Genomic DNA, 56027 nt, shown 5'->3' with positions numbered 1-56027 from the left:
GGCGCACCTCTTCGAGGCCGGAGAGCAGCTTCTCGGCGCGGCGGGCCATGTTCTGCGCGGCGACGGTCTTGGTGGCCTTGGCGCGCATCTTGTCGGCCTGGGCGTTCAGGGCGGCGGCCTTCTTCTCGGCGTTCTGCCGCTCGCGCCTGCGGCGCTTCTCGTCGGACTCGCGCTGCTGCTGGTAGAGCTTCCAGCCCATGTTGTAGACGTCGATCGTGGAGCGGTTGGCGTCCAGGTAGAAGACCTTGTTGACGACCGTCTCGACGAGGTCGACGTCGTGGGAGATGACGATGAAGCCGCCCCGGTACGTCTTCAGGTAGTCGCGCAGCCAGACGATCGAGTCGGCGTCCAGGTGGTTCGTCGGCTCGTCCAGGAGGAGTGTGTCCGCGTCGGAGAACAGGATGCGGGCCAGCTCGATGCGGCGCCGCTGGCCTCCGGAGAGCGTGTGCAGGGGCTGGCCGAGGACGCGGTCGGGGAGGTTGAGCGCGGCGGCGATGGTGGCGGCCTCGGCCTCGGCGGCGTACCCGCCCTTGGTGAGGAACTCCGTCTCCTGGCGCTCGTACTGCTTCATCGCCTTCTCGCGGGTGGCGCCCTTGCCGTTGGCGATGCGCTCCTCGTTCTCCCGCATCTTGCGGATCAGTACGTCGAGGCCGCGGGCGGAGAGGATGCGGTCGCGGGCGAGCACGTCGAGGTCGCCGGTGCGGGGGTCCTGCGGGAGGTAGCCCACCTCTCCGGAGCGCGTGATGGTGCCGGACGCCGGGATGCCCTCACCGGCGAGGCACTTGGTGAGCGTGGTCTTGCCCGCGCCGTTGCGGCCGACGAGGCCCACGCGGTCGCCCTTGGCGATACGGAACGAGGCGTTCTCGATGAGGATGCGGGCACCGGCACGCAGTTCGATACCGGAGGCGGTGATCACGGGCAGACTCCTGGACGGGATTCAAGGACGGCGGAAGCGGAGGGAAGGCAGGGCGAAACCGCGCGAGGCGCGCCGCGCAGCCGTCTAATGCAGCAGGAGAATGGCCATGCGGCCATTCTAACGGGGGTGCGCAACCGAATTTCCGGCGCGTGTTCGCCGGACGGCCGCGCGGCCGGTGCCCCTCGTCCGCCCCGCCCTCAGGGCCGGTGCTCGCCCGGCAGGTCGTTGCCCAGGGGGGTGCGGTGGGGGGCGATGCGGCCCAGGTCGTCCACCGCGACGACCTGGGCGGTCCAGGGGGCGGCGCGGTCGCGGCAGGGCTGGGCCAGCAGGAGGGCGCCGTCGCGGTGCAGGGCCCGGGCGGGGGCGAAGGCGCAGCCCGCGCGTGCGGGGAGGATCCAGCGCAGGTCGCCGTCGGCGGTGCGGTAAGCGGCGACGCGGTGCGGGGTGACCACGGCGAGCATGCGGAACGCCGGGTCCAGGGGGCGCAGCGCTCCCCTGCCGCCGTGCGCGCCGGGGGTGCGGAGCCAGGCGGCGGTCTCGGGGACCGCCCGGTGCCAGCGCACTCCCCGGTGTCCGGTGTCGGTGACCAGTCCGTCGTCCCAGAGCGTGAGGGCGTGCCCCGGGGCGGCCCGCGTCAGGAACGGGCGGCGCCCCTGACGCGCGTACGTCCAGCGGATCCGGCCGTCGACGGCCCCGTACGCCGCGACGGCGTCCCCCGTCACCCGTGGCTCGCTCGCTCCCCGCGCCCGCGCGTGGGCGTGGAACTGGTCTCCGTAGGGGGCGGGCCGCGCGTGGTGGGCGGCGGTGACCAGGGGCACGGCGAGCAGGGCCAGCACTACGGAGAGGAGGAGCCGGGACCTGTGGGGCACGGCGGCACCCCCCTCTCGCTGCCTCTGGCCATGGATCTCGCTACCCCTGGCCATGGATCAGGCGCAGAGCGTAGCGGAGGGGTGGGGGCGACACGGCGGGCGGCGGCGGGCGCGTCCCCCGTTCGGACCCCGTCCGGGGCCGGTCGGGGGCGGGCGTACCAGGATGAAGTGGCCGGGCCCCCGGCGCAGGGCGGCGGGACGTCGTCCGGACGAGGCAGAGGGTGGTGCGCCCATGCAGTTCGACGACGACGCGAACCTGGACACCTCCGAGGTGCAGGACGTGCGCGGCAGCCGGATCCCCGGCGGCCGGGCGACCGTCGGCGGCGGCATCGCCGGTCTCGTCGCGCTGCTGCTCGGCCTGTTCTTCGGAGTGGGCCCCGACCAGCTGGGCCTCACGGACGGCGACGGCGAACCCGCCGCGTCGTCCTCGTCCGCGGCCGAGGTGCAGCAGAGCTGCCGCACCGGCAAGGACGCCAACACCCGCCAGGACTGCCGCACGGTGGCGGTGGTCAACAGCGTCCAGGACTACTGGCGGCAGGAGTTCACCCGCCGCCAGGGCCAGTACGCGCCCGCGCGGACCGTGCTGTTCACCGGCCGCGTGGGCACGGCGTGCGGCGCCGCGTCCTCCGCGGTGGGCCCGTTCTACTGCCCCGGCGACCGGAAGGTCTATCTGGACCTGGGCTTCTTCGACGAGCTGCGCACCAAGTTCGGCTCCAGCGGCGGCCCCTTCGCACAGGCGTACGTCGTGGCGCACGAGTACGGGCACCACGTGCAGAACCTGATGGGCACGCTCCGCCGCGCCCAGGACGGGCGGACCGGCGAGGGCAGCAACGCGGTGCGCGTGGAGCTGCAGGCCGACTGCTACGCCGGGGTGTGGGCGCACAACGCGACGCGCACGCCCGACGAGTCGACGGGACGGCCGCTGATCACGCGGCTCACGGACGCCGACATCCGCGACGGCCTGGACGCGGCGGCCGCGGTCGGCGACGACCGGATCCAGGAGCGCTACCAGGGCCGGGTGACCCCGGAGTCGTGGACGCACGGCTCGGCCCGGCAGCGCCAGGTCTGGTTCCAGGAGGGCTTCAGCACCGGCGACATGGCGCGGTGCAACACCTTCCGCTGAGCCGCGCGAGGCGGCCGCGGGCCGTTGTCGGACCCCGGTGCCATGCTGGGAGACACGGCATCTCTCCAGGGCCCGGCGAGGGGCCCGGCGGAAGGAGTGAGCGCGATGACGGGCGCTGCCAGGGGACGGCCCAGCATCTGCCCCACACTGCTGTACGCGGACGCGAAGGCCGCGATCACCCAGCTCACGGAGGCCTTCGGCTTCACCGAGACGAGTGTGTACGAGAGCGAGGACGGCACGGTCCTGCACGCCGAGCTGAGCCACGGCAACGGCGTGGTGATGCTCGGCTCCAAGGGGCGCGAGGGCGTCTTCGCCGAGAAGATGAAGGACGCGGGCCCGAGCGGGATCTACGTGGTGGTGGACGACGTCGACGCCCACCACCAGCGCGCCGCGGAGCACGGCGTGGAGATCCTCACGCCCCCGACGGACCAGGACTACGGCTCGCGGGACTATCTGGCCCGGGACCGCGAGGGCAACGTCTGGAGCTTCGGGACGTACGCCCCGGAGGCCGCCGTCTGACGCCCGCTCCCCCGGCCGGTCACACTCCCCCGGTGTGCACCTGGAACGCGGCTCGGCGCACGGCCTTGGCCAGCGCCGGGTCCGGGTGGGCCGCGGCGAGCGCCACCAGGACCTGCACGGTGCGCGGATGGCCGACGGCCCGCACCTCGTCGAGCAGCGCGGGCACGGTGGGCTGCGGTGCCGAGTCCAGATGGCGGACCAGCAGTTCGGCCTCGCCGTGGTCGGCGACGGCGGCCGCGGTGTCCACCCACAGCCAGGTCGACTCCTCGCGGGTGAGGACGAGGTGCACGTCCTCGGGGTCGGTGCCCTCGTGCTCGGCGAGCCACAGCAGGGCGTACGGCCGCAGCGAGGGCTCGGCGACCACGGCGCGGACGTCCGGCTCGGCGGGGGCGCCGACGACCCGCAGGGCCTCGAAGGCCAGGCCGCGCAGCAGGGCGTCGTCGCCGCGGGCGGCGTCGAGGAGTTCGGTGACGGCGCTGCCGACGTCGCGGGCGGCGAGCCACGCGCGGTACTCGGCGCGGGCCGCGTTCGGCCGCAGCCGGGCGCACCCGCGCAGCATGTCCTCGGCGGCCTGCTCGATGTGGCCCGCGGGGCTCTGCGCGGCGACGCAGATCTGCTCCAGCTTGACCCACACCGCCCAGCTGCCGAGCGGGGTGAGCGTGGCCTGCGCGTCGGCGTAGGTCAGCGCGCCGACGGCGGCGAGGGCGCGCAGGGCCCAGTCGAGCAGCTCGGGCAGCGGGGGCGCCGGGTCCTGCGGCTCCTCCTGGGGGCCGAGGGGGATCTCGCAGCGCTCCGTACGCAGCTCCCGCACGCGCTGGTCGAGCAGGTCGAGCAGTTGCGGCACGGGCACGGGGCCCGCCGACAGCTGGAGGAAGGACAGGAGTTGGGGGACGGCCTCGACGGTCTCCGCGACCGCGGCGGGCGGCAGCTCGGCGGGCGCGGGGTGCACCAGCGACCAGGCGTCGAAGAGGGCGACCCAGCCGCGGAGCACGGCGGCGTCGTCCCGGTCCCAGGCGCGCAGCCGCCAGCCCGCGCGGACGCTGTCGCCGTGGACCTCGACCAGTCCGGCCAGGCGGGCGGCGTCCCAGTCGGCGCGGAGCTGGTGCACCGTCACCTCCAGCTCGGCCGCGGCCTGTTCGGCGGCGGCGTCGGACAGCGCGCCGGTGGCCTGGGGCGGGCTCGTGACGGTGGCCGGGGCGGGCGTTCCGACGCCGGGGCGCAGAGCGCTCTCGGCCCAGCGGGCGGCGCGGACGGCGCCCGCGAGCCCGCCGCGCGCCATGCGGGCCAGCTCGGCGGGGGCCGGGGTGCCCTCCGGTGGCGGGGGCGCGGGGCGGCGCGCACGGGCCTTGCCGATCGCGCCGGGAGCGCGCAGGGGGCCGCGCGTGCGGCCGCGCTCCGCCTCCGTTCGCCGTTCGGCCCGCGGGGACGGGGTGCGGACGAGGTGCAGCCGGGAGTCGCGCGGGTTACGGGACGTCACGAGAGCAGTCTTCCTGTTGACGGTCCGAAATCCCAAACGGAATCCCGCGCGGGGGTCCGGGACACCGCCGCCGCGAGGGCCCGGCGGCCCGGCGCCAGGCGGGCTCCCGGCCCGTCGGCGGGCCCGCGGAGACGCCCGTCAGGGAGTGTGGACGCGGTCTCACATCAAGGGGGTGAGGAAGCGGCGCAGCGCCTCCTCGTAGCGCGCGGGCGCGGCGTTCCACATGGCCCCGTGGGGCGCATCCGGAACGGGGTGGAGGGTCACGAGCCCGGGGTTCTTCTCGGCCATCTGGCGCGACAGCGCCCAGGGGGCGACGGCGTCGTCGGGGCCGTGCAGCACCAGCGTCGGTACGCGGGGCGCGTCGGGCCCGCCCGGGGCGGCGCCGTCCCAGGGGTGGCCGCCGCTCAGGCCGGTGCGGCCCTGGGCGGCGCGCACGGCCAGCGGCAGGAGCGGGCTCGGGGTGCCGCGGGCCGCGGCGAGGGCGCGCAGCGTCGCCTGCCAGTCGAGCACCGGCGAGTCCAGGACGAGGCCCGAGACACGGGCGCGCAGCGGGGAGCGCGCGGCGGCGCGCAGCGCCATCGTGGCGCCGGTCGACCAGCCGTGCAGGACGACGGCGCGGGCCCCGTGGCGCACGGCGTGGCGGATGGCCGCGTCCAGGTCGCGCCACTCGGACTCGCCGAGGTGGCCGAGGCCGTCCGGGGAGGGCGGCGCGCCGGGGTCGCCCCGGTAGCCGAGGGCGAGCACCGGCAGGTGCAGGCGGCGCAGGAAGTCCAGGACGACCATGGGGTGCTCGCGGGTGGTGCCGAGGCCGTGCACGGCGATGACCCAGGTGTCGCGGGCGCCGGGCACGAACCAGGCGGGCAGCGCGCCGAGTTCGCCGGGGATCTCCACGTCGGTGTGGTCGATGCCGAGCGCGCCGCGCGGGTCGCCGACGTGGACCTGCGGGGTGAGCCACACCTTGGCGCCGGGCTCCAGGGCGCCGCGCGTGACGCGCTCCAGACGGCGTACGACCGTGTCCGCGGACGTCTCGGCCGCCTCCAGAACCGGGCCGACCACGGCGTGTCCGCCGTCACCGGCGAGGCCGTAGACGCCGGGGCGCTGGGAGGCCAGGGAGCGGGTGAGGGTGATGCGGCCCGCGGCCGTCGCGTGCACGGTGAGGCGGGGCTCGGTGGGCAGGGGCTGGTGGGCCGACGCCTTCAGGGCGGCGTCGCTCGCGTAGCGGCCCGCGGCGATGGCCAGGGCTGAGCCGATGCCTAGGGCGGCGGCGGTTGCTGCGGTGACGGCGGTGGCCGTTCCTTTGGCTGGGCGCACGCGTTCCAGTGTCTGCGGTGGGGGCGGGCGCGGCCAGTGGGCGGGGGCCTCGCGGGGCGCCCCCCGGTCCGCCCCTTTCCCGGAACCAGGGGGCCGCGCCCCCTGGCGTTTGCCGGAACCAGGGGGCCGCGCCTCCTGGCACCCCCCTTCATCGCGCCGCGCGCTCGTCCTCGCTCGCCGGACGGGCCGCGTCCGTCTGGCCGTACCCCTTCAGCTTGCCGCCCGCCTCGGCCAGCTGCTGCGGCGTCAGCAAGGAGGGCGCTCCGCCCGGTACCGACGTCGCCGTCAGCCACAGGCGGCACATCCATTCGAGTTGGGCGGTGCGGTCGTAGGCCTGGGCGAGGGTGTCTCCGTAGGCGACGGTGCCATGGTTCTGGAGGAGGCAGGCCGTGCGGTCGCGGAGGGCGGTGAGCATGTTCGCGGCCAGTTCGTCCGTGCCGTACAGGGCGTAGGGGGCGACGCGGACCGGGCCGCCCAGGGCGGCGGTCATGTAGTGGACGGGCGGGAGTTCCGTGACCAGGGTCGAGACGGCGGTGGCGTGCACCGCGTGGGTGTGGACGACGGCCCGGGCGCCGGTGGTGCGGTAGATCTCCAGGTGCATGGGCAGTTCGCTGGTCGGGGTGAGCGCGCCGAAGAGCCGGGTGCCGTCGAGGGCGACGCCGACCGCGTCCGCGGGGCGGAGCCGGTCGTAGGGGACGCCGCTCGGCGTGACGAGCACGGTGTCGCCGACGCGCGCCGACACGTTGCCCGAGGTGCCGACGACGAGGCCGTCGGTCACCGTCCGGCGGGCGGTCTCCACCAGTGCGTCCCAGGCTCGCGCGAGGGCTCCATGGGCCGTGTCCCGGCCCGGCGTGTGCTGCCGCTGCTCAGTCATGCGGCGATCCTGCCAAAGGGCGGTCGGCGGGGCACCGGTGCGTCCGCGGGCGGAGGGGCTTCCGGCCGATTGGCTGAACGTTGTACCGGTCGGCGCGGGACGGCGCCCCGGGGCCGGGAGGGTTCAGTACTCTCGCGGAGGTCCGCCGCACCGCTCTCGCGGCGATCTGCCGCACCCGCCGCCATCGCATCGGCGCGCGGGGCGCCAGCGGGGGAGAACAGGGCTCGCCACCGGGGGAGAACATGGCTCGTGATCGCGTACCGGCGCGTCGCCGCGTCCGGGTCCTCGCCGCGTCCGCGGTGGCGCTCGCGCTCGGCGCGACCGCCTTCGCCGAGGCTCCGGGGACGGCCGCGGGCCGCCCCCGCGGCCACGACGTGTCCTCGCACCAGCGGAACGTCGACTGGCAGCGCGCGAAGGACCGGGGCGCGATGTTCACCTATGTGAAGGCCACCGAGTCCCACACCTACCGCAATCCCTACTTCCGGCAGCAGTACGACGGCTCCCGCGCCGTCGGCCTGATCCGGGGCGCGTACCACTTCGCGCTGCCGAACCGGTCCTCCGGCGCCCGGCAGGCCGCGCACTTCACGGCCAACGGCGGCGCCTGGGCGGCGGACGGCTGGACGCTGCCGCCCGCGCTCGACATCGAGCACAACCCGTACGGGAACCGGAAGTGCTACGGCCTGAGCCGGGCCGCCATGGTCCACTGGATCCGGGAGTTCAGCGACGGGGTCAGGCGCCGCACGGGCCGCAGGCCGGTGATCTACACGACCGCGCGCTGGTGGAACGACTGCACCGGCGCCAGCCGCGCCTTCGGCGACCACCCGCTGTGGCTGGCGCGCTGGTCGTCGGCGCCCGGGCCGCTGCCGAGCGGCTGGTCGTCCTGGACGTTCTGGCAGCACGCCGAGCGCGGACCGCTGCCGGGTGACCAGGATCTCTTCCACGGCACGACGACCCAGCTCAGGCGGTTCGCGCGGGGCTGAGCCAGGGGGCGGGACGTCCCTCGATCGGCCTAATTCCGGGCCTGTGCCGGGTCCCCGCCGCCGCGCCGAGGCGCACGCGGGTGTAAGCCGGAAAGGTGTGGAGCCACGGCATCCCCCGATGGGCCACCCCAAGGCCCTGTCCAGTTCACTTTCCGTTCACTCAGGTTGCCTACGGTCCACGAGCCACTGACGTCCAACAGAAGCCTGGGTAAATGGAAAACATCACGCTTCTCCTCGGGATCGTGATCGTCACCGCTCTCGTGTTCGACTTCACGAACGGTTTCCACGACACAGCCAACGCGATGGCCACGACCATCTCGACCGGCGCCCTCAAGCCCAAGACGGCGGTGGCCATGTCCGCCGTGCTGAACCTCGTCGGAGCCTTCCTCTCCGTCGAAGTCGCCAAGACCATCTCCGGCGGGATCATCAACGAGGACGGCCTGAAGACAGAGGTGATATTCGCCGCGTTGGTGGGCGCGATCCTCTGGAACCTGCTGACCTGGCTGCTCGGCCTGCCCTCCAGCTCCTCCCACGCCCTGTTCGGCGGCCTCATCGGCGCCGCCGTGATGTCCATGGGCTGGTCGTCGGTGAACGGCGGCACCGTCGTCACCAAGGTGCTGCTCCCCGCGATCGCCGCCCCGCTCGTCGCGGGCATCGCGGCGTCCCTCGCCACCCGGCTCACCTACCGGATCAGCAGCCGCACGGACGAGAAGGCCACCAGCAAGGGCTACCGCGCCGGGCAGATCGCCTCGGCGGGCCTGGTCTCCCTGGCCCACGGCACGAACGACGCGCAGAAGACCATGGGCATCATCACGCTCGCCCTGATCACCGGCGGCGTGCTCAACCCGGGCGCCAACCCCCGATGTGGGTCATCGTCTCGGCCGGTCTCGCCATCGCCCTCGGCACCTACCTGGGCGGCTGGCGCATCATCCGCACCATGGGCAAGGGCCTCACCGAGCTGGCCCCGCCGCAGGGCTTCGCGGCGCAGACGTCGGCGGCCACCGCCATCCTCGCCTCCTCGCACATCGGCTTCTCCCTCTCCACCACCCAGGTCTGCTCCGGCGCCGTCATGGGCGCGGGCCTCGGCCGCAAGGGCGGCGTGGTCCGCTGGTCCACGGCCAGCCGCATGTTCATGGCGTGGGGCCTCACGCTGCCCGCCGCCGGTCTGGTCGGCGCGGGCGCCGAGCTGCTCACCAAGCAGGGCGACTGGGGCGTCGCGGTCACGGCCGGGCTGCTCGTCGGCGGCTCCGCCGTCATCTGGCAGCTGTCCCGCCGCCAGCCGGTGGACCACACCAACGTCACGGCCGACGAGATCGGCGCGCCCGGCGCCCCGGCGCGGGACGCCGAGCCCGCGGGCGTCGTGACCACGGCGATCGCCGCCGTCACCCCGCCCCCGGCGGGCCCGCTGGCCGCCCCGGCCGACGCCGCCGAGACCACCGCCCCCTCCCCGCGCCCGTGGCGGACCCCGCCCGGCCCGCCACGGTCTAAGGAAGCAGCACCATGAAGATCGACTGGGCAGCCCTCGGCTCCGTCTTCGGCGTCAGCCTCGTCGTGACCGTCGCCCTCGTGGGCGTGTTCACGCTCGGCATCGTCGGCCTCTCCAAGCAGGAGCAGGCCCGCACCGCGGGCGGCGGCACCGCCGCGCTCCCGGCCCGCGTGGGCGCGTACGCGTGCTTCGCGCTGTGCGCGGCCGCGGTGGCGTACGGGATCTACCTGATCGTCGTCTGACGGCGGTCCGCGTACGACGGCGAGGGGCGGCGCCCGGTGACCTCACCGGGCGCCGCCCCTCCCTTTTCCGCCCGGCGTGCGCCGCCCCGTCGCAGGTCAACCGCGAGTTGACGGGCGCTGACGGGCATGGTGGACTGCCGAGGCCATCACGGCGGCAGCAGAGGAAGTCCGGTGCGAATCCGGCGCGGTCCCGCCACTGTCACCGGCGGAACGCCCCCGCGTTCCCCGGGAGCCAGGAACTCTCGCCGCCTGTCACGTCGAACCAGGGCGCGGACACCCTGAGTGAGGACACAGCACATGCGCGGCCGACCGCCGTTTCCCGCCGGGGCTCCCCACGGGTCGAGCCTTCCCTGCAGCCTGCCACGAGCGGCGGCGGGCTGACTCCATGCGTGCCGATCGCGACTTCGCGTACGGTGCCGCCGCCGGACTCCTCGGTGACCTGCTGCTCGGCGATCCCCGCCGGGGGCATCCGGTCGCCGCGTTCGGGCGTGCGGCCGCCGCCGTCGAGCGGGTGCTGTGGCGCGACCACCGCGGCTGGGGGGCGCTGCACACCGCGGTGTGCGCCGGGGGCGCCGCCGCCGTGGGCGCGCTCGCCGCGCGCGGTGCCCGCCGCTCCGCCGCCGCGTCCGTCGGACTGACCGCGGCGGCCACCTGGGCCGTCGTCGGCGGGACCTCGCTCGCCCGGGAGGCGCGGGCCATCGGCGGCGCCTTGGAGGCCGGGGACCTGGCGGTCGCCCGGGAGCGGCTGCCGCACCTGTGCGGGCGCGACCCGCAGGCCCTGGACGCCGCCGGGATCGCCCGCGCGGTGGTGGAGTCCGTCGCCGAGAACACCTCCGACGCCGTCGTGGGCGCCCTCGTGTGGGGCGCGGCGGCCGGGGTGCCCGGACTCGTCGGGTTCCGGGCCGTCAACACGCTGGACGCCATGGTGGGCCACAAGTCCGCCCGCTACCGGCGCTACGGCTGGGCGTCCGCCCGGCTCGACGACGTCGCGGGTTGGCCCGGGGCCCGGCTCACCGCCGTGCTCGCCGCCGCGGCGGGCGGCGACCCGCGCGGCGCGGTGCGCGCGTGGCGCGCGGACGCGCGGCGGCACCCCAGCCCCAACGCCGGGGTGGTCGAGGCCTCGTTCGCGGGCGCGTTGGGGGTGCGGCTCGGGGGGACGCTGTCGTACGGGGGGCGGGTCGAGCACCGGCCCGTCCTGAACGCCGGGGGGCGGGACGTGGTCGTCGCGGACATCGAGCGGGCCGTACGGCTGTCGCAGCGGGTGAGCTGGCTGGCGCTGGGGGCCGCCGTGGCCGCCCGGGGCGGCCTCGCCGGGCGCCTGGCCAAGGGCCGCCCGGCACCGGGAGCGGTGCCCCGGCCGGGACGCGGGGAGGACCGCCCGCGGGCGGGGTCGCGCAGCAACGGGAGCCGCCTGCCCAGGCGGGCACACGGAGAGGGAGCCGCATGAGCGGGGGGCTGCTGGTCGCCGGGACGACCTCCGATGCCGGGAAGAGCGTCGTCACCGCCGGGATCTGCCGGTGGCTCTCCCGCAAGGGAGTGTCCGTCGCGCCGTTCAAGGCGCAGAACATGTCGCTGAACTCCTTCGTCACGCGGGAGGGCGCCGAGATCGGGCGGGCGCAGGCCATGCAGGCGCAGGCCGCCCGCGTCGAGCCGTCGGCGCTGATGAACCCCGTCCTGCTGAAGCCGGGCAGCGACCGCTCCAGCCAGGTCGTGCTCATGGGCAAGCCGGTGGGCGAGATGAGCGCGCGCGGCTACCACGGCGGCAGGCAGCAGGCGCTGCTCGACACCGTCGTCGGGTGCCTCGAGGAACTGCGGGGCGCGTACGACGCCGTGATCTGCGAGGGGGCCGGGAGCCCCGCCGAGATCAACCTGCGGCGCACCGACATCGTGAACATGGGGATCGCGCGGGCCGCCCGCTTCCCGGTGGTCGTGGTCGGCGACATCGACCGCGGCGGCGTCTTCGCCTCGTTCTTCGGGACCGTCGCGCTGCTCGGCGAGGCCGATCAGGAGCTGGTCGCCGGGTTCCTGGTGAACAAGTTCCGCGGGGATGTGTCGCTGCTCGAACCCGGGCTCGACATGCTGCGCGGGCTCACCGGGCGGCGCACCTTCGGCGTCCTTCCGTACCGGCACGGGCTCGGCATCGACGAGGAGGACGGGCTGCGGGTGTCCCTGCGGGGCGCGGTCCGGGAGTCCGTCGTGGCGCCGCCGGTGGGCGAGGACGTGCTGCGCGTCGCCGTGTGCGCGGTGCCGCTCATGTCGAACTTCACCGACGTGGACGCCCTCGCCGCCGAGCCGGGCGTGGTCGTCCGGTTCGTGGACCGCCCCGAGGAGCTGGTCGACGCCGACCTCGCCGTCGTACCGGGCACGCGCGGCACCGTGCGGGCCCTGGCCTGGCTGCGTGAGCGCGGGCTCGCGGACGCGCTGGCGCGGCGGGCCGCCGAGGGGCGGCCGGTCCTCGGGATCTGCGGCGGCTTCCAGGCGCTCGGCGAGCACATCGAGGACGACGTGGAGTCCCGCGCCGGGGCCGTGGACGGGCTGGGGCTGCTGCCGGTGCGGGTGCGGTTCGCCCGCGAGAAGACCCTCGCCCGGCCCGTGGGCAGCGCGCTCGGGGAGCCCGTCGAGGGGTACGAGATCCACCACGGCGTCGCCGAGGTGCTCGGCGGCGAGCCCTTCCTCGACGGGTGCCGCGTCGGGGAGGTGTGGGGCACGCACTGGCACGGGTCGCTGGAGAGCGACGCGTTCCGGCGGCGGTTCCTGGCCGAGGTGGCGCGGGCGGCGGGGCGGCGGTTCGTCGCCGCGCCCGACACCAGCTTCGGGGCACTGCGGGAGGAGCAGCTGGATCTGCTCGGCGACCTGGTCGAGGAGCACGCGGATACCGATGCGCTGCTGCGGCTCATCGAGGGTGGGGCGCCCGCGGGGCTGCCCTTTGTGCCGCCGGGTGCACCGTCGTGACCCTGCCGGGGGCTCCCCGGTCCCGCCCCTTCCCGAAACCAGGGGGCTCCGCCCCTGGGCCCCCGTTCATTGCCGCTTCGCGGCTCGTCCTCAAACGCCGGACGGGCTCAAAGCTTCGCTGGAGGTCGCGTGAGTACCCCCTATCCCTTCACCGCCGTCGTCGGGCAGGACGACCTGCGGCTCGCCCTGCTGCTCAACGCGGTCAGTCCCGCCGTGGGCGGTGTGCTGGTGCGCGGTGAGAAGGGGACCGCCAAGTCCACCGCCGTGCGGGCGCTTTCCGCGCTGCTTCCGGACGTGGACGTCGTCGCCGGGTGCCGGTTCTCGTGCGCGCCGGGCGCGCCCGACCCGGGCTGCCCGGACGGGCCGCACGAGGCCGGGGGCGGGGTCGCCCGGGCCGCTCGCATGGTCGAGCTGCCCGTCGGCGCGTCCGAGGACCGGCTGGTGGGCGCCCTCGACATCGAGCGGGCCCTGGCGGAGGGCGTCAAGGCCTTCGAGCCGGGTCTGCTCGCCGACGCGCACCGCGGGATCCTCTACGTCGACGAGGTCAACCTGCTCCACGACCACCTCGTCGACCTGCTCCTGGACGCCGCCGCCATGGGCGCCTCGTACGTCGAGCGCGAAGGCGTCTCCGTGCGGCACGCCGCGCGCTTCCTGCTCGTCGGCACCATGAACCCCGAGGAGGGCGAGCTGCGGCCGCAGCTGCTCGACCGGTTCGGCCTGACCGTGGAGGTGGCCGCCTCGCGCGAGCCCGACCAGCGCGTGGAGGTCGTCAAGCGGCGACTCGCGTACGACGACGACCCGGAGGCCTTCGTGGCGCGCTGGGCCGCGGAGGAGCGGGCCCTGCGGGAGCGGATCGTGGCGGCGCGGGAGCTGCTGCCCCGGGTCCGGCTCGGCGACGGGGCGCTCCGGCAGATCGCGGCGACCTGCGCGGCCTTCGAGGTCGACGGGATGCGGGCCGACATCGTGATGGCCCGCACGGCCACCGCGCTCGCCGCCTGGGCGGGACGCGAGGACGTGCTCGCCGAGGACGTGCGGCAGGCCGCGCTGCTCGCGCTGCCGCACCGGCGCCGCCGCAACCCCTTCGACGCGCCCGGCCTGGACGAGGACAAGCTCGACGAGACCCTGGAGGAGTTCGGCGACGACACCCCCGAGTCCCCTGAGTCCCCGAGTCCCCGGGGTCCGGGGAGGGCGACGGCGACGGTGACGACGACGGCCCGGGCGGCGGTGGCGGCGGCCTGCCCCGCAGGCCCCCGGCCCGGACGCCCCGCAGTCCCCCGGCACGCCCCCGCGGGAGGAGACCGCCGACGGCCCGCCCCCCGTGGCCCCCGGCGCCCCCGAGCAGCAGCCCGTGCGGGCCGGTGAGCCGTTCCGCACCAAGGTGCTGAGCGTGCCGGGGCTCGGCGAGGGCGCGGCCGGGCGGCGCTCGCGGGCCCGCACCGAGCACGGCCGCACGACCGGCGCCCGGCGGCCCCAAGGGGCGCTCACCAAGCTGCACCTGGCGGCGACGGTCCTCGCGGCGGCGCCGCACCAGCGGGCGCGCGGCCGGTCCGGGACCGGGCTCGTCGTACGCCGTGACGACCTGCGGCAGGCGACGCGGGAGGGGCGCGAGGGCAACCTGGTGCTGTTCGTCGTGGACGCCTCCGGCTCGATGGCGGCGCGGCGGCGCATGGGCGCCGTCAAGGGCGCCGTCCTGTCGCTGCTGCTCGACGCCTACCAGCGGCGCGACAAGGTGGGCCTGGTGACGTTCCGCGGCACGGCCGCGGAGGTCGCGCTGCCGCCGACGTCGTCGGTGGACGCCGCCGCCGCGCGCCTGGAGTCGCTGCCGACGGGCGGCCGGACGCCGCTCGCGGCCGGGCTGCTGAAGGCCCACGAGGTGCTGCGCGTGGAGCGGCTGCGGGACCCGGCGCGGCGGCCCCTGGTCGTCGTGGTGACGGACGGGCGCGCGACCGGCGGTGTGGAGCCGGTGGCGCGGGCCGCGCGGGCGGCCGGGCTGTTCGCCGCCGAGGGGTACGCGTCCGTGGTCGTCGACTGCGAGGCGGGGCCGGTGCGGCTCGGGCTCGCGGGGAAGCTCGCCGGTGAGCTGGGCGGGACCGCGGTGACGTTGGACGAGCTGCGGGCGGACTCCATCGCCGGGCTCGTACGGGATGTTCAGGGTGACCACAGGAGGGCCGCGTAATGCCGCAGGGACAGCCGAGTGTCGTACCGGACGACGGACTGACGACCCGTCAGCGCCGGAACCGGCCGCTGGTGCTGGTGCACACGGGCGTCGGCAAGGGCAAGTCCACCGCCGCGTTCGGGCTCGCGCTGCGGGCCTGGAACCAGGGCTGGCCGATCGGGGTGTTCCAGTTCGTGAAGTCGGCCAAGTGGAAGGTCGGCGAGGAGAACGCGCTGCGGGTGCTCGGCGCCAGCGGGCAGGGCGGCACCGTCGACTGGCACAAGATGGGCGAGGGCTGGTCCTGGGTGCAGCGGGACGGCCAGCTGGACAACGAGGAGAAGGCCCGCGAGGGCTGGGCGCAGGTCAAGCGCGACCTGGCCGCCGAGACCTACCGGCTGTACGTCCTCGACGAGTTCGCCTACCCCCTGCACTGGGGGTGGATCGACGTCGAGGAGGTCGTGGCGGTCCTCAAGGAGCGGCCCGGGACGCAGCACGTGGTGATCACCGGCAGGAACGCGCCGGACGCGCTTGTCGAGTACGCCGACCTCGTCACCGACATGTCCAAGGTCAAGCACCCGATGGACGCCGGTCAGAAGGGTCAGCGGGGCATCGAGTGGTAGCGCGCGTCGTCATCGCGGCGCCGTCGTCCGGCAGCGGCAAGACGACGGTCGCGACCGGGCTCATGGCCGCGTTCACGGAGGCCGGGCTCGCCGTGTCCCCGCACAAGGTGGGGCCCGACTACATCGACCCCGGCTACCACGCCCTGGCCACGGGGCGGCCGGGCCGCAACCTGGACGCCTATCTGTGCGGGCCCGACCTGATCGGCCCGCTGTTCGCGCACGGCGCCGCCGGGTGCGACCTCGCCGTCGTCGAGGGCGTGATGGGCCTGTACGACGGGGCGGCCGGGCAGGGCGAGCTGGCGTCCACCGCGCACGTGGCGAAGCTCCTCGGCGCGCCGGTGGTCCTCGTGGTGGACGGCTCGTCGCAGTCCCGGTCCGTGGCCGCGCTCGTGCACGGCTTCGCCTCGTGGGACCCCGAGGTCCGGGTCGGCGGGGTCATCCTCAACAAGGTGGGCTCCGACCGGCACGAGGAGCTGCTGCGCGAGGCCCTTGACTCCTCCGGGGTGCCGGTGCTCGGCGCGCTGCGGCGGGCTCCGCAGGTGCGGGCGCCGTCGCGGCACCTGGGTCTTGTGCCGGTCGCCGAGCGGCGGGCCGAGGCCGTCGCCTCCGTGGCGGCGCTGGCCGCGCAGGTGCGGGAGGGGTGCGACCTGGAGGCGGTGCTGGCGCTGGCGCGGAGCGCGGGGGCCTGGGCGGGGGCGGCGTGGGATCCCTGCCGGGAGGCCTCCGTGCCCGCCCCTTCCCGCGCCCAGGAGGCTCCGCGCCCTGATCGGCCTTCGGCCTCGTCCGCACACGCCGGGCGGGCCGAAGCCCCTGTCGTCGCGCTCGCGGGCGGGGCCGCGTTCTCGTTCTCGTACGCCGAGCACGCCGAGCTGCTGGCCGCCGCCGGGGCCGAGGTCGTACCGTTCGATCCGCTGCACGACGAGGAACTGCCGCCCGGTACGCGCGGGTTGGTCATCGGGGGCGGGTTCCCCGAGGTGTACGCGCCGGAGCTGTCCGCCAACGAGCCGCTGCGGAAGGCCGTGGCCGGGCTGGCGACCGGTGGGGCGCCGGTGGCGGCCGAGTGCGCGGGGCTGCTGTATCTGGCGCGGGAGCTGGACGGCAAGCCGATGTGCGGGGTGCTCGACGTGACGGCGCGGATGACGGAGCGGCTGACGCTCGGGTACCGGGACGCCGTGGCCGTGTCCGACAGCGCGCTCGCGGTGGCGGGGACCCGGATGCGCGGGCACGAGTTCCACCGCACGGCCGTCGAACCGGGCGCGGGGGCCGCGCCCGCCTGGGGGCTGCGCGCCCCCGTACGGCGCGTCGAGGGCTTCGTACAGGACGGCGTGCACGCGAGCTATCTGCACACGCACTGGGCCGCCGAGCCCGGGATCGCGCGCCGGTTCGTGGCGAGGTGCGCGGCCGGATGAGCGGCGGCAGCGGTCCGGGCTCACTCGGACAGGCCCACCACCAGCCAGATGAAGCCCGCCCCGGCGATGGTGCACAGCAGCGTCGAGCGCGCCGGGTGGTCGTGGTGGGCCTCGGGCAGGATCTCGGCGGCGGCGAGGTAGAGCAGCGCGCCGCCGAAGAAGCCGAGATAGCCGCCGAGCAGTTGCTCCGGAATGGTGAACAGCAGCGTCGACGCGGCGCCCACCACGGGGGCCGCGGCGTCCGCGAACAGCATGGCGAGGGCCCGGCGGCGGGCGTTCCCGTACAGGCGCGTGATCGTGTACGTGTTGAAGCCGTCCGCGAAGTCATGGGCGATGACGGCGAGCGCCACGGCCACGCCCATGCCGCCGCCCACCTGGAACGCGGCGCCGATCGCGACGCCGTCCATGGCGCTGTGCCCGACCATCGCGGCCGCCGCCGTCAGGCCCACCTCGGGCGTGCGGCCGCCGTGCCCGTCCGCCCCGTGCGCGGCCTGGCGCAGCGCCAGGAGCCGCTCCACGACGTGCGCGAACAGGAAGCCCGCGACGGTCAGGAGCAGCGCCGCGGGCACCCCGAACACCGGGCCGCCCGCCGCCTCCAGGGCCTCCGGCAGCAGGTCGAGGCCGACCACGCCCAGCATCAGCCCGCCCGCGAGCCCCAGGACCAGATGCCGCCGGTCGGTGACGCGCCCGGCCGTCCAGCCGCCGAGCAGGGTCATCACGAACGCGCCGAGCGCCACGAACACCGCCATGCGCCCTTGCTAGCCGATCGCTCCCGCAAGCGCTAACCGAACCACCGAGAGGACCCCGTCATGGTTGACGCCCCAGCCGCCCCCGCCGCCGCGCCCGCCGGGCGGTGACGCGGTGACCCGCCCGCTGGTGGTGGGCGTCGGGGCCTGCGCGGACGCCGACGCCGACGAGGTCGCGGACCTGATCGCGGCGGCCCTGCGCGACGCCGGTCTCCTTTCCTGCTGCGTACGGGAGTTGGCGACCGTCGAGGGGAAGCGGCACGAGCCGGGGATCGTGGCGGCGGCCGCCCGGCTCGGCGTGCCGCTGGTGGCGTACGGGGCCGACGCGCTGGCCCGCGTGGAGGTGCCGCACCCCTCCGCGACGCCGCTCGCCGCCTTCGGGACGCCGTCCGTCGCGGAGGCCGCGGCGCTGGTGCGCGGGGGTGAACTCCTCGTACCCAAGCGGAAGTCGGAGCCCGGGGGCGGCCGCCCGGCGCGGGCCACGTGCGCGGTGGCACGGCTGCCGGACGCCGAGGACCGCCCCGGACACGACCTCCCCCACTGCCACCCTCACGCACACGAACACGGGAACCATGCACCTGCGCACTGACAACGAGGTGGACCTGCGGCACCACGGGGACGTGGAGGTGCGGGGCGGTACGGGCCTCGTGGACCTCGCCGTCAACGTCCGCTCCGACACGCCGCCCGCGTGGCTGAAGGAGCACATCGCCGCCTCCCTCGACGGGCTCGCCGCCTACCCGGACGGGCGTCCGGCGCGTGCCGCCGTGGCCGCGCGGCACGGTCTGCCGCCGGAGCGGGTGCTGCTGACGGCGGGCGCCGCCGAGGCGTTCGTGCTGCTCGCGCGGGCGCTGCCGGTGCGGCGGCCGGTGGTCGTGCATCCGCAGTTCACGGAGCCGGAGGCCGCGCTGCGGGACGCCGGGCACGAGGTGGGGCGGGTGCTGCTGCGGGCCAAGGACGGGTTCCGGCTCGACCCCGCGGCGGTGCCGGAGGACGCCGACCTGGTGGTCGTCGGCAACCCCACGAACCCGACGTCCGTGCTGCACCCGGCGGCCGCCCTCGCCCGGCTCGCCCGGCCCGGGCGGTTCCTCGTGGTGGACGAGGCGTTCATGGACGCGGTGCCCGGCGAGCGCGAGGCCCTGGCGGGCCGCACGGACGTGCCGGGCCTGGTGGTGCTGCGCAGCCTGACCAAGACCTGGGGCCTCGCCGGGCTGCGCATCGGGTACGTCCTGTCCGACCCGGACACGATCGCCGCCCTCTCCCGGGCCCAGCCCCTGTGGCCGGTGTCGTCCCCGGCGCTCGCGGCGGCACAGGCGTGCGTGGCGCCGCGGGCGCTCGCGGAGGCGGGGCACGTCGCCCACCGGGTGGCCGTGGACCGGCGGCACCTCGTGGCGGCGCTCGCCGCCCTGCCGGGCGTCGAGGTGGCGGGGCCCGCGGAGGGCCCCTTCGTGCTGGTCCGGATCGCCGGGGCGGCCGGGGTCCGCGAGCGGCTGCGGGAGCGGGGGTTCGCGGTGCGGCGCGGCGACACGTTCCCCGGCCTGGGGCCGGACTGGCTACGGCTCGCGGTCCGCGACCGCCCCACGACGGACGCCGTCGTCACGGCCCTGGCCGACCTCCTGCACCCCTGACGCTCCGCGAGCCGCCGACGGCGAGGGGCGCCCACCTCGCAGGAGACGGTCACGGGCGGGCGGGTGGGAGAGGGGTACCCCGCAGCCAGCCGCAGGCGTCAGCCGCGGCGGCGGTAGGCGACGAGCCCGCCTCCGGCCAGCAGGAGGGCGACGGCGCCCCCGGCGACGTACGGCGTGGCGGAACTCCCCCCGGTCTCCGCGAGGTTGTCCTCCTTCGGGGGCGCCGCCTCGGCCTTCGCCGCGACCGGTTCCTCCCGCTCCCCCTGCGGCTTCGGCTCCGGCTTGGGCTGCGGCTTGGCCCCCGGGCCAGCGGACGGCGTCGTGCACTCGGCCCCCGCCAGGGTCACCGTGCCCTTCACGGCGGCCACCCCCAGCTTCAGCGGATCGACGGTGACGGCGAGCCGCAGGGCGGTCGCGGCGGCCGTACGGGACGTGGTGCGCGTCGACGACAGGTCGAGGCGCACGTCGCCGACGCCGGGCACGGACACCTGGGTGGTGCCCGCGGACCGCACGCTCACCTTCTTGCCGAGGACGGTGACGCTCCCGAGGAAGCGGGACTCGGCGACGGGCCGCGCGCCCGCCGCGCACACGGCCTTGGAGGTGATCTGGTCGAGTTCGACGAGGGGCAGCAGCGGCAGGCCCGGCAGGTGCACCTTGGCGCGGGCGATGTTGCTGTAGCCCTGGGCGGTGCCGCCCTTGACGGTGGCGCGGGCGGTGGCGACGTCGGCGCGCAGCACGCTGAACGGCCGTCCGCCGTCGACGCCGTCCAGCTTGGCGGTGAGGGCGGTCCGCTCGGCGCTCGCGGGCGCGCTCACCTCGTTCAGGGAGACGTTGAGGGGCAGCCGCACGGTCTTGCCGAGCAGGGAGACGTCGAGGCCGGTGCGGAGCACGACGGCGCTCGCCCGGCCGCCGCGGTGGTCGTCCGTCGCGTGGGCGGGACCGGCCCCGGCGAGCGCCGCGGACCCGGCGGCGAACACGGTGGCGGTGGCGAGCGCGCCGATGCGGCGGCACACGGGCAGTCGACGGAAGGCGTTGCTGGTCACTGTGGTGGAACCCTCACATGAGTCACGAAGGCGCCGCCGGCGCACGCCACAGGGGGACAGCGCGTGCGCACGGCGCCACTGATGCCGGGGGCGCCGGGCGGCGCCGCCGACCCCGGAATCTTTACGCACGGAGAGTGAACGGGCAGCAACCTGGCGTGAGTTCACCCCAATGGGAGACTTCCGCCCTCACATTCGAATCCGCGGGCACGGGCGTTCCCCGGAGCCCCGCGCACCCCACCCGCCGGTGCGCCAGGCGCACCGGCGGTCGACAAAGCGAGAAACGACGTACAACGAGCCGGTCCCCGGCGCGTCACGACCTGTCAACTCATCGACAGTGCGGGGGCGCGGGAGGCGGGGCGGTCAGCCCAGCACCCGCCCGTTCACCACGACCCGCCGCGGAGCGGTCAGCACCCGTACGTCCGCCCGCGGATCCGCCTCGTACACGACGAGGTCCCCCGGCGCGCCCTCGACGAGGCCGGGGCGGCCGAGCCAGTCCCGCGCGCCCCAGGTCGCCGCGGACAGCGCGTCCCGCACCGGGATGCCCGCCTTGACCAGCTCGGCGACCTCCGCGCCGACGAGGCCGTGGGCGAGGGAGCCCCCGGCGTCGGTCCCGGCGTACACCGGCACTCCGGCGTCGTACGCCGCCCGGACCGTGTCGTAGCGCCGGGCGTGCAGGCGGCGCATGTGCGCGGACCAGCGGGGAACTTCTTCTCGCCGCCGTCCGCGAGCTGCGGGAACGTGGCGATGTTCACCAGGGTCGGCACGATCGCCACGCCGTTCTCGGCGAACAGCGGGATGGTGTCCTCGGTGAGTCCCGTGGCGTGCTCGACGCAGTCGATGCCCGCCTCGACGAGGTCGCGCAGCGAGTCCTCGGCGAAGCAGTGCGCGGTGACGCGGGCGCCGAGCCGGTGGGCCTCGGCGATGGCCGCCTCGACGGCGCCGCGCGGCCAGCACGCGGCGAGGTCGCCCGCCTCGCGGTCGATCCAGTCGCCGACGAGCTTGACCCAGCCGTCGCCGCGCCGGGCCTCCCGGGCGACGTACGCGACCAGGTCCTCGGGCTCGATCTCGTGGGCGTAGTTGCGGATGTAGCGGCGGGTGCGGGCGATGTGGCGGCCCGCGCGGATGATCTTCGGCAGGTCGTCGCGGTCGTCGATCCAGCGGGTGTCGGACGGCGAACCCGCGTCGCGCAGCAGCAGCGCGCCCGCGTCGCGGTCGGTGAGGGCCTGCTTCTCCGCCTCCTCGGCGGGGACCGGGCCGTGCGCGTCGAGCCCGACGTGGCAGTGGGCGTCGACCAGGCCGGGCAGCACCCAGCCGTCCACGGTGACCGCGTCCCCGGCGGTCCCCGCGGTGGGCCGCTGGAACGTCACCCGCCCGCCGACCACCCACATCTCGTCCCGTACGTCCTCGGGCCCGACGAGCACCCGCCCCTTCACGTGCAGCACCGCGTGATCGCTCATGACAGCAGCTTAGGAGGCGAGGGACCTGTCCGGGACGGCCCGGGGCCTGGGTACGCTCGGGGCCATGGCTCACCCCTTCCTTGACCTGCCCCCGCTGACCGCCGCGCACTTCGCCTCCATCGAGGACCGCGTGGCCCGGCTCCTGGACACCGAGCAGGACGTCGTGATCACGCAGGGCGAGGCGCTGCTTCCGCTGGAGGGCTGCATCCGCGGCGCCGCGCGGCCCGGCACGACGGCGCTCAACGTGATCACCGGCCCGTACGGGCAGACCTTCGGGAACTGGCTGCGGGACTGCGGCGCGGCGGTCGTCGACCTGGCCGTGCCGTTCCACACGGCGGTCACCGCCGCGCAGGTCGAGCAGGCCTTCGCCGAGCACCCCGGGATCGACTTCGTGTCCCTGGTGCACGCCGAGGCGGCGACGGGCAACACCAATCCGGTCGCGGAGATCGGCGAGGTCGTACGGGCGCACGGCGCGCTGTTCATGCTCGACGCCGTCGCGTCCGTGGCCGCGGAGCCGCTGCTGCCGGACGCGTGGGGCGTAGACCTGTGCGTGATCGGCGCGCAGAAGGCGATGGGCGGTCCCGCCGGGGTGTCCGCGGTGTCGGTGAGCGAGCGCGCCTGGCAGCGGATGGCCGCGAACCCGCGGGCGCCGCGCCGCTCGTACCTGTCCCTCCTGGACTGGAAGGAGCGGTGGATCGACGGCGGCCGCCGGGCGCTGCTGCACGCGCCCGCGCAGCTGGAGATGCTCGCCCTCGAGGCGTGCGTGGAGCGGATCGAGTCCGAGGGCCTCGACGCGCTCATGGCGCGGCACGCGACCGCCGCGGCGGCGACGCGGGCGGGCGCGGTCGCCCTGGGCGGCGGGCTCGAACCGTATGTGTACGAGGCCCGGGACGCCGCGCCGGTCGCCACGACCCTGCGGGCGCCGCGGGGCGTGGACGCCTCCGAGCTGGTCGCCAAGGCGCTGGCGGCCGATCCGGCGCTTCCGCTTGTCGCTGGCGGGGGCGCCCTGGCCGGGGAGATGATCCGGGTCAACCACTACGGGCCGGACGCCACGCGGGGTGTGGTGCACGGGGTGCTGGCGGCGCTCGGAGCCGCGATGGGCGAGGCCGGGCTCGCCGTGGATCTGGAGGGGGCGCGGCGCGCGGTGACTGCCGCCTGGGGGTAGTCCCCCCGGGGCCGCGGCCCCGGGCCCCGCGCTCGGCTGGGGCTGCGCCCCTCTCCCCCGCCTCTTTGGCGCTTCGCGCCTCGTCCTCAAACGCCGGACGGGCTTGATCTCGCGCCGCGCGCTCGTACCTGAACGCCGGATGGGCTTGGTCGGCCCGTCCGGCATTCTTTTTTCTGGATTATCCGGGTGCTTTCCTCAATTCTTTATGAGAGCAGCTTCCCGTATTCTTCTGCCCGCTTTCCCGAGGGCTAAACACTAAGGTTTCGCCACCGCCAAACACCGTAATCCGGACACGTCTCAGCGGGATTACGAGGCTGTGACGCACTCCACATCGCGCCCTTTTTGCGTGCAATGCGGCGGACATACCCGTACAAACAACCGACGGCTCGTGCGGGCGTGCGCGCCTGCGCGATAACACATCGGGCAGCGCCACGTAACCCCTTCCCCCGATGCAATCCCAGAAATTGCTCGGTAAATTCAATCCGCATGACCGCTGCACAAGCCGATCTACCGACCGACCTGCACGCGCAATTCCTGGAAATGCCCGAGGGGCTGCGGCTGGACACCCCGGGTGTCGCCGACGGGGCCTCGATCTGGCGGATCGCCCGGGACTCCAAGGTCCTCGACCTGAACTCGTCGTACAGCTATCTGCTGTGGTGTCGTGACTTCGCCGCCACCTCCGCCGTGGCCCGCGACGCCGACGGTCAGGTCGCCGGGTTCGTCACCGGCTACGTACGGCCCGACCGGCCGCACACCCTGGTGGTCTGGCAGCTGGCGGTCGACCATGGACACCGGGGCCGCGGTCTCGCCGGGGCCCTGGTCGACGGGCTGGTCGCCAAGGCCGCCGCCGGGCGCGAGCTGACCACCCTGGAGACGACGATCACGCCGGACAACGGCGCGTCGGAGCGGGTGTTCACCTCCTTCGCGCGGCGGCACGGCGCGAGCGTCGAGCGCACGGTCCTGTTCGACGCGGGTGTCTTCCCGCAGGACGACGGCGGCCACGAACCGGAAGTCCTGTACACCATCGGGCCGTTGCCGCGCGTCTGAGCCCGCCCGCTTCCCCCGCCACCCCTCTCCCCCTGCTCACCCCTCCTCACCTCCCACGCCTTTCCTCTCCCAGGAGACCCGCTGTGACCATCACCCAGCCCGACCTGAGCGTCTTCGAGACCCTGGAGTCGGAGGTGCGCAGCTACTGCCGCGGTTGGCCCACCGTCTTCGACCGCGCGCAGGGCAGCCGCATGTACGACGAGGACGGCCACGAGTACCTCGACTTCTTCGCCGGAGCCGGATCCCTCAACTACGGGCACAACAACCCCGTCCTGAAGCGGGCGCTGCTCGACTACCTGGAGCGCGACGGCGTCACCCACGGCCTCGACATGTCGACGACGGCCAAGCGCGCCTTCCTGGAGTCGTTCCAGAACCTGGTGCTGCGCCCGCGCGACCTGCCGTACAAGGTCATGTTCCCGGGCCCGACCGGCACCAACGCCGTGGAGTCCGCGCTGAAGCTGGCCCGCAAGGTCAAGGGCCGCGAGGCGATCGTGTCGTTCACCAACGCCTTCCACGGCATGTCGCTCGGCTCGCTCGCCGTCACCGGCAACGCCTTCAAGCGCGCGGGCGCGGGCATCCCGCTGGTGCACGGCACGCCCATGCCGTTCGACCACTACCTGGACGGCCGGGTGCCCGACTTCCTGTGGTTCGAGCGGCTGCTCGAAGACCAGGGCTCGGGCCTCAACAAGCCCGCCGCCGTGATCGTGGAGACCGTGCAGGGCGAGGGCGGCATCAACGTCGCCCGCGCCGAGTGGCTGCGCGCCCTCGCGGAGCTGTGCCACCGCCAGGACATGCTGCTGATCGTCGACGACATCCAGATGGGCTGCGGCCGCACCGGTGCCTTCTTCTCCTTCGAGGAGGCGGGCATCACCCCGGACATCGTCACCGTCTCCAAGTCCATCAGCGGCTACGGACTGCCGATGGCGCTCACCCTCTTCAAGCCGGAGCTGGACGTGTGGGAGCCGGGCGAGCACAACGGCACCTTCCGCGGCAACAACCCGGCCTTCGTCACGGCCGCCGCCGCCCTGGAGACCTACTGGTCCGACGGCTCCGCGATGGAGAAGCAGACCCGCGCCCGCGGCGAGCAGGTCGAGCAGGCCCTGGTCGCGCTCGTCGACGAGCACCGCGCGGACATCGTCGAGTACCGCGGCCGCGGCCTGGTGTGGGGCGTGGAGTTCCACGACAAGGCCCGCGCGGGCGCCGTCGCCCGCCGCGCCTTCGACCTAGGCCTGCTCATCGAGACCTCCGGGCCCGAGAGCGAGGTCGTCAAGCTGCTCCCGGCCCTGACGATCTCCGCCGACGAGCTGGAGGAGGGCCTGCGCACCCTGGCCCGCGCCGTCCGCGAGACGGCCTGAACCACCCGCGCGCCACCACCGCGTACCACCACCCGCGCACCACCACCCGCGCACCACCAACGAGAAAGGCAGCAACTCACCGTGATCGTCCGTTCGTTCAAGGACATCGAGGGCACCGACCGGCATGTGAAGGCCAAGTCGGGGACCTGGGAGAGCAAGCGCATCGTCCTGGCCAAGGAGCGCGTCGGCTTCTCGCTGCACGAGACCATCCTGTACGCGGGCACGGAGACCGACATGTGGTACGCCAACCACGTGGAGGCCGTCGTCTGCACCCGGGGCGAGGCGGAGCTCACCGACCGCACCAACGGTGAGACCTACCGCATCACGCCCGGCACCATGTACCTGCTCGACGGGCACGAGAAGCACACGCTGCGGGTCAAGGAGGACTTCCACTGCCTGTGCGTGTTCAACCCGCCGGTGACGGGCCGTGAGGACCACGACGAGAACGGCGTGTACCCGCTGCTCACCGAGCCGGACCCCGCGTAGGGACAGCGACACAGCCAGCGCCGTACGAGAGAGGAGAGGCAGGCACCACCATGACCACCGCACCCGAACGCACCGCCGACCTGTACCCGACCCGGGGCGCCGAGGAAGTGCTCATCGAGCGCCAGGACCCCGTCGTGTGGTCCGCGCCGGGCACCGAAGGGCCGGTCTCCGCCGAGGAGTTGGCGGGGTTCGACCGCGACGGGTTCCTGGCGATCGACCAGCTCATCGGGGCGCAGGAAGTGGCCGAGTACCACGCCGAGCTGGAGCGCCTTGTCGGCGACCCGGCGATGCGCGCCGACGAGCGCGCCATCGTCGAGCCGCGCTCGCAGGAGATCCGCTCCATCTTCGAGGTGCACAAGGTCAGCGAGGTCTTCGCGCGCCTGGCCGCCGACCCGCGCGTCGTCGGCCGCGCCCGGCAGATCCTCGGCTCGGACGTGTACATCCACCAGTCCCGGATCAATGTGAAGCCCGGCTTCGGCGCCTCCGGCTTCTACTGGCACTCGGACTTCGAGACCTGGCACGCCGAGGACGGCCTGCCGCGCATGCGCACGGTCTCGGTGTCGATCGCGCTCACCCGCAACCACGACACCAACGGCGGGCTCATGATCATGCCGGGCTCGCACCGGACGTTCCTGGGCTGCGCGGGCGCGACGCCGAAGGACAACTACAAGAAGTCGCTCCAGATGCAGGACGCGGGCACCCCGTCCAACGAGGCGCTGACCAAGCTGGCGTCCGAACACGGCATCCGCCTGTTCACCGGCGAGGCGGGCTCGGCGACCTGGTTCGACTGCAACGCCATGCACGGCTCCGGGGACAACATCACGCCCTACCCCCGCTCGAACGTCTTCCTCGTCTTCAACAGCGTGGAGAACGCGGCGGTCGAGCCGTTCGCGGCGCCGGTGCGGCGGCCGGAGTTCATCGGGGCGCGGGACTTCACTCCGGTGCGGTGACGCGTGCGCCTTCGCTGTTGAGCGGCGTGTGAGGGGCCCGGCACCTGGGTGGGTGCCGGGCCCCTCACACGTCGTACGCCGTGGTCACAGCGTCGGGTAGTCCGTGTAGCCCTTGGCGTCGCCGCCGTAGAAGGTGGCGCGGTCGGGCTCGTTGAAGGGGCCGCCCGCCTTCAGGCGCGCCGGGAGGTCGGGGTTGGCGAGGAACAGGGTGCCGAAGGCGACGATATCGGCGGTGCCGTCCTCGACCAGGGCGAGGGCGTCGGGGCCGGTGGGGCCCTCGGTCGACGGGTTCAGGATGAACACGCCGCCGAAGCCCTCGCGCAGCGTCGAGACCAGCTCGCGTATCGGGCCGACCTCCATGACGTGCACATACGCGATGCCGAGCGCGTCCAGCTCCTTCACCAGGGCCGGGTAGGTGGTCTCCGGCTCGGGCTCGTGGATGTCGTTGAGCGTGTTGCCGGGCGAGAGGCGGATGCCGGTGCGGGCCGCGCCGATCTCGGCGACCACGGCCTTGGTGACCTCGACGGCGAAGCGGATGCGGTTCTCCGGGGAGCCGCCCCACTCGTCGGTGCGCTGGTTGGAGCCCGGCGCGAGGAACTGGTGGATCAGATAGCCGTTGGCGCCGTGCAGCTCGACGCCGTCGAAGCCCGCGTCCACCGCGTTGCGGGCCGCCGTGACGAAGTCGGCGATGGTGGCGCGCACCTCCGCGCCGGTCAGCTCGCGCGGGGTGACGAAGTCCTTCGGGCCCTCGTGCGTGTACACCTGGCCCTTCGCGGCGATCGGGGACGCGCCGACCGGGGTCAGGCCGTCGGGCAGCAGCACCGGGTGGCCGATGCGGCCGGTGTGCATCAGCTGGGCGAAGATCCTGCCGCCCTTGGCGTGCACGGCGTCGGTGACCTTGCGCCAGCCCGCGATCTGCTCGTCGCTGTGCAGGCCGGGGGTGTTCGGGTAGCCCTGGCCGACCACGGAGGGCTGCACGCCCTCGGTGATCAGCAGGCCCGCGGAGGCGCGCTGCGCGTAGTACTCGGCGACGAGGTCGGTGGGCACTCCGCCGTCGCCCGCCCGGCTGCGGGTCATCGGCGCCAGGGCGATGCGGTTGCCGAGGGAGACGCCGTGCAGGTCGATCGGGTCGAACGCGGTGGTCATGGGGACTCCAAAGCGACATGTAGTTGGTCGGCCAAGTAATTCAACCGGGAGTCACTGTAGCGCATTCCTTGGCCGACCAAGTTAACCTCGGGGGCAAGGCCGGGCCACACTGGTGGACCCGGACGGCACCATCCGATGAGCAGGAGTCCCGATGAAGGCCGACACCGCCACCCCCGCGGCCGAGCAGGCCGACCCCGCGTGTAGCGGCGAGGAGCTGCCCGGCGCGGCGCGCCGGGGTCCCGTCAGCCATCTGGTGAGCCGGGTCGCCCGGCTGCACCGGGTCGCGGCCGGGAAGCACCTCAAGGGGCTCGGCCTCTACCCCGGGCAGGAGTTCGTGATGATGCACCTGTGGGACGCGGGTGCCGTGCGGCAGTCGGAGCTGATCAAGCTCCTCGACCTGGACCCGTCCACGGTCACGAAGATGCTCCAGCGCCTTGAGCAGGCCGGGCACGTGCGGCGGCGGCCGGACCCGGACGACCGGCGGGCGGTGCTCGTGGAGCCGACCGAGGCGAGCTGCGGGCTGCTGGAGTCCGTGGAGCGGGCGTGGGGGACGCTGGAGGAGCGGACGCTCGCGGGGCTTGACGCGGGTGAGCGGCGGGAGCTTGCGCGGTTGCTCGGGCGGGTCGAGGCCAACCTGTGTGCGGATACGGCGGACTGCCCTGAGGCAGCGCTTCGCTAGCCCCTGGGCTCTGGCGGGGTTCCACCGGGTGCCCTGGGCTCGGTGGCGTTCGGCTGCGGCGACGTCGTGGCCGGTCGCGCAGTTCCCCGCGCCCCTAAGGGACACCCCGCGCACGCCTCGCGGCAAGGCGCCCGCGGCCGGGTTCCGTCGGGGCCGTGCTCGGTCGGGTGCCGCGCCATCGTGGCTTGTCGCGCAGTTCCCCGCGCCCCTTAGGGGCACCCCGCGTACGCCTTGCGGCTAGGCGCCCGCGGCGTCGTCGGGGGCGGCCTTGGGGGGGCTGGTGGTCAGGCTTGTGGTAGGGCGGCCAGTAGGCGGTCTACGTCCGCTTGTGTGTTGTAGAAGTGGAACGCGGCTCTGAGGTTGCCCTCGCGGTCGGAGACCTCTATGCCCGCGGCGCTCAGTTCGGGCTGGTGGGAGCCCAGGCCGGGGACCGAGACGATGGCGGAGCCGGGGGCGGGCACCGGCTGGTGGCCGAGGGCCGCCAGGCCGGTGCGGAAGCGGTCCGCGAGGGCCAGGTCATGGGCGCCGATCGCGGCGACGCCGAGGCGCTCGATCACGTCCAGGGAGTGCCGCGCGCCCGCGTACGCCAGCAGCGCGGGGCTCTCGTCGAACCGCCGCGCGGAGTGCGCGAGTTCCTCGACCGGGCCGTAGCAGCTGTCCCAGGGGCGCTCCCCCGCGACCCAGCCCGCGAGCAGCGGACGTACGCCGCCGAAGTCCTCGGCCTCCTCCGGTACGACGAAGAAGGCCACGCCACGCGGGCAGGTGAGCCACTTGAACGCCACCGCCGCCGCGAAGTCGGCCGCCGCCACGTGCTCGGCCAGCGGCAGCCAGCCGACGGCCTGCGACACGTCCAGGTAGACGCGCGCGCCGTGCGCACCGGCGGCCTCCCGGATCGCGGCCAGGTCGGCGACCCGCCCGTCCGCGGACTGCGCGGCGCTGACCGCGACCAGGGCCGTGCCGGGGCGCACCGACTCGGCGACCCGCTCCAGCGGCACCGCGCGCACCTTGAGGTCGCCGCGGACGTGGAAGGGGTTCACCGTCGAGCTGAAGTCGCCCTCCGCGGTGAGGACTTCGGCGCCCTCGGGCAGCGAGGAGGCGATCAGCCCGCTGTAGACGGCGACGGAGGCGCCCGCGGCGACGCGGGACACCGGCACGCCCGCGATCCGGGCGAACGCGGCGCGGGCCGCCTCCACGTCCGCGAACATGTCGGCCGGGCGGCCCGCCGCCACCGACTGGGCCGCCTCGTGCATGGCCCGTACGGCACGGGCCGGGAGCAGGCCGGTGCTCGCGCTGTTCAGATAGGTGGTGCGGGGCGAGAACTCGGAGCGTACGAAGGACTGGTCGAGGGACGGCCCGAGGAATTGCTCGGGCGTCTCGTCGAGCCGGTCGGGGCCCTGGCCGGAAGTCTCCATGGGATCACTGTGCCGTCCGGGCCGCGCGCGGTCCATCACGTATCCGTGAGGAGTACCGCTAAGCAACACTTATACCCGCCCCCGGCCAGCGCCCCGCGCGTCAGGCGCCCGGCACCGCGCAGCCGTCGGGCCCGCAGGCGTCGGCGCCGTCCGCGGAGAGGACGGTGAGCGGCGAGCGGTTCCCCCACGCCTGGGTGAGGGCCTGCTCGAAGACCTCGGCGGGCTGCGCGCCGGAGACGCCGTAGGTCCGGTCGAGGACGAAGAAGGGCACGCCGTTCGCGCCCAGCTCGGCGGCCTCGCGCTCGTCGGCGCGCACGTCGTCCGCGTACGCCGTCGGGTCGGCGAGGACCGCGCGGGCGGCGTCGGCGTCCAGGCCCGCCTCGGCGGCCAGCGCCACGAGGCGGTCGTCGCTGTCGAAGACGGACTCCTCCTCGGCGAAGTTCGCCCGGTACAGCAGGCCGATCAGCTCGTCCTGCCTGCCCTCGGCCTTCGCGAAGTGGAGCAGGCGGTGCATGTCGAAGGTGTTGCCGTGGTCACGGCCCCGGGTGCGGTACTCCAGGCCCTCCGCGCCCGCCTGCGCGCCGACGCCGTCCTCGGCGGCCTCCGCCTGGGCCTCGCTCATGCCGTACTTGCGGGTGAGCATGGTGATCACGGGGGTGGTGTCGCCCTTGGCGCGGTCCGGGTCCAGCTCGAAGGAGCGGTGCACCACCTCCACGGAGTCGCGGTGCGGGAAGCTCGCGAGGGCGCGCTCGAAGCGGGCCTTCCCCACGTAGCACCAGGGACAGGCGATGTCGCTCCAGATCTCGACGCGCATGCTGTGCACTCTCTCCAGCCTTCTCCAGGTCGTATGCGGAGACCGCCTCCGCTCCCTGGTCCAACCGCGCCCGGCGCCCGCTCATTCCCCGGCCGGGGCGAACCGGTCGGTGTTCGCCCGCACCCAGCTGCGCAGCTGGGCCAGCGGCTCCAGGGCGCCCCGGCCCAGCGGCGTCAGCGCGTACTCCACGCGCGGCGGCACCTCCGCGAAGACCTCGCGCCGCACGAGCCCGTACTCCTCAAGGCGGCGCAGGGTCTGCGTGAGGACCTTCGGGCTGACCCCCTCCAGCTTGCGGCGCAGCTCGCCGAAGCGGCGGGGCCCGTCCTCCAGGGCGGTGATCGCGAGCCCGGTCCACTTGTTGGCGAGCAGTTCGAAGACCTCCCGGCCCGGACACAGCAGCGCGTAGATGTCGTGCCGCGGCTCGACGGCCGGATTACCGCTCTGACCAGTCATGGTTCCCAGAATATAGTTGGCGCCCTTGCGGGTGATCAGGGCCCGGCTCCTACGGTGCGGCCATGAGGATCACCACGGAGAACCCCGTCCGCGTCGGCATCGTCGGCCTGTCCGCCCGCGGCGGCTGGGCCCCGCGGTCCCACCTTCCCGCGCTCCGCCGCCTCCCGGGCTACGAGCTGCTGGCCCTCGCCGCGTCGAGCCCGGAGTCGGCGCGGGCGGCGGGCGCCGCGTACGGCATTCCCCGGGCGTACGGCAGCGCGGGCGACCTCGTCGCGGACCCGGACGTCGACCTGGTCGTGGTGAGCGTGCGCGTCCCGCTGCACCGGGAGGTGATCCTGGCGGCGCTGGCCGCGGGCAAGGCGGTGTTCTCGGAGTGGCCGCTGGGCAACGGCCTCGCGGAGGCCGAGGAGCTGGCCGCGGCGGCCGAGGCGGCGGGGGTGCGGACCTTCGCGGGCCTCCAGGCGCGCACGGCGCCCGCCGTGCGGTACGTGCGGGACCTGCTCGCCGAGGGGTACGCGGGTGAGGTCCTTTCCACCAGCCTGATCGCGTCGGGGCGCCGCTGGGGCCCCTCCTTCGAGCCGGGCGCCGACTACCTCCTGGACCGGGACAACGGCGGCACCCTGCTCACCATCCCGTTCGGCCACACCGTCGACGCCCTGACCGCGGCGCTCGGCGAGTTCACCGAGGTGGCGGCGGTGACGGCGACCCGGCGGCGCACGGTGCACGAGGAGGGGACGGGGCGGGCGGCGGCCATGACCGCGCCGGACCAGCTCGCGCTGAGCGGGGTCCTGGAGTCCGGCGCGGTCGCCTCCCTGCACTTCCGGGGCGGCCTCGCGCGCGCCACCACCTTCCACTGGGAGGTCAACGGCACCGACGGCGACCTCGTCGTCACCGGCGACCACGGGCACCTCCAGCAGGCCCGCCTGACGGTGCGCGGCGCCCGCGGCGAGGAGGCCGCCGTCCGCGAACTCCCCGTTCCGGCCCGCTACTTCGACGTACCCGAACTGGACGACGTACGCGACGAGGTGCCGTACAACATCGGCGTGCAGTACGAGCGGATCCTGCGCGACCTGCGCGCGGGCACCCGCACCGTGCCGGACTTCGCGCACGCGGCCCGGCGGCAGCGGCTGCTCGACGCGATCGAGCGGTCCGCCGCCACCGGGGCGCGCGTGGCGCCGTGACGTCAGGAGCCGTCGCGCAGGCCCTTGGGCCAGTTCGGGCGGAACTCGATGTGGTCGTACGTCACCACGCAGCCCTCGCCCTGCGGGGACTGCGCGAGGAAGCCGACGAGCGCGGCGCCCGCCGCCTCCTCGTCGCCGAGCTGGAAGATGCGCACGAACGTCCACCGCTCGCCGTCGGTGGAGGCGTGGAAGGCGAACGCCGCGCCCGTGCGGCTGATCCGCAGCCAGGCGCTGGAGCCGTCCACGACGAAGGCGTTGGCGTCGTCGGAGCGGCCCCGGGTGACGACGGTGCAGATGGTCGGCAGGTCCGGGGAGCGCTCGAAGCAGAGCTTGGCCCAGTGGTGCTCGCCGACGTGGAGATAGAGCACGCCCGCGTCGAAGGCGGCGGCGAAGCCGACCGTGACGCGGGCGATGAGCTGGAAGTCGCCCTCGGGCGCGCCGAGCAGCCGGGGGGCGTCGGACGCCGGTTCGAGGGCGTCGCCGGTGGGCGGCACGAAGCGGTCCTGGCGGGGTCCGGCCCAGCCGGTGAGGACGCCGTCCTCGTAGCGCCAGTCGCCGTCGGGGCCGTACGGCCTGAGCGGGAAGGGCAGTTCGGGCAGCGTGAGGCTGCCGGTGTCCTTGGCGTTCATGCCGTCAGTGTTCCAGGCGGCCGTCGTAGCGGCGGGGCAGTCCCAGGGGATTGGCGTCGTGGAGTTCGGGCGGCAGCAGCGCCTCGGGGGTGTTCTGGTACGCGACGGGGCGCAGCCAGCGCTCGATGGCGGTGGCGCCGACCGAGGTGGACGTGGAGGTGGTCGCCGGGTAGGGGCCGCCGTGCTGCTGGGCGGGGGCGACGGCCACGCCGGTGGGCCAGCCGTTGACGAGGACGCGGCCCGCGAGCGGGGTGAGCGCGGCCAGCAGCTCGGCGCCCCGGCCGCCGCCCGCCGCCTCGTCGGCGGAGAGGTGCAGGGTGGCGGAGAGGTTGCCGGGCAGCCGGGAGAGCACGGCGGTGACCTCGTCGCCGTCGGTGTAGCGGGCGACGACGGTGACCGGTCCGAAGCACTCCTCCAGGAGCAGGTCGTGCGCGCCGTCGGCGGCCAGGCGGGCGGCGGGGACGGTGAGGAAGCCCGCCGCGACCGTGTGCGCGCCGCCCGCGCCGGGCGTCACGGGCGCGGTCACGTCGGGCAACGAGGCGCGCTCTGTGACACCGGCGAGGAAGGTGTCACGCATCCGCTGGTCGAGGAGCACGCCCGGTTCGGTGTCGCTGACGGCCGCGGTGAGGGACTTCACCAGGCGGTCGCCGCCCGCGCCCTCGGGCACCAGGACCAGGCCGGGCTTCACGCAGAACTGGCCGACGCCCAGCGTCATGGAGCCCGCGAGGCCGGTGCCGATCTCCTCGCCGCGCTCGGCGGCGGCGTCCTCGGTGACGACGACCGGGTTGAGCGAGCCGAGTTCGCCGTGGAACGGGATCGGTACGGGGCGGGCGGCCGCCGCGTCGAACAGGGCGCGCCCGCCGCGTACGGAGCCGGTGAACCCGGCGGCGGCGACCAGCGGGTGCCGGATCAGGTCCAGGCCCGCGTCGAAGCCGTGCACCAGGCCGACCACCGCCTGCGGCAGGCCGTGCTCGGCGGCGGCCCGGCGCAGCACGGACGCGACCAGCTCGGAGGTGGCCGGGTGGTCGGGGTGGGCCTTGACCACCACGGGGCAGCCCGCGGCGAGCGCGCTCGCGGTGTCGCCGCCGGGCACGGAGAACGCGAAGGGGAAGTTGGAGGCGGCGTAGACGGCGACGACGCCGAGGGGCAGCTTGTAGCGGCGCAGGTCGGGCGTGGGCGGCGTGGTGGTGGCGTCGGGGTGGTCGATGACGACGTCCAGGTACGCGCCCTCGTCGACGACGTCCGCGAAGGCCCGCAACTGGTAGCGGGTGCGGGCGAGTTCACCGGTGAGCCGGACCGGGCCGAGGGCGGTCTCCGCGTCCGCCGCCTCCACCAGGGCGGCCTCGGTGGCGCCCAGGAGGTCGGCCGCGGAGCGCAGGAAGGCGGCGCGGACCGCGCGGTCGGCGAGGGCGGGGCGGGCGGCGTGGGCGGCCGCGACGGCCCGGTCGACCTCCCGCGGCGTGGCCTCCACGGCGACCTGCTCGCGCCGCTTCCCGGTTCGGGGATCGACGCTCCAGACTGGTGCTGCTGCCACCGGGGGCTCCTCCAGGGGTTGTCGCGGACGCGCGCCGCCGTGGGCCGCCATGGGCCGCTGTGTGCCGCTTGCCTGCCGCTCGCCAAGGCCGTTCGATATGCTGAACGCGGTCTCCGTCGCTGAATCAGCGGGGGACAGTGGAGACTATTTCTCTTCGGACGTGAGGGGTCAAGGGCGATGGCTGGTGCCGAGACGGGCGGGGGCGCACAGGTCAAGTCCGCGGTGCGGACGGTGGAGTTGCTGGAGTTCTTCGCGGGCCGCCCCGGAATGCACTCGCTGGCCGATGTGCAGGAGGCCGTCGGCTACCCCAAGTCGAGCCTCTACATGCTCCTGCGCACGCTCGTGGAGCTGGGCTGGATCGAGACGGACGCGACCGGCACGCGGTACGGCATCGGGGTGCGGGCGCTGCTCGTCGGCACGTCGTACATCGACGGGGACGAGGTCGTCGCCGCGGCCCGGCCCACGCTCGACCGGCTCCAGGACGACACGACCGAGACCATCCACCTGGCCCGGCTCGACGGCACCAACGTGGTGTATCTGGCCACCCGCCAGTCCCAGCACTATCTGCGCCCCTTCACACGCGTGGGCCGCCGCCTCCCGGCGCACTCGACGTCGCTCGGCAAGGCCCTGCTGGCCACGTACACCGACGAGCAGGTGCGGGGGCTGCTGCCGGAGACGCTGCCGTCGCTGACCGAGAACACGATCACCGACCGCGAGCAGCTGATCGAGGAGCTGCGCACGGTGCGGGAGCAGGGCTTCGCCGTGGACCGCGAGGAGAACACGCTGGGCCTGCGCTGCTTCGGCGTGGCCATCCCCTACCGCACCCCGGCCAGGGACGCGATCAGCTGCTCGGTGCCGGTGGCGCGGCTCACGCCCGCGCACGAGCAGATGGTCAAGGACGCCCTGTTCGACGCCCGCGACCGGCTGACGCTCGCCACGCGGCGCCTCTGACCTCGTCCGTTCTCCGGGCGGGCCGCCTCCCCCGCGCGGCGGAGGCGGTTCGTCGGCACGCAGGAGGCCAGGGGGCCCGGCCGCGCGGGAGCGTGGAGCCATGAGCGAAGCACTCGTCCCCACCGCCGCCGCCCTCCCCGCGAGCGGCGCCCCCAGCGGGCTCCGCCGGGCGCTGCGCGCCGTCGCCGTGGCCTCCTGCCTGCCGTACCTGTCCCTGAAGGCCGCCTGGATCGCCGGGAGCCACCTCGGCATCCCCGAGGGCAGCTCCCTCCTCGACCACCGCGGCCTGATGATCGTCGCCAACTCCGTGACCGTGCTCATGGACGCCGCCGTGATCGTCCTCGCGCTGCTGCTCACCCGGCCCTGGGGGCGCCGCGTCCCGGCCTGGCTGCTCGTCCTGCCGATGTGGGCGGCCACCGGGCTGCTCGCGCCGATCATGGCCGGGTTCCCCGCGCAGCTCGCCGTGCGCGCGCTCGGCGGCTCCGTGACCACGACCGACGGGAGCGACGGCGGCCGGGCGTTCCTCGACGAGTGGGTCTTCGGAGTGGTGTACGGGGGCTTCATCCTCCAGGGACTGAGCCTCGGCCCGCTGTTCGCGCTGTACGCCCGCGACCGGTGGGGGCACCTGTGGCGGGGCCGGACGCGGGAGCTGCCCGCGCCGGGGCGCCGCGCGCGGGCCTGCGCGGTCGCGGCGGCCGTCCTCGCCCTGTACCCGGCCGCCCTGCGGCTGCTCTGGGCGGGCGGCTCCTCCCTCGGCCTCAACGACGGGCAGGAGCACACGGCCGACTTCGCGGTGCTGCGCGCGCTGGAGGCCGCCTACCTGGCGGTGGCCGTGGCGGGCGCCCTGCTGCTCGCCTTCCGTGGGGCGCCCCGGCTGCCGGTGAAGGTGCCGCTCGCCCTCGCCTGGGTGGGGTCCGGGGCGGTGGGGTGCTGGGGCGCCTGGCAGTTCCTCACCTCGCTCGGCGCTGCCGCCGACGTCACCCAGCGGCCCACGGGGGCGATGGTCCTGTCCTACGCTGTGCAGATGATCATCGGACTGCTCGTGGCCGCGGTGGGCGCGGGGCGCCTGGCGGCGGGCACGGGGCGCCTGGCGGCGGGCACGGCGGGCACGAGCCGCGCTCCGGGCGCGGTGGGTGCGGGGGGCGGCGCGGCGGGCGCGGGGCTCGGCTCGGCGGGCGCGGGGCTCGGCGCGGCGAGCGCGGGGCTCGGCACGGCGGGCGCGGGGCTCGGCACGGCGAGCGCGGGGCTCGGCACGGCGAGCGCGGGGCTCGGCACGGCGAGCGCGGGGCTCGGCACGGCGAGCGCGGGGCTCGGCACGGCGAGCGCGGGGCTCGGCACGGCGAGCGCGGGGCTCGGCACGGCGGGCGCGGGGCGGCGCGTCAGTGGGGCCGGTGGCGGTGGGGCCGGTGGCGGTGGGGGCGTGTGAGGCGGCTCGGGGCGGCCCTGTTCGGGCGGCGGGCGCGACGGCGGTGGATCCATCTGATCCTCGGCGGCGCGCTCGCCATGCCGTATGTGTTCGTGGGCTCGATCGCCTCCGGGCCGCTCTTCCACGACGACCGGCTCTTCGGCTCGTTCGCCGCCCAACTGGTCGCCTTCGCCTTCGGGTTGCCGCTCGCCGCGATCACCGCCCTGTTCCCGCTGACCCGGCCGATGTCGGTGGCGGCGGTGCGGGCCCTGTGCTCGGTGCCGGACGAGGCGCTCGCCGACGGGCCGCCGCGGAGCCGGGCGGCGCGCGGGCGGGCGGTCGCCTGGTTCACGCTGCACCTCGGCTTCGGCGGGATCATCAGCGGGATGACGCTCGCGCTGGTGCCGTTCGCGACGTTCCTGATCGCGCTGCCGGTCGCCGTGGGGCTCGCGGACTCCTGGCTGGGGTTCCCCGCCTCCCTGCACGAGCCGTGGGCACTCGCCGTGGCGCCGGTCGCGGGCGCCGTGTCGCTCGTCGCGCTCGCCGGGTGCGCGGCGGGCTCGGGCGCGCTGCTGGCGCGCTGGGCGCCGCCGCTGCTCGGGCCGACGCCCGCCGACCGGCTCGCCGAGGCCGAGCGGCGCGCCGCCGACCTCGCCGTGCGCAACCGGCTCGCCCGGGAGCTGCACGACTCGGTGGGCCACGCGCTGAGCGCCGTCACGCTCCAGGCGAGCGCCGCGCGCCGCGTCCTCGACCACGACCCGGAGTTCGTGCGCGAGGCGCTCGCCGCCATCGAGGACACCACCCGGCGCACGGTCGGCGAGCTGGACGCGGTCCTCGGCGTGCTGCGCGAGGGCGACCAGCGGGCCGCGACCACCCCGGCGCCCACCCTCGCCGCCGACCTGGACGGCCTGCTCACCCACACCCGCGCGGGCGGCCTGCGGGTGGAGGCCGCCGTCGACCTCGGCCCCGGCGGCGCCGACGCGCTGCCGCCGATGGTGTCCCGCGAGGCCTACCGCATCGTGCAGGAGTCCCTCAGCAACGCCCTCAAGCACGCGGGCCCCGGCACCACCGTGACCCTGCGCATCGCCCGCGACGCCACCGGCCTCGACCTGACCGCCGAGAACCCGCTGCCCGACGCGCCACCGCCCGGCAGTCCGCGCCCCGGCGGCGGCCACGGCCTGCGCGGCGTCGCCGAGCGGGCCAAGCTGCTCGGCGGCACCACCGAGTCCGGCGCCACGGACGGCACGTGGCGGCTGCGCGTCCGCCTCCCCCTCAAGCCGACCCCGTGACCCGACCCCGTGACCCCGCCGGGCCGACCCCGTGACCCCGTACCGCCGCCCCGTCCACCGACCGCCCTGGAGGCACCCCGATGACCGACACCCCCCTGCGGATCGTGCTCGCCGACGACGAGCGCATGGTGCGCACCGCGCTGCGCGTCATCCTCAGCGCCGAGCCCGGCTTCGAGGTCGTCGGCGAGGCCGCGGACGGCGCCGAGGCGGTCTCCGTGGTACGGGAGCTGCGGCCCGACGTGGTCCTCATGGACGTACGCATGCCGGAGGTCGACGGCATCCGCGCCACCGAGCAGATCCTGCGCACCATGGACGCCCCGCCGCGCGTGGTGGTCGTGACGACCTTCGAGAACGACGCCTATGTGTACGAGGCGCTGCGCGCCGGAGCGTCCGGGTTCCTGCTGAAGCGGGCCGACGCGGACGAGCTGGTGGGGGCGGTGCGCCTGGTCGCGCGCAGCGACTCGCTGCTGTTCCCGGCGGCGGTGCGGGCGCTCGCCGCCGAGCACGCGCGGGCCACGACCGTGCGGGCGCCCTGGGTGGCGCGGCTCACCGGGCGGGAGAGCGAGGTGCTGCGCCTGATGGCGGCCGGGCTCACCAACGCGGAGATCGCCGCGCGCATGGAGGTGGGCCCGGCGACGGTGAAGACGCACGTGGCGGCGGTGCTCGCGAAGACCGGCGCCCGCGACCGCACGCAGGCGGTGATCGCCGCGTACGAGGCGGGCTTCATGAAGGCGGTTTCCTGAGCCCCCTTGAGCCCCCCTGAGCCTCCCCCTCGCGTGGGCTCCCGAAGGCCTCGAAGGTCCCTGAAGACCTCGCAGGTTCCCGAAGACCTCGCAGGTTCCTGAAGACCTCGCAGGTTCCTGAAGACTTCCTGAGAAATCGGACACACCCGCGCAAGGCAGGAACGATTCGCTCCCCCGTGCTCGTCCTTGTGGGGGATGAACAAGACGATCAGGCATGCCGCGGTCTTCGCCCTGCTCCTGGTGCTCGCGCTGCTAGCGCGCGCCACCTGGGTGCAGTTCCACGACGCGAAGGCCATCGCGGACGAGAAGCTGAACCGACGCAAGGCGATAGCGCAGTACTCGGCGCCGCTGGGCGACATCGTCGTGGGCGGGAAGGCGGTCACCGGCTCGAAGCGCACCAAGAGCGGCGACCTCGCCTACCAGCGCACGTACAAGGACGGCCCGCTGTACGCGGCGGTCACGGGCTACACCTCGCCGGTGTACGGCGTCACCCAGCTCGAAGGCGTCTACCAGGACGTCCTGGACGGCTCCGACACCCGTCTGAAGAGCCCCATGGACGTGCTGACCAACAAGCGCGCCGACCCCGGTGACGTGGTGACCACCATCGACCCGGCGGTGCAGAAGGCCGGGTTCGCGGCGCTCGGCGACAAGAAGGGCGCGGCGGTCGCCATCGACCCGAAGACCGGCCGGATCCTCGGCATGGTCTCCACGCCGAGCTACGACCCGTCGCGGATCAGCGGCACCGGCGGCGGCGACGCGTGGAAGCAGCTGACCGAGGGCGACGAGGACAAGCCGATGGTGAACCGGGCGATGCGCCAGCCGCTGCCGCCCGGCTCGACGTTCAAGCTGGTGGTCGCCGCGGCGGCCCTGGAGGACGGCCTGTACGACTCGGTCGACGAGCGGACCGACAGCCCCGACCCGTGGACGCTGCCCGGCACGCGCACGTCCATCCCGAACGAGATCAGGTCCGCCCCGTGTGAGAACGCCTCGCTGCGCACGGCCCTCCAGTGGTCGTGCAACAACGTCTTCACCAAGCTCGCCGTGGACCTCGGCCAGGACAAGGTGCGGGCGCAGGCGGAGAAGTTCGGCTTCAACGCCGACAAGCTGGACGTGCCGGTGCGCGCCTGGACGAGCGTCTACCCGAAGGACATGGACAAGGCCAGCACGGGCCTGACCGGCATCGGCCAGTTCGACGTGACGGCGACGCCGCTGCAGATCGCCATGGTGTCGGCGGCGATCGCCAACGGCGGCGAGCTGAAGTCGCCGCACATGGTGGACAAGGTCACCGACGCGGGCGGCGACGTCCTCCAGTCCTACGACGGGGACGACGGCGCCGAGCGCGTCATGAGCGAGTCCACGGCCGAGCAGCTCCAGTCGGCGATGCGCACGGTCGTCGAGAAGGGCACGGCGACCAGCGCCCGCATGGACGGCGCGACGGTCGGCGCCAAGACGGGCACGGCCCAGCACGGCGAGAACAACAGCAAGACGCCGTACGCCTGGTTCACGTCATACGCCAAGGGCGGCGACGGCAAGGAGGTCGCCGTCGCGGTGATCGTCGAGTCGTCGAAGGCGGCGCGCTCCGAGGTCAGCGGCAACGGCCTGGCGGGCCCGGTGGCGAAGGCGATGATGCGGGCGGCGCTGCGGTAGCCGCGGGGCTCGCGGGGGCGCGGCGGTCGACGGCCGCGCCCCCGCCGCGGGCTACTTCACGTTCGCCCAGCGCTTGATGGTGGCGATCACTTCCGACTGCTGCGGCTCGGGCAGCTTCGCGATGCTCGCGCCGTGGTTGGCGCCCGGCACCACGTACTTGTACGAGTCGCGGTGGCTGGGCGTGAACTGCTCGGCGCTCCACGGGTCGTTCTGGCCGTAGATGAACATCATCCGCTGGCCGCGCGTCTTCACCCAGCGGTCGACGTCGGCGATGGTCCGGTTGTTGTAGGTGCCGCGCATGGCGGCGGGCAGCACCGAGTTGGGCTGGTAGATGTCCGGGTAGTGGCGGACGCCCTTGAGGTGCGTGAACTTCAGGTCGGCCCAGCCGAGCTGGGTGGCGGCCTGGCGGTAGTAGGGCCCGGTGCCGTTGGCGCCCAGCTCGGCGTCGTGGTAGACGCTCAGGCCGTGGCCCTTCGACCAGTCGTACAGCTCGTCGTCGGTGGCCTTCTTGGCGTCGGGCACGGTCGGGCAGTCGGCGGCGGTGCCGGACTGCCAGAAGTTCCACACCTGGTCGAGGACGGCGAACTCGTAGGCGCGGTCGGTGGTGCCGAGGGTCTCGTGGAAGGTCTGGCCCTTCGCCTTCGCGTCCGCCTCGAACTTCGGCAGCAGCGCGTCGCGGCGCACCAGCATCTCGCGCTGTACGGCGTTCAGGGCGTCGCGGCACTCCTGGGTGCCGACGGTCCTGAAGAAGCGCTCGTAGCCGGTGTCGTCCTTGTTGTTGGCGTCGTTGGGCGCCACGAACGCGACGACGGCGTCCAGGTCGTCCGGGTAGAACCGCTCGTGGTAGGTGGCCGTCATGCCGCCCTTGCTGGCGCCGGTGCCGAGCCACTTGCCCTTCTCGATGGTGCGCAGCGCCCGGGTGATGCGGTGCTCGTCGGCGGCCTCCTGCTCGACGGTCATCTTGGTCCAGTCGCGGCCGGGCGCGCCGGAGGGGCGGGACTCCTCGAAGTAGCGGTGCTCCAGGCTGACCTGGTTGGCGTCGATCAGCGTGGTCAGGGCGGTGGTGCGGGAGGCCAGCGTGTAGCCGCTGGTGTAGAGGACCGTGGGCTTGTCGGTGGCCTTGTGCCAGAGGGTCAGGCGCTGGGTGAAGGTGGCGCCGTGGGGGCGCCGGTGGTCGACGGGCTGACGGTAGGTCAGCGAGTAGAGGGGGTGGCCCTCCTTGTCGGCGACGGAGACGACCGTCATGCCCGGGATCTTCTCCAGCCGGTCGCGGATGTCGGCCGCGGCGGCCCGCTGGGGGCCGGTCTGCGCGCCGGTCCGCGCGGCGGCGGGCGCGGCGGTCGCGACGACGGCCGCGCCCGCGGTGAGTGCGGCGCAGATCAGCGCGGATATCCCCTTGTTGCGCACCTTTTCTCCTCTGAGGGCGTCGTGTGGTGCGCGGATGGTAACCGCTGCGCGTGGAGGTGCGACAGGGCTTGTGTGACCTGCGCCAGGTCCTGGTCCGAGGCCAATCCGGCGTGGTAGAGGCGCAGTTCGGTGGCGCCCCGGGCGCGGGCGCGCGCGGCGTCGGCGGCGAGGGTGCCGGGGCTTCCGCCGAGGCCCGCGACGACGGTGAGGTTCGCGGCGAGGACCGTGCGCTCGTGGGCGTGGGCGGCGAACGGCGCGAGGGCGTCGGGGCCCTGCGCGCACGGCACGACCACGCCGTCGGCGACGGAGAGGATGTGCCGGGGGTCCACTCCGGCGTTCGCCCCGCAGCGGTACGACAGCGGGTCGGCGTGCAGCAGCACCTGGAAGCCGTCGGGCGCGGCGGCGCGCACGGCGGCGACGGCCGCCTCCTGGAGGGTGCGGGCGGCCTCGTCGCGGAAGGCGCGGGTGGCCGCCGCCGTCGCGGCGCCGAGCAGTTCCTCGACCCCGGTCCAGCCCGGCGTGGGCTCGGTGCCGCGCCACACGGGTGCGAGCGCGGCGCGCACGGCGGCGGCCAGCTCGTCCGGGTCCAAGCCGTGGCGCCCGTACCCCTCGCGGCAGTCGGCGCAGAAGCACAGCGACATCAGGTACTGGCCCGCGTCGCCGAGGCCGACGCCCGCGGTCTTGTCGTGGGCGTGCAGGTGCGCGAGCCCGTACCAGCCGCAGGACTCCAGTTCCGTGCCGCCCGCGCCGGGCCGTGCGGCGGCCTCGGCGGCGAGGTCCACGAGATAGGCGCGGACGTCGGGCCGCGCGACGCAGGGGGCCCACGGGTAGCGGTCCCCGTAGGCGTTGACCACACAGGTGTCCGGGTGCTCGGCGCCCAGGCGGGAGTTGTGGGCGAGGACGACCCAGGTGTGCACGTCGAGCCCGGCGACCGCCAGGGCCTTCGCGGCCTGTCCGTAGGCGTCGCCCGGGGCCCAGTCGCCTGCCGGGTACGGGCGCGGGGCGCGGCCCCGCCAGCGGTGGGCGTCGGGTTCGTACAGGACGGCGGCGTGCGCGGCCGTGACCACGCGGTGGCGGGGATGGCGGGGGTGAGGGCGCGCGTGGAGTGGTAGGCGGCGGCGAGGGTCACCTGGCGCACGCCCAGGTCGGCGATGCGGGCGGGCGCGTCCGGGTCGCCGACGACGTCCCACGGGTAGAGGAACGCCGAGGCCTTCACGGAGCGGTCCCGAGCAGGGCGCGGCCGCGCTCGACGAGTTCGGCGAGCCGCTTGAGGTGGTCGTCGGCGGGTTCGGCGAGCGGCGGGCGCACCCCGCCGACGTCCAGGCCGCCGAGCCGCACGCCCGCCTTGACCAGCGAGACCGCGTACCCCCTGCCCTGGTCGCGCAGGTCGGCGAAGGGCCGGTAGAACCCGTCGAGCAGGCGGTGGACGGTGGTGTCGTCGCCGGAGTTCAGCGCCCGGTGGAAGGCGAGCGCGAGGTCGGGGGCGAAGCAGAACACGGCCGAGGAGTACAGCGTGACGCCGATGCCGCGGTAGGCGAGGGCGGTCAGCTCGGCGGTGGGCAGGCCGTTGAAGTAGAGGAAGTCGCCGGGGCCCTCGGCGCGCACGGCGCTGACGACGCGCTGCATCAGGTCCAGGTCGCCGAGCCCGTCCTTGAAGCCGATGACGCCGTCGGTGCGGGCGAGTTCGACGACCGTGTCCGGGGTGAACACGGCGTTGTCGCGCTGGTAGACGACGACGTCGAGACGGGTGGCGGCGGCCAGTTCGCGGTAGTGGCGCAGAAGGCCCCGCTGGGGCGCCGCGACCAGGTAGGGCGGCAGCGCGAGCAGGCCGTCGGCGCCCGCGTCCTCGGCGAGCCGGGCGTGGCGGACGGCGAGCGCGGTGCCGTACCCGGCGCCCGCCACCACCGGGACGCGGCCCCCGGTGACCTCGACGGCGGCGGCGACGCACCGCTGGAACTCCTCGGGCGTGAGCGCGTGGAACTCGCCGGTGCCGCAGCAGGCGAAGACGGCGGCGGCGCCCGCCTCCACTCCCCCGCGCACATGGCGGCGGAAGGCGTCGACGTCCACGGACCCGTCGGCGGCGAACGGCGTGACGGGGAAGAACAGCGGCCCGCTGGGGACGCGGAGCCGGGCGGCGAGGGGACCTGGGCGAGCTGACGTCACGGGCTCTCCTACTCAAGCGCGCACGCTGTCATACGCCGTGCACGTTTCTGATTCATGTCCATACTCCTGAACGGGCCCACGCTAAGACCCCCCGCGAGCCCGGTCAAGCGCCCAACCGCGCACCTCGGGAACGGACTTGGCGCGCCCGCGTCCCCCTTGACTCCCGGACCGCCCCTGCCTAGCGTGTCCATGGTTGTGAACCACATCCACGCACGCGTACGCCTTGAGGAGAACGAGGAGAACGCCGCATGCCCGCTCCCCGCACCGTCCTGCTGACCGGCGCCGCCGGTGGCCTCGGCACGCTGATGCGCGGCCTGCTGCCCGCGTACGGCTACGACCTGAGGCCGCTGGACGTGCGCCCCGTCGAGGGCGAGCCCGGCGCGCTCACCGTGGACCTCGCCGACCGGGCCGCGCTGCGCGAGGCGGTGCGCGGCGTCGACGCGGTCCTGCACCTCGCGGGCATCTCCCTGGAGTCCACCTTCGACAAGATCCTCAAGGCCAATGTCGAAGGCACCTACCACCTCTACGAGGCGGTGCGCGAGGAGGGCGTACCGCGCGTGGTGTTCGCCTCGTCCAACCACGTCGTCGGCTTCACGCCCCGGCCCGTCGGCGACGACCCGCTCATCCCGCTCGACACCCCGCGCCGCCCCGACACGCTGTACGGCCTGTCGAAGTCCTTCGGCGAGGACCTGGCGCAGTTCTACTGGGACAAGCACGGCGTGGAGACGGTGTCCGTGCGCATCGGCGCCTGCTTCCCCGAACCCGCCGACGTGCGGATGCTGTCGGTGTGGATGTCGCCTGCCGACGGCGCCCGGCTCTTCCACGCGGCGCTCACCGCCCCGGACGTGGGGCACACCGTGGTGTACGGCTCGTCGGCCAACACCCGCCTGTGGTGGGACCTCGGCCCGGCCCGCGCGCTCGGCTACGAGCCGCGGGACGACTCCGAGGCGTACGCGGACAAGCTCGTCGCCGAGCACGGGGAACTCGACCCGGCCAACCCCGCCCACGCGCACCTCGGCGGGCGCTTCTGCACGAATCCGCCAGTGTGGCCGCATTGAGGCTCATCCTGGGAGCGGAGGGCGCCCTACGACCACGGTCCCGCACGGGTCAGACCCGAGGGCGACGACCGGCGACGGGCCGCTGCCTAGCCTGAGTCGCCATGACCGACACCGCACGCACCTCGCGCACCGCCCGCGGGCGCGCCCTCAGCGCCGCGCTCGCCCTCGCGCTGGCCCTGCCGCTGGCCGGGGCGACGGCCGCCGTCGCCGCCCCCGCGGCCCCCGACCGGCCCGCCGCCGAGGCGGCCACCACCCGGCCCGAACTGCCCCGCCCCACCGGCGCGTTCGCCGTGGGCCGCGACACCCTGCACCTGGTCGACACCGGCCGCCGCGACCTGTGGGACCCCAGCAAGCCGCGGGAACTGATGACGTCGCTGTACTACCCGGCGCGCGGCCACGGCGGTCACGCCACCCGGTACACGTCCGAGAAGGCCGCCCGCGCCATGCTCGCGCACTACCAACTGGACGTCCCGGCCGCCGCGTACAGCGCGACCCGCACCCACGCCCGCACCGGCGCGCCCACCGCGCCGGGCCGGTTCCCGCTGGTGGTGCTCTCGCCCGGGTTCACCGCGCCGCGCTCCACGCTCACCCACCTCGCCGAGGACCTGGCCAGCCGCGGCTATGTGGTGGCGACGGTGGACCACGCCCACGAGGCGGCCGGGGCGGAGTTCGACAAGGGCCGGGTGCCGCCCTGCGTCGGCTGCGACCCCGACTCCGGCGTTCCCGGCGCGCGCATCACCGCGAACCGGGCCAAGGACCTGTCGTTCGTCCTGGACCACCTCGTCGGCAACCGGCCCGCCGAGCCCGGCGAGGACCGCGAGGCCACCTGGCGGCACGCGAGGATGATCGACCGCGGGCGCGTCGGCGCGGGCGGCCACTCCATCGGCGGCGCCGCCTCCGCCGCCCTGATGAACACCGACCGGCGCGTCCGGGCGGGCGCGAACATGGACGGCGGCTTCCAGATCCTGCCCGACGGCCTGCGCCGCCCCTTCCTGATGCTCGGCACCGAGACCACCACCAAGCCCGACGGCCCCTACAACTGGCGTGACGCCTGGGCCCGGCTCGACGGCTGGAAGCGCTGGCTGACGGTGGCGGGCTCCGGGCACTTCACCTTCACCGACGCTCCCGTCGTCCTCGAACAGCTGGGCGCCGACGAGGACCCCGACGCCACCATCTCCGGCAGGCGCGCCGAGCAGATCACCCGCGCCTACGTCGGCGCGTTCTACGACCGGCACCTGCGCGGCGTCGACCGGCCGATCCTCGACGGCCCGACCCCCGCCCACCCGGAGGTCGGCTTCCACCAGCCCTGACCCCACCCCTGGTGCGGGCGGCGAACGGGCGCCGCCCGCACCGCGAACGGGCACACCCGCCGCCCGCTCCGCAGGCCACGGCCGCGCGAAGCGGGCACAAACGGGCACCATCAGGACACCTCCGCGCCTGGTAGGTGCCCTGCGCGCCCGGTAGAACTTCCCCACGGGCCCGAACGGGCACCACCAGCGACCCCCTAGGGGCCACCCAGAGGGCCACCAGGGGGCCACCAAGGGTCAGCGAGAGGCCATCGAGAGGCATCGAGGAGCCATCGAGGGGCCGTCGAGGGGCCATCAAGGGGAAGGGGCAGCCGGATGGCGGCGGAAGAGCGGCGGCGGCAGATCGTGCGCGTGGCCCGCCGCTCCGGGTCCGTCGACGTCGGCGCCCTCGCCACCGAACTCGGCGTCGCCAAGGAGACCGTACGCCGCGACCTGCGCACCCTGGAGAACCACGGCCTGGTCCGGCGCACCCACGGCGGCGCCTACCCCGTGGAGAGCGCGCGTTTCGAGACGACCCTCGCGTTCCGCACCACCGCGCACGTACCGGAGAAGCGGCGGATCGCCGCGGCCGCCGCCGGACTCCTCGGCGACGCCGAGACCGTCTTCGTCGACGAGGGCTTCACGCCCCAGCTCATCGCCGAGGCCCTGCCCCAGGACCGCGAACTGACGGTCGTCACCGCCTCCCTCGCCACCGCGGGCGCCCTCGCCGTGTGCGACCGCTTCACCGTTCTGCTGCTCGGCGGCCGGGTCCGCGCGGGCACCCTCGCGACCGTCGACCACTGGGCGACCCGCATGCTCGCCGGGTTCGTCATCGACCTCGCCTACATCGGCGCCAACGGCATCTCGCGCGCCCACGGCCTCACCACCCCCGACCCCGCGGTCAGCGAGGTGAAGGCCCAGGCGCTGCGGGCCTCGCGCCGGGCCGTGTTCGCGGGCGTGCACACCAAGTTCGGGGCCAGCGGCTTCTGCCGGTTCGCGGGCGTCGGCGACCTCGACGCCATCGTGACGAGCAGCCGCCTGCCCGCCGCCGAGGCCCACCGCTACTCCCTGCTCGGCCCGCAGGTCATCCGCGTCTGACCGCCCACCCCCACACACCTCACCCGTACCCCCCCACCTCTCCCCCACCCCTTCCTCTCCTCTTCGTCCAGGAGCGACTCATGCGAACCCCCAGCCGATGGAGGCCACCCACGCCGCGCGCGCCGCGGCGCCTGCTCGTGGCGGCCGTCGCAGGGACGCTGCTCGCCCCGCCGCTGACCGGCTGCTGGGCCGGGGCGGGCGGGACCGGTTCCGGCGACGCCATCACCGTACTGATGGTCAACAACCCGCAGATGATGGAGCTGCAGAAGCTCACCAAGGCCCACTTCACCAAGGACACCGGCATCGAGGTGCACTTCACCGTGCTGCCCGAGAACGACGTCCGCGACAAGATCAGCCAGGACTTCGCCAACCAGGCGGGCCAGTACGACGTGGCGACGCTCAGCAACTACGAGATACCGATCTACGCGAAGAACGGCTGGCTGCGCGAGCTGGGCGGCTACGCCCGCAAGGACAGGGCCTTCGACCAGGACGACATCCTGACACCGATACGCCAGTCCCTCACCGGAGAGGACGGCAAGCTCTACGGAGAGCCGTTCTACGGCGAGTCGTCGTTCCTGATGTACCGCAAGGACGTGTTCGCCAAGGCCGGACTCAGCATGCCCCGGCGCCCCACCTGGCGGCAGGTCGCCGCCCTGGCGAAGGAGGTGGACGGCGCCCAGGACGGCATGAGGGGCATCTGCCTGCGCGGCCTGCCCGGCTGGGGCGAGGTCATGGCGCCCCTGACGACCGTCGTGAACACCTTCGGCGGCACCTGGTTCGACAAGGACTGGAAGGCCCGTCTCGACTCCCCCGAGTTCGAGCGGGCCACCCGCTTCTACGTGGACCTGGTGCGCGCCCACGGCCAGTCCGGAGCCGCCCAGTCCGGGTACGCCGAGTGCCTCAACAACCTCACCCAGGGCAAGACCGCCATGTGGTACGACGCCACGGCCGCCGCCGGGTCACTGGAGTCCGCGAAGTCCCCGGTGCGCGGCAAGATCGGCTATGTGCCCGCGCCCGTCGAGCGGACCTCCGGCTCCGGCTGGCTCTACACCTGGGCCTGGGGCATCCAGAAGGCCTCCCGGAACTCCGACAAGGCCTGGAAGTTCATCTCCTGGGCAGCGGGCAAGGAGTACGAGGAACTGGTCGGCGAGAAGACCGGCTGGGCCAACGTCCCCGCGGGCAAGCGCGCCTCCACGTACGACGACCCGCGCTACCGGAAGGAGGCGGCCGCGTTCCAGGGCGTGACACGGGCCGCGATCGAGGGCGCGCGCCCCCGTGACCCGGGCCTCCAGCCGCGGCCCGCGCCCGGCATCCAGTTCGTCGGCATCCCCGAGTTCACCGACCTCGGCACCAAGGTCTCGCAGGAGATCAGCGCGGCCATCGCGGGACGCACCTCCGTCGCCGCGGCCCTCGACCGCGCCCAGGACCTCGCCGAGAAGATCTCCGAGGAGTACGAGGGACGATGACCGCCACCACGAGCACCCCCCTCGCTCCGGCGCGCCCGGCCCCGGCCGCGGCCCGCCGCTCGGCCCGGCTGCGCGCCTGGGCCACCCGGGCGCCGCTGCTCCCCGCCCTCGTCTTCATGATCGCCGTGACCCAGCTGCCGTTCGTGGCCACCCTGGTGATCTCCTTCTTCGACTGGAACGCGCTCTACCCCGACGCCCGCGAGTTCACCGGCCTCGCCAACTACGAGGAGGTCCTGACCGACCCGGACCTGCGCGAGTCGGTGCTCACCACGGTCGTCCTGACCGCCGCCGTGGTCCTGGCCAGCCTGGTCATCGGCCTGGGTCTCGCGCTGCTCCTGGACCGCCGCTTCCGGGGCCGCGGCGCGGTCCGCACCCTGCTGATCGCGCCGTTCCTGCTGGTGCCGGTCGCCGCCGCGCTGCTGTGGAAGCACGTGCTCTACAACCCGGAGTACGGCCTGCTCAACGGCGTCCTGCGGTGGCTGGGCGGGGACGGCGCGGCCCAGCCCGACTGGGTCTCCAACACCCCGCTGCTCGCCGTGGAGCTGGCCCTGATCTGGCAGTGGACGCCGTTCATGATGCTGATCCTGCTGGCCGGGCTGCAGAGCCGCGACCCCGAGCTGGTCGAGGCGGCCCGCATGGACGGCGCGGGCGACTGGCAGGTCTTCCGCCATCTGACGCTGCCGCACCTGCGCCGCTACCTGGAGCTGGGCGCGCTGCTCGGCTCGATCTACATCGTGCAGAACTTCGACGCCGTCTTCACCATCACCTCCGGTGGCCTCGGCACGGCGAACCTGCCCTACACCGTGTACCAGAGCTTCTACCAGGCCCATGAGAACGGCCTGGCGTCCGCCGCCGGGGTGCTCGTCGTCATCGGCTCGCTGGTCATCGCGACGCTCGCGCTGCGCGTGGTGTCGTCCCTGTTCCGCGAGGAGGCGACGCGCGCGTGAACACCCCCACCCCCGGTCGCACCCGCCGGTTCAAGGGGGCGGGGCTCGGGCTCGCCGCCTGGCTCGCGGGCGTGCTGTTCTTCCTGCCCATCGCCTGGATGGCGCTGACGTCCCTGCACTCCGAGGAGGACGCCGCCACCAACCCGCCGTCCCTCGCGGCCTCCCTCACCCTCGACGGCTACCGCGAGTTCTTCGGCTCCGACGGCGGCGCCAGCCCCTGGCCGTCGCTGATCAACTCCCTGGTGGCGTCGACCGCGTCCACCCTGCTCGTCCTCCTCCTGGCGCTCCCCGCGGCGTACGCGCTGTCCATCCGCCGCGTCCGCAAGTGGACGGACGTGCTCTTCTTCTTCCTGTCCACGAAGATGCTGCCGGTGGTCGCGGGCCTCCTCCCGCTCTACCTCTTCGCCAAGGACACCGGCCTCCTGGACAACATCTGGCTCCTGGTCGTCCTCTACACCTCGATGAACCTGCCGATCGCCGTGTGGATGATGCAGTCCTTCCTGGCCGAGGTGCCCGTCGCCGTCATCGAGGCCGCGCGGATCGACGGGGCCCGCCTGCCCACCGTCCTGACCCGGGTCATCGCCCCCATCGCGCTGCCCGGCATCGCCGCCACCGCCCTGATCTGCTTCATCTTCAGCTGGAACGAACTGCTCTTCGCCCGGGTGCTCACCGGCGTCGTCGCCCAGACCGCGCCCGTGTTCCTGACCGGCTTCATCACCAGCCAGGGCCTGTTCCTGGCCAAGGTGTGCGCCGCGTCGCTCGTCATCTCCCTGCCGGTGCTCGCCGCGGGGTTCGCCGCCCAGGACAAGCTGGTCCAGGGCCTGTCGTTGGGAGCCGTCAAGTGAAGGCCGCCATCATCGAGTCCGTCGGCAGCGCGGTCGTCGGCGAGGTGCCCGACCCCACTCCGGGGCCGCGCGACGTCGTCGTCGAGGTCGCCGCGTGCGGGCTGTGCGGGACCGATCTGCACATCCTGCAAGGGGAGTTCGCGCCCACGCTGCCGGTCGTGCCGGGGCACGAGTTCGCCGGGACGGTGGTGGCGACCGGGGCCGACGTCACCGAGCTGCGCGCGGGCGACCGCGTCGCCGTCGACCCCTCCCTGTACTGCCACGAGTGCCGCCAGTGCCGCAGCGGGCACAACAACCTGTGCGACCGGTGGGCGGCCATCGGCGTGACCCGCGCCGGGGGCGCCGCCCAGTACGCCGTCGCGCCCGTCGCCAACTGCGTCCGGCTGCCCGAGCACGTCCGCACCCAGGACGCCGCCCTCATCGAGCCCCTGTCCTGCGCCGTGCGCGGCTACGACGTGCTGCGCGCCCGGCTCGGCGCGCACATCCTCATCTACGGCTCCGGGACCATGGGCCTGATGATGCTGGAGCTGGCCAAGCGCACCGGCGCGGCAGGCGTCGACGTGGTCGACCTCAACCCCGAGCGGCTCGCCACCGCCGTGCGGCTCGGGGCGTCCGGCTCCGCGGGGTCCGCGGACGAGCTGGACCGACCGCAGGGGTGGGACGTCGTCATCGACGCCACGGGGAGCGCGGCGGCCATCCAGGACGGGATCGGGCGGGTCGCCAAGGCGGGTACGTTCCTCCAGTTCGGGGTCGCCGACTACGCGACGCGCGTCACCATCGACCCCTACCGGATCTACAACCAGGAGATCACCATCACCGGGTCGATGGCCGTCCTCCACAGCTACGAGCGGGCAGCGGAGCTGTTCGCCGCCGGGGTGCTCGATCCCGACGTGTTCATCAGCGACCGGCTGCCGCTGGCCCAGTACCCCGAGGCCCTGTCCCGATTCGCCTCCGGCCAGGGCCGCAAGATCCTGGTGGTCCCGTAGAGCCCCCTCGATCGCCGCTCCGCGGCTCGTCCTCAAACGCCGGACGGGCTGGATCCAGCCCGTCCGGCGTTTGAGGACGAGGCCGAAGGCCGATTTCCGGGGGTGCCAGGGGGCTGGCCCCCTGGTTTCGGGAAAGGGGCGGGTCTGGGGCGTCCCCGCGAGGGAACCCGGCGGAAGGCGGTGGAGGGGTAAGGGAACGGCAAAGTCCCCCCGGTCGTTACGACTGGCATGACAGCTATGACCCCCGGCTCGAACATCCCGCTGACCGCGACCCGCGTGGCGGTGGACGTCACCGCCCCCGTGCGGCTGGACGTCTCGGGCCTGCTGCTCACCGCCGAAGGCAAGGTGCGCTCCGACGACGACTTCATCTTCTACAACCAGCCCACGGGCCCGGGCGTGACCTACCGCTCGGGCGGCGGCACCGCCCCGGACGCGATCACGGTGGACACGGCAGCCGTCCCCCGGGCATCGAGAAGATCGTCGTGACGGCCAGCCCGGACGCGGCGGGCCAGACCTTCCAGGGCATCGAGCCCACGGCCACGATCCGCGACGCGGACGGCGGCGCGGTCCTCGCCACGTTCACCCCGCCCCGCCTCGGTGCGGAGACGGCCCTGGTCGTCATCGAGATCTACCTGCGCAACGGCGCCTGGAAGGCCCGCGCCGTCGGCCAGGGGTACGCGAACGGCCTCGCGGGCATCGCGACGGACTTCGGCGTGACGGTGGAGGAGCCCACACCCGCCCCTGCGGCTCCCGCGGCCCCGGCGGCCGCCCCCGCGGCGCCCCAGCCCGCCGCCCCCGCCATGGCGCCCCCGTCCGGCCCCCCGGTCCAGGGCCCGCCCCCGCCCGCCGCCCCGGCCCCCGGCACCGGGAAGATCAACTTGGACAAGGGCCGCGTCAGCCTCCAGAAGAACCAGACGGTGTCCCTGGTCAAGGGCGGCCGCCCGCTGCTGTCCCAGGTGAAGATGGGCCTCGGCTGGGAGCCCGCGTTCCGCGGCAAGGACATCGACCTGGACGCCTCGGTCATCGCGTACGGCCCGCAGCGCAACCACATCGACAGCTGCTATTTCGGCAAGCTCTCCATCCTCAACGGCGCCATCAAGCACTCCGGGGACAACCTCACGGGCGAGGGCGGCGGTGACGACGAGGTCATCGTCGTCGACCTGGGCCGCCTCCCCCAGGAGGTCACGGGCCTGGTCTTCACGGTCAACTCGTTCTCGGGCCAGAAGTTCACCGAGGTCGCCAAGGCGTACTGCCGCCTCCTGGACGCCGCGTCGGGCGAGGAGCTGGTCCGCTTCGACCTGACGAACGCCGAGGCGCAGACGGGCGTGATGATGGCCAAGCTCATCCGCCAGTTCTCCGGCGAGTGGGAGATGACCGCCATGGGCGACTTCGTGAAGTCCCGCACGGTCCGCGGCATGGTCAAGCCCGCCGCCCAGGCGCTGTAGCGTTCTCGCAGGTCATGGCGTTCGCGCCCTCGGTTGGCCACTGATCGGATCGCGCACCGGAGAGTTTTGCGGGGCCGTTGACGGTCGGGATGCTCACCGCGGGGCTATCGACTGGCGAACTGTTTCCCAGGCGTTTCCCAGTGAGTACGCGATCGGCCCTGCCGGGCGGGATGTCCGGCAGGGCCGCAGTCGCTCCGCTGGGGACCAGGCTGAGGGCGCCACCTGGGGGGAGTTGTCCCGTCCGCTGACCTACCGTCGGCGCCCGCACAGGGCGGCGTGCCACACCATGCTGCCGCCCCCGCCCGACGCGGAGAACTTCGCGCGCACGAGGTACGGCTCACCCGGCCGGATCCGCTCATCACACCGAGCACAGATCAGCACCCTCTGGGTCACGCGCCCTCCCGCGGCGGATACGCAGCCAGGTCCCGCAGACGCCGCCCCAGCTCAGCGACCCGCAGCGCCGCCACGAGCGGGCCTTCACCCGGCTGCGGCCGTACCCCTTCCCAGTCCAGCGCATCACGCGCAGCCCTGATCACCCGCTGATGCCGGTGCCATTCCGGGCTGCCGTCCTCGGCGGCGGCCGCGGCCTGCTCCGCGCGCGGCAGGCGCAGCTGAATCTCGGCCACGAGATCGCGATGGACCTGGACAGTGGTCTCCGTGGGCGGCAGCGTGCGGCACGCAGCGAGCGCCACCTCCAGCAGGTGCCGCACGCCCGCGGCGGGCGTCATGCGCGGGTCCCCACGGCCACGGAGTCCGCACCCGCCCACGCCGCGAGCGCGCGCAGCACGATCGCGAGACGGCGCTCGCCCAGCGGCAGCACACAGCCCAGCAGGACCTGGCGCCCCAGCGCGATGGCGAGCACCACCTCCATGAAGGCGTACTCACTCTCGTCGAGGTCCAGGTCCCCGAGGCGCACAGTGAGGTGGGCCCAATCCGCGTACAGGGCCTCGTCGTCCAGCACGACGAGAGCCCGCCGCACGTCAGGCCGGGCCAGCAGCTCACGCTCCTCGATGAGCATGGTCACCGCGATACAGGCCAGGTCGTCGGTCGCCCAGGCCCGGAGCCGGTCTCGGAGCCGGTCTTCAAGGGTCGATGACTCAGACGGCGTGGGGTCGTCGTGGTGCAGGGTCATCCGAATGCCTCCGCAGGAAGATGAAGGCCGCAGCCCGCGCGAAGGGCAGCAGCCGGATGGGCGGGGTCGGTGAGGCGCCCGGATCCGTCCGGCCAGTCCACCCAGAAGCGGTCGCACACTGGTCTGCCGGTAGGGGAAAGAGCAACGGCCAGCCGACGGGGTGGACCGCGACTGCTCGCATGCGGCTGTAGCGCTCAGCAGGCCCGGCGTTGGGCAGCGGCCACCAGGCCAGGCCGATGCCCGGATCAACGAGGGTCGGCCCTCGCTGATCGGGTGGCATGCGGTTCATCGCGCCGAGCGCCGTAGCGAGTCGGGCCTCGGCGACGATCCAATGCTCACCGGTCCGGATGGGCGCGAGGGCGCCCAGGCTCCGGGCTACTCGTACGGTGTCGGGGGCCGGAGCGCGGTTGGCCAGCCAGTCGTCGCCTGCATCGTGCTGTCCTTGCTGGCTGGCCATAGGGCGCGCTCCGTCTCGTGGGTCCTGTTACGGACCGTACGGACGAGGCGCCACAAAGCTCCAGAAAGTTCCATGAGATTCTATGGAGTTCACCCCAGGGCCCTCAGCGCGATGGCGATTAAGCTCCGCGCGTCGGCCCCGTAGACAGCGTGCTCGGCCAGCTCGGCGAATGCCTCGGCGTACATCCCCACTTCGCGCTGCTGTGTGAGGGTGAGGTAGCCGGAGACCAGCTCGACAGAGACCTGCGTGGAGTCGTAGATCCAGAACCCCTCGACCGGCATCCGGGTCCGGTCCACGCTCATGGGGACGATGCCGAGACTGACGTTGGGCAACGAGCCGACGGTGATCAGCTGGCCCAGTTGACCGGCCATGACCTCCCGTCCGCCCATACCGGACCTCAGTACGGACTCCTCGACGAGGAAGGCGAAGGTGCGGCCGCCCTCGTGCAGGATCTGTTGACGCTCCATCCGTGCAGCCACAGCCGCGTCGACATCGTCCACATCGACACGGCGGCGTTGCACTGCCCGCAGCACGGCTTCCGTGTACGCGCGGCTCTGGATGAGGCCGGGTACGAGCCACGAGGAGTAGGCCCGGAAGCGTGTCGTGCGCTCGAAGAGCGGCCGTACGGCCTCCTGGGCGCGGCGTAGGCCGTCGCGCTCCATGCGGCGCCACTCGACGAACATGCCCTCGACGTCCCGGAGCTTCTGGACGAGGTCCGCGGCCTGATCCTCGGCGTCGCACGCCGTGCACCAGGCGCGGATGTCGTCGGCGGACGGCGACGTGGTCGCGTTCTGGATGCGAGACACCTTGGACGGGTACCAACCGAGGCGCGCAGCGAGCTGGGTGCCTTTCAGCCCAGCGTCCAGACGGATCTCGCCGAGGCGGTCGGCGAGATCCTTCCGGGCCTGCTCTGCGCTGGATGATGCGGACGGGGCCATGAGCGTGCGCGGTCAGGCAGGCCGGTACTCGTCGTGCGGGATGGCCCGTCGCCAGATGGCCTCGAAGGCATCGCCGCACTGCTTGGCGAGGGCTGGGTCCGTGACGTAC

47 protein-coding genes, 6 pseudogenes and 1 riboswitch (2 of these 54 running past the window's edge) are annotated in these 56027 nt (G+C 74.3%); of the genes and pseudogenes, 32 read left to right on the top strand and 21 right to left on the bottom strand.

Annotated features, from left to right (window positions below; translation table 11 throughout):
• A protein-coding gene (locus ACOBQU_RS30155; RefSeq protein ID WP_423631358.1) for an ABC-F family ATP-binding cassette domain-containing protein crosses the window boundary here: on the bottom strand, window positions 1-916 show its 5' portion. 683 nt of this gene lie to the left of the window's left edge; 916 of the gene's 1599 nt are visible here — the first part of the coding sequence; it begins with the start codon at window positions 914-916; the stop codon falls past the left edge of the window.
• A 197-nt stretch (window positions 917-1113) separates the two neighbouring features.
• Entirely contained in the window at window positions 1114-1785 is a 672-nt protein-coding gene (locus ACOBQU_RS30150; RefSeq protein ID WP_423631356.1) for a hypothetical protein, read from the bottom strand.
• Window positions 1786-2017: 232 nt separating this feature from the next.
• Between ACOBQU_RS30150 and ypfJ the strand changes: the two genes are divergently transcribed.
• Together ypfJ and ACOBQU_RS30140 are read left to right on the top strand one after the other, a co-directional pair.
• Entirely contained in the window at window positions 2018-2908 is an 891-nt protein-coding gene (ypfJ, locus tag ACOBQU_RS30145; RefSeq protein ID WP_423631354.1) for a KPN_02809 family neutral zinc metallopeptidase, read from the top strand.
• Window positions 2909-3013: 105 nt separating this feature from the next.
• Window positions 3014-3427: a VOC family protein gene (locus ACOBQU_RS30140; protein ID WP_423631352.1), complete on the top strand. Its 414-nt coding sequence runs from the start codon at window positions 3014-3016 to the stop codon at window positions 3425-3427.
• 19 nt (window positions 3428-3446) lie between these two features.
• Here the strand turns inward: ACOBQU_RS30140 and ACOBQU_RS30135 are convergent, their stop codons facing one another.
• The 3 genes from ACOBQU_RS30135 to ACOBQU_RS30125 form a co-directional block, all read right to left on the bottom strand.
• Window positions 3447-4904: a hypothetical protein gene (locus ACOBQU_RS30135; protein ID WP_423631350.1), complete on the bottom strand. Its 1458-nt coding sequence runs from the start codon at window positions 4902-4904 to the stop codon at window positions 3447-3449.
• Window positions 4905-5063: 159 nt separating this feature from the next.
• On the bottom strand, window positions 5064-6215 hold the full coding sequence (locus ACOBQU_RS30130; RefSeq protein WP_423631348.1) for an alpha/beta hydrolase: 1152 nt from the start codon (window positions 6213-6215) through the stop codon (window positions 5064-5066).
• A 148-nt stretch (window positions 6216-6363) separates the two neighbouring features.
• Window positions 6364-7089 carry a class II aldolase/adducin family protein gene (locus ACOBQU_RS30125; protein ID WP_423631346.1) on the bottom strand — a complete coding sequence of 242 codons (726 nt, stop codon included), beginning with the start codon at window positions 7087-7089 and terminating at the stop codon, window positions 6364-6366.
• 242 nt (window positions 7090-7331) lie between these two features.
• Here ACOBQU_RS30125 and ACOBQU_RS30120 point away from each other — a divergent pair, with 242 nt between their 5' ends.
• The 8 genes and pseudogenes from ACOBQU_RS30120 to ACOBQU_RS30085 all read left to right on the top strand — a co-directional run bounded on the left by ACOBQU_RS30120 (window position 7332) and on the right by ACOBQU_RS30085 (window position 16933).
• Window positions 7332-8069, top strand: coding sequence for a lysozyme (locus tag ACOBQU_RS30120; RefSeq protein ID WP_423631344.1), 738 nt, complete (start codon window positions 7332-7334; stop codon window positions 8067-8069).
• A gap of 212 nt (window positions 8070-8281) precedes the next feature.
• A pseudogene (locus ACOBQU_RS30115) lies at window positions 8282-9573 on the top strand (inorganic phosphate transporter).
• On the top strand, window positions 9570-9797 hold the full coding sequence (locus ACOBQU_RS30110) for a hypothetical protein (protein ID WP_423631342.1): 228 nt from the start codon (window positions 9570-9572) through the stop codon (window positions 9795-9797). The pseudogene ACOBQU_RS30115 and the gene ACOBQU_RS30110 overlap by 4 nt, the downstream one beginning before the upstream one ends.
• 160 nt (window positions 9798-9957) lie before the next feature.
• A riboswitch (cobalamin riboswitch) is annotated at window positions 9958-10039 on the top strand.
• A 143-nt stretch (window positions 10040-10182) separates the two neighbouring features.
• A complete protein-coding gene (locus ACOBQU_RS30105) occupies window positions 10183-11244 on the top strand; it encodes a cobalamin biosynthesis protein (protein WP_423631340.1) in 1062 nt (353 codons plus the stop codon).
• Window positions 11241-12749 carry a cobyric acid synthase gene (locus tag ACOBQU_RS30100; RefSeq protein WP_423631338.1) on the top strand — a complete coding sequence of 503 codons (1509 nt, stop codon included), beginning with the start codon at window positions 11241-11243 and terminating at the stop codon, window positions 12747-12749. The genes ACOBQU_RS30105 and ACOBQU_RS30100 overlap by 4 nt, the downstream gene beginning before the upstream one ends.
• A 129-nt stretch (window positions 12750-12878) precedes the next feature.
• Window positions 12879-14925: pseudogene (locus tag ACOBQU_RS30095) on the top strand (putative cobaltochelatase).
• Window positions 14925-15524: a cob(I)yrinic acid a,c-diamide adenosyltransferase gene (cobO, locus tag ACOBQU_RS30090; RefSeq protein WP_423631336.1), complete on the top strand. Its 600-nt coding sequence runs from the start codon at window positions 14925-14927 to the stop codon at window positions 15522-15524. Before ACOBQU_RS30095 ends, cobO begins: the two are co-directional and overlap by 1 nt.
• Complete coding sequence (locus tag ACOBQU_RS30085; protein ID WP_423631334.1) at window positions 15518-16933, top strand: cobyrinate a,c-diamide synthase; 1416 nt, start codon at window positions 15518-15520, stop codon at window positions 16931-16933. The genes cobO and ACOBQU_RS30085 overlap by 7 nt, the downstream gene beginning before the upstream one ends.
• Before the next feature lie 20 nt (window positions 16934-16953).
• On the opposite strand, the gene ACOBQU_RS30080 is transcribed toward ACOBQU_RS30085, so the two are convergent.
• Window positions 16954-17682 carry a ZIP family metal transporter gene (locus ACOBQU_RS30080; RefSeq protein ID WP_423631332.1) on the bottom strand — a complete coding sequence of 243 codons (729 nt, stop codon included), beginning with the start codon at window positions 17680-17682 and terminating at the stop codon, window positions 16954-16956.
• A 112-nt stretch (window positions 17683-17794) separates the two neighbouring features.
• On the opposite strand from ACOBQU_RS30080, the gene ACOBQU_RS30075 reads away from it, so the two are divergent.
• Both ACOBQU_RS30075 and cobC read left to right on the top strand, forming a co-directional pair.
• Entirely contained in the window at window positions 17795-18268 is a 474-nt protein-coding gene (locus ACOBQU_RS30075; protein ID WP_423631330.1) for a cobalamin biosynthesis protein, read from the top strand.
• Entirely contained in the window at window positions 18252-19304 is a 1053-nt protein-coding gene (cobC, locus tag ACOBQU_RS30070; RefSeq protein ID WP_423631328.1) for an Rv2231c family pyridoxal phosphate-dependent protein CobC, read from the top strand. Before ACOBQU_RS30075 ends, cobC begins: the two co-directional genes overlap by 17 nt.
• A gap of 98 nt (window positions 19305-19402) precedes the next feature.
• On the opposite strand, the gene ACOBQU_RS30065 is transcribed toward cobC, so the two are convergent.
• Together ACOBQU_RS30065 and ACOBQU_RS30060 are read right to left on the bottom strand one after the other, a co-directional pair.
• On the bottom strand, window positions 19403-20347 hold the full coding sequence (locus tag ACOBQU_RS30065) for an SCO1860 family LAETG-anchored protein (RefSeq protein ID WP_423631326.1): 945 nt from the start codon (window positions 20345-20347) through the stop codon (window positions 19403-19405).
• A 360-nt stretch (window positions 20348-20707) separates the two neighbouring features.
• Window positions 20708-21804: pseudogene (locus ACOBQU_RS30060) on the bottom strand (amidohydrolase family protein).
• Between the two features lie 64 nt (window positions 21805-21868).
• On the opposite strand from ACOBQU_RS30060, the gene ACOBQU_RS30055 reads away from it, so the two are divergent.
• The 5 genes from ACOBQU_RS30055 (at window position 21869) to thpD (ending at window position 26807) form a co-directional block, all read left to right on the top strand.
• Window positions 21869-22969 carry a pyridoxal-phosphate-dependent aminotransferase family protein gene (locus ACOBQU_RS30055; protein ID WP_423631324.1) on the top strand — a complete coding sequence of 367 codons (1101 nt, stop codon included), beginning with the start codon at window positions 21869-21871 and terminating at the stop codon, window positions 22967-22969.
• 486 nt (window positions 22970-23455) lie between these two features.
• Window positions 23456-24016 (top strand): diaminobutyrate acetyltransferase, encoded by a 561-nt coding sequence (gene ectA / locus ACOBQU_RS30050; protein ID WP_423631323.1) that lies wholly within the window; start codon window positions 23456-23458, stop codon window positions 24014-24016.
• Between the two features lie 83 nt (window positions 24017-24099).
• On the top strand, window positions 24100-25371 hold the full coding sequence (ectB, locus tag ACOBQU_RS30045) for a diaminobutyrate--2-oxoglutarate transaminase (RefSeq protein ID WP_423631321.1): 1272 nt from the start codon (window positions 24100-24102) through the stop codon (window positions 25369-25371).
• An 81-nt stretch (window positions 25372-25452) separates the two neighbouring features.
• Window positions 25453-25857 carry an ectoine synthase gene (locus tag ACOBQU_RS30040; RefSeq protein WP_423631319.1) on the top strand — a complete coding sequence of 135 codons (405 nt, stop codon included), beginning with the start codon at window positions 25453-25455 and terminating at the stop codon, window positions 25855-25857.
• A 50-nt stretch (window positions 25858-25907) separates the two neighbouring features.
• On the top strand, window positions 25908-26807 hold the full coding sequence (gene thpD / locus ACOBQU_RS30035) for an ectoine hydroxylase (protein WP_423631317.1): 900 nt from the start codon (window positions 25908-25910) through the stop codon (window positions 26805-26807).
• 84 nt (window positions 26808-26891) lie between these two features.
• Here thpD and ACOBQU_RS30030 read toward each other — a convergent pair whose 3' ends face one another.
• Complete coding sequence (locus ACOBQU_RS30030) at window positions 26892-27953, bottom strand: alkene reductase (protein WP_423631315.1); 1062 nt, start codon at window positions 27951-27953, stop codon at window positions 26892-26894.
• A gap of 151 nt (window positions 27954-28104) precedes the next feature.
• Here ACOBQU_RS30030 and ACOBQU_RS30025 point away from each other — a divergent pair, with 151 nt between their 5' ends.
• Window positions 28105-28632, top strand: coding sequence for a MarR family winged helix-turn-helix transcriptional regulator (locus ACOBQU_RS30025; RefSeq protein WP_423631313.1), 528 nt, complete (start codon window positions 28105-28107; stop codon window positions 28630-28632).
• A gap of 284 nt (window positions 28633-28916) precedes the next feature.
• On the opposite strand, the gene ACOBQU_RS30020 is transcribed toward ACOBQU_RS30025, so the two are convergent.
• The 3 genes from ACOBQU_RS30020 to ACOBQU_RS30010 all read right to left on the bottom strand — a co-directional run bounded on the left by ACOBQU_RS30020 (window position 28917) and on the right by ACOBQU_RS30010 (window position 31311).
• Window positions 28917-30080, bottom strand: a complete 1164-nt coding sequence (locus ACOBQU_RS30020; RefSeq protein WP_423631311.1) for an aminotransferase class V-fold PLP-dependent enzyme — start codon at window positions 30078-30080, stop codon at window positions 28917-28919.
• Window positions 30081-30144: 64 nt separating this feature from the next.
• Window positions 30145-30858, bottom strand: coding sequence for a DsbA family oxidoreductase (locus tag ACOBQU_RS30015; protein ID WP_423631309.1), 714 nt, complete (start codon window positions 30856-30858; stop codon window positions 30145-30147).
• Between the two features lie 81 nt (window positions 30859-30939).
• Window positions 30940-31311: a winged helix-turn-helix transcriptional regulator gene (locus ACOBQU_RS30010; protein WP_423631307.1), complete on the bottom strand. Its 372-nt coding sequence runs from the start codon at window positions 31309-31311 to the stop codon at window positions 30940-30942.
• 62 nt (window positions 31312-31373) lie between these two features.
• Here ACOBQU_RS30010 and ACOBQU_RS30005 point away from each other — a divergent pair, with 62 nt between their 5' ends.
• The gene (locus ACOBQU_RS30005) at window positions 31374-32492 is read left to right on the top strand and encodes a Gfo/Idh/MocA family protein (RefSeq protein WP_423631306.1); all 1119 of its coding nucleotides are present in this window, start codon (window positions 31374-31376) and stop codon (window positions 32490-32492) included.
• A gap of 2 nt (window positions 32493-32494) precedes the next feature.
• On the opposite strand, the gene ACOBQU_RS30000 is transcribed toward ACOBQU_RS30005, so the two are convergent.
• Both ACOBQU_RS30000 and ACOBQU_RS29995 read right to left on the bottom strand, forming a co-directional pair.
• A complete protein-coding gene (locus ACOBQU_RS30000; RefSeq protein ID WP_423631304.1) occupies window positions 32495-33121 on the bottom strand; it encodes a DUF1349 domain-containing protein in 627 nt (208 codons plus the stop codon).
• 4 nt (window positions 33122-33125) lie between these two features.
• Complete coding sequence (locus tag ACOBQU_RS29995) at window positions 33126-34655, bottom strand: aldehyde dehydrogenase (NADP(+)) (protein ID WP_423631302.1); 1530 nt, start codon at window positions 34653-34655, stop codon at window positions 33126-33128.
• A 177-nt stretch (window positions 34656-34832) separates the two neighbouring features.
• Here ACOBQU_RS29995 and ACOBQU_RS29990 point away from each other — a divergent pair, with 177 nt between their 5' ends.
• The 5 genes and pseudogenes from ACOBQU_RS29990 (at window position 34833) to ACOBQU_RS29970 (ending at window position 40690) form a co-directional block, all read left to right on the top strand.
• Window positions 34833-35606, top strand: a complete 774-nt coding sequence (locus ACOBQU_RS29990; protein WP_423631300.1) for an IclR family transcriptional regulator — start codon at window positions 34833-34835, stop codon at window positions 35604-35606.
• Between the two features lie 100 nt (window positions 35607-35706).
• Window positions 35707-36699, top strand: a pseudogene (locus ACOBQU_RS29985) (hypothetical protein); the annotation flags it as partial.
• A gap of 329 nt (window positions 36700-37028) precedes the next feature.
• Window positions 37029-38300: a sensor histidine kinase gene (locus ACOBQU_RS29980; RefSeq protein ID WP_423631298.1), complete on the top strand. Its 1272-nt coding sequence runs from the start codon at window positions 37029-37031 to the stop codon at window positions 38298-38300.
• Window positions 38301-38380: 80 nt separating this feature from the next.
• Window positions 38381-39043, top strand: coding sequence for a response regulator transcription factor (locus ACOBQU_RS29975; protein ID WP_423631296.1), 663 nt, complete (start codon window positions 38381-38383; stop codon window positions 39041-39043).
• Window positions 39044-39238: 195 nt separating this feature from the next.
• On the top strand, window positions 39239-40690 hold the full coding sequence (locus tag ACOBQU_RS29970; RefSeq protein ID WP_423631295.1) for a peptidoglycan D,D-transpeptidase FtsI family protein: 1452 nt from the start codon (window positions 39239-39241) through the stop codon (window positions 40688-40690).
• A gap of 51 nt (window positions 40691-40741) precedes the next feature.
• Here ACOBQU_RS29970 and ACOBQU_RS29965 read toward each other — a convergent pair whose 3' ends face one another.
• From ACOBQU_RS29965 to ACOBQU_RS29955, 3 genes and pseudogenes are all read right to left on the bottom strand, one after another.
• On the bottom strand, window positions 40742-42097 hold the full coding sequence (locus ACOBQU_RS29965) for a S28 family serine protease (RefSeq protein ID WP_423631294.1): 1356 nt from the start codon (window positions 42095-42097) through the stop codon (window positions 40742-40744).
• Between the two features lie 53 nt (window positions 42098-42150).
• Window positions 42151-43313, bottom strand: a pseudogene (locus tag ACOBQU_RS29960) (hypothetical protein); the annotation flags it as partial.
• Window positions 43310-44260, bottom strand: a complete 951-nt coding sequence (locus ACOBQU_RS29955) for a 5-dehydro-4-deoxyglucarate dehydratase (RefSeq protein ID WP_423631293.1) — start codon at window positions 44258-44260, stop codon at window positions 43310-43312. The pseudogene ACOBQU_RS29960 and the gene ACOBQU_RS29955, both read right to left, overlap by 4 nt.
• A gap of 248 nt (window positions 44261-44508) precedes the next feature.
• On the opposite strand from ACOBQU_RS29955, the gene ACOBQU_RS29950 reads away from it, so the two are divergent.
• From ACOBQU_RS29950 to ACOBQU_RS29915, 8 genes and pseudogenes are all read left to right on the top strand, one after another.
• Complete coding sequence (locus ACOBQU_RS29950; protein ID WP_423631292.1) at window positions 44509-45318, top strand: NAD-dependent epimerase/dehydratase family protein; 810 nt, start codon at window positions 44509-44511, stop codon at window positions 45316-45318.
• Between the two features lie 101 nt (window positions 45319-45419).
• The gene (locus ACOBQU_RS29945; protein WP_423631289.1) at window positions 45420-46628 is read left to right on the top strand and encodes an alpha/beta hydrolase family protein; all 1209 of its coding nucleotides are present in this window, start codon (window positions 45420-45422) and stop codon (window positions 46626-46628) included.
• A gap of 312 nt (window positions 46629-46940) precedes the next feature.
• Window positions 46941-47702, top strand: coding sequence for a DeoR/GlpR family DNA-binding transcription regulator (locus tag ACOBQU_RS29940; protein WP_423631287.1), 762 nt, complete (start codon window positions 46941-46943; stop codon window positions 47700-47702).
• A gap of 80 nt (window positions 47703-47782) precedes the next feature.
• Window positions 47783-49168, top strand: a complete 1386-nt coding sequence (locus tag ACOBQU_RS29935) for an ABC transporter substrate-binding protein (RefSeq protein WP_423631285.1) — start codon at window positions 47783-47785, stop codon at window positions 49166-49168.
• The gene (locus tag ACOBQU_RS29930) at window positions 49165-50115 is read left to right on the top strand and encodes a carbohydrate ABC transporter permease (RefSeq protein WP_423631283.1); all 951 of its coding nucleotides are present in this window, start codon (window positions 49165-49167) and stop codon (window positions 50113-50115) included. Before ACOBQU_RS29935 ends, ACOBQU_RS29930 begins: the two co-directional genes overlap by 4 nt.
• Window positions 50112-50960 (top strand): carbohydrate ABC transporter permease, encoded by an 849-nt coding sequence (locus ACOBQU_RS29925; RefSeq protein WP_423631282.1) that lies wholly within the window; start codon window positions 50112-50114, stop codon window positions 50958-50960. Before ACOBQU_RS29930 ends, ACOBQU_RS29925 begins: the two co-directional genes overlap by 4 nt.
• Window positions 50957-51946, top strand: a complete 990-nt coding sequence (locus ACOBQU_RS29920) for a zinc-dependent alcohol dehydrogenase family protein (RefSeq protein WP_423631280.1) — start codon at window positions 50957-50959, stop codon at window positions 51944-51946. Before ACOBQU_RS29925 ends, ACOBQU_RS29920 begins: the two co-directional genes overlap by 4 nt.
• A gap of 237 nt (window positions 51947-52183) precedes the next feature.
• Window positions 52184-53391, top strand: a pseudogene (locus tag ACOBQU_RS29915) (TerD family protein).
• 389 nt (window positions 53392-53780) lie between these two features.
• Here ACOBQU_RS29915 and ACOBQU_RS29910 read toward each other — a convergent pair.
• The 4 genes from ACOBQU_RS29910 to ACOBQU_RS29895 all read right to left on the bottom strand — a co-directional run.
• Entirely contained in the window at window positions 53781-54119 is a 339-nt protein-coding gene (locus ACOBQU_RS29910) for a DUF6415 family natural product biosynthesis protein (protein WP_423631278.1), read from the bottom strand.
• Window positions 54116-54523 carry a hypothetical protein gene (locus tag ACOBQU_RS29905; protein WP_423631277.1) on the bottom strand — a complete coding sequence of 136 codons (408 nt, stop codon included), beginning with the start codon at window positions 54521-54523 and terminating at the stop codon, window positions 54116-54118. Before ACOBQU_RS29905 ends, ACOBQU_RS29910 begins: the two co-directional genes overlap by 4 nt.
• Before the next feature lie 546 nt (window positions 54524-55069).
• On the bottom strand, window positions 55070-55918 hold the full coding sequence (locus ACOBQU_RS29900) for a helix-turn-helix domain-containing protein (protein WP_423631275.1): 849 nt from the start codon (window positions 55916-55918) through the stop codon (window positions 55070-55072).
• Between the two features lie 12 nt (window positions 55919-55930).
• On the bottom strand, window positions 55931-56027 hold the final stretch of the coding sequence (locus tag ACOBQU_RS29895; RefSeq protein WP_423631273.1) for a DUF6879 family protein. The gene runs 422 nt beyond the window's last position; only the last 97 of its 519 coding nucleotides appear in the window; the start codon falls outside the window, past its right edge; it ends in the stop codon at window positions 55931-55933.

The sequence above is a fragment of the Streptomyces sp. G45 genome (assembly GCF_049542095.1).
Classification (GTDB): domain Bacteria; phylum Actinomycetota; class Actinomycetes; order Streptomycetales; family Streptomycetaceae; genus Streptomyces.
This window is presented reverse-complemented; position numbering and strand designations above follow the sequence as displayed.

Bases quoted from the DNA above. Each gene is read 5' to 3' on its own strand.
- ypfJ (WP_423631354.1), top strand. From the start codon at position 2,018: ATGCAGTTCGACGACGACGCGAACCTGGACACCTCCGAGGTGCAGGAC.
- ACOBQU_RS30140 (WP_423631352.1), top strand. From the start codon at position 3,014: ATGACGGGCGCTGCCAGGGGACGGCCCAGCATCTGCCCCACACTGCTG.
- ACOBQU_RS30125 (WP_423631346.1), bottom strand. From the start codon at position 7,089: ATGACTGAGCAGCGGCAGCACACGCCGGGCCGGGACACGGCCCATGGA.
- ACOBQU_RS30120 (WP_423631344.1), top strand. From the start codon at position 7,332: ATGGCTCGTGATCGCGTACCGGCGCGTCGCCGCGTCCGGGTCCTCGCC.
- ACOBQU_RS30110 (WP_423631342.1), top strand. From the start codon at position 9,570: ATGAAGATCGACTGGGCAGCCCTCGGCTCCGTCTTCGGCGTCAGCCTC.
- ACOBQU_RS30105 (WP_423631340.1), top strand. From the start codon at position 10,183: ATGCGTGCCGATCGCGACTTCGCGTACGGTGCCGCCGCCGGACTCCTC.
- ACOBQU_RS30100 (WP_423631338.1), top strand. From the start codon at position 11,241: ATGAGCGGGGGGCTGCTGGTCGCCGGGACGACCTCCGATGCCGGGAAG.
- cobO (WP_423631336.1), top strand. From the start codon at position 14,925: ATGCCGCAGGGACAGCCGAGTGTCGTACCGGACGACGGACTGACGACC.
- ACOBQU_RS30080 (WP_423631332.1), bottom strand. From the start codon at position 17,682: ATGGCGGTGTTCGTGGCGCTCGGCGCGTTCGTGATGACCCTGCTCGGC.
- cobC (WP_423631328.1), top strand. From the start codon at position 18,252: ATGCACCTGCGCACTGACAACGAGGTGGACCTGCGGCACCACGGGGAC.
- ACOBQU_RS30055 (WP_423631324.1), top strand. From the start codon at position 21,869: ATGGCTCACCCCTTCCTTGACCTGCCCCCGCTGACCGCCGCGCACTTC.
- ectA (WP_423631323.1), top strand. From the start codon at position 23,456: ATGACCGCTGCACAAGCCGATCTACCGACCGACCTGCACGCGCAATTC.
- thpD (WP_423631317.1), top strand. From the start codon at position 25,908: ATGACCACCGCACCCGAACGCACCGCCGACCTGTACCCGACCCGGGGC.
- ACOBQU_RS30030 (WP_423631315.1), bottom strand. From the start codon at position 27,953: ATGACCACCGCGTTCGACCCGATCGACCTGCACGGCGTCTCCCTCGGC.
- ACOBQU_RS30025 (WP_423631313.1), top strand. From the start codon at position 28,105: ATGAAGGCCGACACCGCCACCCCCGCGGCCGAGCAGGCCGACCCCGCG.
- ACOBQU_RS30020 (WP_423631311.1), bottom strand. From the start codon at position 30,080: ATGGACCGCGCGCGGCCCGGACGGCACAGTGATCCCATGGAGACTTCC.
- ACOBQU_RS30015 (WP_423631309.1), bottom strand. From the start codon at position 30,858: ATGCGCGTCGAGATCTGGAGCGACATCGCCTGTCCCTGGTGCTACGTG.
- ACOBQU_RS30010 (WP_423631307.1), bottom strand. From the start codon at position 31,311: ATGACTGGTCAGAGCGGTAATCCGGCCGTCGAGCCGCGGCACGACATC.
- ACOBQU_RS30005 (WP_423631306.1), top strand. From the start codon at position 31,374: ATGAGGATCACCACGGAGAACCCCGTCCGCGTCGGCATCGTCGGCCTG.
- ACOBQU_RS30000 (WP_423631304.1), bottom strand. From the start codon at position 33,121: ATGAACGCCAAGGACACCGGCAGCCTCACGCTGCCCGAACTGCCCTTC.
- ACOBQU_RS29990 (WP_423631300.1), top strand. From the start codon at position 34,833: ATGGCTGGTGCCGAGACGGGCGGGGGCGCACAGGTCAAGTCCGCGGTG.
- ACOBQU_RS29975 (WP_423631296.1), top strand. From the start codon at position 38,381: ATGACCGACACCCCCCTGCGGATCGTGCTCGCCGACGACGAGCGCATG.
- ACOBQU_RS29970 (WP_423631295.1), top strand. From the start codon at position 39,239: ATGAACAAGACGATCAGGCATGCCGCGGTCTTCGCCCTGCTCCTGGTG.
- ACOBQU_RS29950 (WP_423631292.1), top strand. From the start codon at position 44,509: ATGCCCGCTCCCCGCACCGTCCTGCTGACCGGCGCCGCCGGTGGCCTC.
- ACOBQU_RS29945 (WP_423631289.1), top strand. From the start codon at position 45,420: ATGACCGACACCGCACGCACCTCGCGCACCGCCCGCGGGCGCGCCCTC.
- ACOBQU_RS29940 (WP_423631287.1), top strand. From the start codon at position 46,941: ATGGCGGCGGAAGAGCGGCGGCGGCAGATCGTGCGCGTGGCCCGCCGC.
- ACOBQU_RS29935 (WP_423631285.1), top strand. From the start codon at position 47,783: ATGCGAACCCCCAGCCGATGGAGGCCACCCACGCCGCGCGCGCCGCGG.
- ACOBQU_RS29930 (WP_423631283.1), top strand. From the start codon at position 49,165: ATGACCGCCACCACGAGCACCCCCCTCGCTCCGGCGCGCCCGGCCCCG.
- ACOBQU_RS29910 (WP_423631278.1), bottom strand. From the start codon at position 54,119: ATGACGCCCGCCGCGGGCGTGCGGCACCTGCTGGAGGTGGCGCTCGCT.
- ACOBQU_RS29905 (WP_423631277.1), bottom strand. From the start codon at position 54,523: ATGACCCTGCACCACGACGACCCCACGCCGTCTGAGTCATCGACCCTT.
- ACOBQU_RS29900 (WP_423631275.1), bottom strand. From the start codon at position 55,918: ATGGCCCCGTCCGCATCATCCAGCGCAGAGCAGGCCCGGAAGGATCTC.